Below are 57671 nucleotides of genomic sequence, written 5' to 3' on the forward strand. Positions count from 1 at the left end.
GCTCGACCAGGTCGGCGAGCGGCAGCTCGCGTACTGGAGCGAGGCGCTGCGCGATCTCCCGGAGGAGCTCGTGCTGCCCCTCGACCGCCCCCGCCCGGACGCGCCGACCGGACGGGGCGGCAGGGTGCGCCTCGACCTGCCCGCCGCCACCGGCCGGGCTCTGCGCGACCTGTCCGCCGCCACCGGCACCAGCATGTTCATGCTGTTCCAGGCGGCCACCGCGGCCCTGCTGCACCGGCTCGGCGCGGGCGACGACATCCCGCTCGGGGCGCCCGTCGCGGGCCGCACGGACGACGCGCTCGACGACCTGGTCGGCTTCTTCGTCAACACCCTCGTCCTGCGCACCGACCTGACCGGCGGGCCCACCTTCCGTGAACTGCTGGCCCGGGTGCGGGAGACGGCCCTGGAGGCGTTCGCGCACCAGGACCTGCCCTTCGACCGGGTGGTGGAGGCCCTCAACCCGGTGCGGACGGCCGGCCGCAACCCGCTCTTCCAGGTCATGATCGGCCACCACCACCGGCCGGACGGCGACCCCGACGTGCTCGGCCTGCCCACCGAGTGGTTCGACATGGACACCGGGCAGGCCAAGTTCGACCTGCACTTCACCTTCGTGGACGAGACGTCCGCGGACGGGGCGGACCGGCTGGCCCTGCTCCTGGAGTACGCGGCCGACCGGTGCGACGAGCCGACGGCGCGACGCCTCACCCGCCGCATGCTCCGGCTCCTGGAACAGGTGACCGCCGCGCCGGACCGGCCCGTGCGGGAACTGGACGTCCTCGACGCCTCCGAGCGCGCTCTCGTGCTCACGGACTGGAACGACACGTCCCACCCCACGGACGCGACGACCCTTCCCGAGCTGTTCCGCGCCCAGGCGGCCCGTACGCCCGGCGCCCCGGCCCTGGTCTTCGGGGAGGAACGCCTGACCTACGCGGAGCTGGACGCCCGCGTCGAGCACACCGCACGGGTGCTGGCCGGGGCGGGCGTGGGCCCGGAGACGACGGTGGCCGTGGCCCTGCCGCGCTCGGCCGACCTCGTGGTGGCCCTGCTCGCGGTGCACCGCGCGGGCGGCGCCTACCTCCCGCTGGACACCGGTCTCCCCGCGGAACGCCTCGCGTTCGTGCTGGAGGACACCCGCCCGCTGCACGTGGTCCGCGACGCCCTCCCGGAGGGCGGGTACGGCGAACTGCCCGGCTCCTACGACCCGTCGAGCCCGGCGTACGTCATCTACACCTCCGGCTCCACGGGCCGCCCCAAGGGCGTGGTCGTCCCGCACGCGGGCATCGTCAACCGCCTGCTGTGGATGCAGGACGCGTACGGCCTGGACGCCGGGGACCGGGTGCTGCAGAAGACGCCCGCCGGCTTCGACGTGTCCGTGTGGGAGTTCTTCTGGCCGCTGATCACCGGGGCGGCCCTGGTGGTCGCCGCACCGGACGGCCACAGGGACCCCCGCTACCTCGCCGAGCTGATCCGCCGGGAGGCCGTCACCACCGCGCACTTCGTGCCCTCGATGCTCCAGCTGTTCCTGGAGGAACCGGCCGCCGCCGGGTGCACGGGCCTGCGCCGCGTGCTGTGCAGCGGCGAGGCCCTGCCCGCGCCGCTCGCCGAGCGCTTCCACCGCACGCTCGCCCCCGTCGAACTGCACAACCTGTACGGGCCCACCGAGGCGTCCGTCGACGTCACCGCCGGCCGGGTGCACCCCGGCGCCGCGCCGGTGACCATCGGCCGGCCGGTGTGGAACACCCGCCTGTACGTCCTGGACGCCGCGCTGCGGCCGGTGCCCCCGGGCGTCGCCGGAGAGCTCTACCTCGCGGGCGCGCAGCTGGCCCGCGGCTACCTCGACCGGCCGGGCCTGACCGCCGGGCGGTTCGTCGCCGACCCGTACGGAGGGCCGGGCGGGCGCATGTACCGCACGGGCGACCTCGCCCGCTGGACGTCCGGCGGCGAGGTCGAGTACCTGGGCCGCACCGACGACCAGGTCAAGATCCGCGGCTTCCGGGTCGAGCCCGGCGAGGTCGAGGCCGTACTGGCGCGGCACGGCACCGTCGCCCGGGCCGTCGTGACCGCGCACGGCCAGCAGCTCGTGGCGTACGTCGTCCCGGCCGCCGAGCGTGCCACCGACAGTGCGGAACTGCGCCGCCACACCGCGGCCGAACTGCCCGAGCACATGGTCCCGGCGGCCTTCACGGCCCTCGACGCCCTGCCGCTGACCCCCAGCGGCAAGCTCGACCGCAGGGCGCTGCCGGCACCCGACTTCGCCGCGGAGACCACCGGCACCCTGCCGCGCGATCCGCGCGAGGAGATCCTGTGCGGCCTGTTCGCCGAGGTCCTCGGCCTCGAACGGGTCGGCGTCCACGACGACTTCTTCGCCCTCGGCGGCCACTCCCTGGTCGCCATGCGGCTGGCCGCCCGCGTGCGGACCGCGCTGCGCGCCGAGGTGTCCCTGCGGACGCTCTTCGAGGCGCCCACGGCCGCCCGGCTCGCCGAACGCCTCGGCGCGGGCACCGGGCACGCCGGCGGTACGCCGCCCGTCCTCGCGCCCGCGGACCGGCCCGAGCGCCTGCCGCTCTCCTTCGCCCAGCAGCGGCTGTGGGTGCTGTACCGGGTCGAGGGCGCCAGTTCCACGTACAACATCCCGCTCGCCTGGCGGCTCACCGGGCCGCTCGACGCCGACGCGCTGCAACTCGCGGTCGGCGACCTGGTGGCCCGCCACGAACCGCTGCGCACCGTCTTCCCGGAGGACGAGGACGACGGGCGCGCGTACCAGCGGATCCTGACGCCGGAAGAGGCGCACGTCCCGGTGCGCACCACCGCCGTCGCCGACGAGGAGGAACTGGCCGGGCGGCTCGCGGAGGCCGCCGGGTACGGCTTCGCGCTGGACCGCGAACCGCCGCTGCGGGTCCATCTTTTCCGCATCGGCGACGGTACCCACGTCCTGCTGCTCCTGCTCCACCACATCGCGGGCGACGAGTGGTCCGACCGGCCGCTCACCCGGGACCTCACGGAGGCGTACACGGCGCGTGCGGCGGGCCGCGCGCCGGACCGGGCACCGCTGCCCGTCCAGTACGCCGACTACGGCCTGTGGCAGCGTGCGGTGCTCGGCGACGAGAAGGACCCGCGGAGCCTCGCCGCCCGCCAACTGGCCTTCTGGAAGCAGACGCTGCACGGGCTGCCCGAAGAGCTCGCGCTGCCCGCCGACCGGCCGCGCCCACCGGAGGCGAGCCACCGCGGCGGCGCCGTCGACATGCCCCTGGACGCGGAACTGGCGGCGGGGCTGCGCGAACTGGCCCGCTCGGGCGGCGTCAGTGTGTTCATGGTCGTCCAGGCGGCCGTGGCGGCCCTGCTGACCCGGCTGGGCGCGGGCACCGACATCCCGCTCGGCAGCCCCATCGCCGGACGCACCGAGGAGGTGCTGGAGGACCTGGTCGGGTTCTTCCTCAACACCCTGGTGCTGCGCACCGACACCTCCGGCGACCCGGCGTTCCGCGACCTCCTCGCCCGGGTGCGGGAGACCGACCTGGCCGCCTTCGACCACCAGGACGTGCCCTTCGAACGGGTGGTGGACGTCCTCAACCCGGCCCGCTCGCTGTCCCGGCACCCGCTCTTCCAGGTCATGGTCGTGTACCTGGCCGCGGGCGGCGACGGGGACGTCCTGGCGGGCCTCGACGCCCGGCGGGAGGACGTCGGCGCGACCGGCGCCAAGTTCGACCTCTCCTTCGACTTCGTGGAACGCGCCGGCGGGGACGGGGTCGACGGCGTGCTGGAGTACAGCGCCGACCTGTTCGACCGTGCCACCGCCGAGGCGATCGCCGCACGGCTCGTACGGCTGCTGCGGGCCGTGGTCGCCGCCCCGGGGACCCCGATCGGCCGGATCGACATCCTCGGCGACGCGGAACGCCGGCGCCTCCTCACCGAGTGGAACGGCCGGCCGCCGCTCGCCGCACCGACCACCGTGCCCGCCCTCTTCGCACGGCAGGCCGCGCTCTCACCGGACGCCCCGGCCGTCGCGTCCGACGGCCTGGAGCTGACGTACGCGCAGCTCGACGCCGGGGCGAACCGGCTCGCCCGGCTGCTCGTCGCGCGCGGCGCGGGCCCCGAGCGGATCGTGGCGCTGGCCCTGCCCCGCACCGCCCGCACCCTGCTGGCGATCCTCGCGGTGCACAAGGCGGGCGCCGCCTACCTGCCGCTGGACCCCGGCGCACCGGCCGGGCACATCCAGGACACGCTGGACGACGCCCGCCCCGTCCTGGTGCTCACCACCCGGGAGCTCGCGTCCGTGCTGCCCGCCGGTGGACCGCCGCCGCTGGAACTGGACGCCCCCGCGACGCTGGAACTGCTCGCCGCCCAGGCGGCGACCGACCTCACCGACGCGGACCGCACCGCGCCCCTGACCCCGCGCCACCCGGCGTACGTCATCTACACCTCGGGCTCCACCGGCCGCCCCAAGGGCGTCGTCGTCACCCACGAGAGCGTCGGCCACCTCTTCCACAGCCACCGCGAGACGCTGTACGCGCCCGCCAAGGCCCTCACCGGACGGCGGCACCTGCGCGCCGGACACGCCTGGGCGTTCTCCTTCGACGCCTCCTGGCAGCCGCAGCTGTGGCTGCTCGACGGGCACTGCGTCCACGTCGTCTCCGACGAGACGCGCCGCGACCCGGAGCTGCTCGCGGCGGCCGTCGTCGCGCACGGCTTCGACTTCCTGGAGGTCACCCCGTCGTTCTTCGCGCAGATGGCCGGGACGGGCCTGGTCCGCGAGGACGGCGGCAGCCCCCTCGCGGTGGTCGGCGTCGGCGGCGAGGCCGTACCGTCCGCCCTGTGGGAGCGGCTGGCGCGGCTGACCGGGACCGAGGCGTTCAACCTGTACGGGCCCACCGAGTCCACCGTCGACGCGCTGGTGGCCCGGGTGCGCGACAGCGACCGGCCGCTCGTCGGCCGCCCCGTCGCGGGCACCCGCGCGTACGTCCTCGACGACCGGCTGCAGCCCGTACCGCCCGGTGTGACGGGCGAACTGTACCTGGCCGGCGGCGGGCTCGCCCGCGGCTACCTGGGCCGCCCGGCCCTGACCGCCGAGCGCTTCGTCGCCGACCCGTTCGGGAAGCCCGGCTCCCGCCTCTACCGGACCGGCGACCTCGCCCGCTGGACGGCCGACGGGTACCTGGACTACCTGGGCCGCGCCGACGACCAGGTCAAGATCCGCGGCTTCCGCATCGAACCCGGCGAGATCGAGTCCGTGCTCGCCGCCCACGCGGACGTGGCGCAGGCGCTGGTGACGGTACGCCAGGAGGGCCCCAGGAAGCTCCTCGTGGCGTACGCGGTCCCCGTCCCCGGGGTCCTGCCGGACCCGGGACGCCTGCGCGCGCACATCGGCGGGCACCTGCCCGACCACATGGTCCCGGCCGCCGTGGTCCTGCTGGACCGGCTGCCGCAGCTGGCCAACGGCAAACTGGACCGGGCCGCCCTGCCCGCCCCGGACTTCTCCGCGCTCTCCACCGGCCGGGCGCCCGGCAGCGCGCTGGAGCGGACCCTCTGCGCGGTGTTCGCCGACGTCCTGGGACTGGACGAGGTCGGCGTCGACGACGACTTCTTCACCCTCGGCGGCGACAGCATCATGGCGATGCAGCTCGTCAGCAGGGCCCGCGCGGCGGACGTGCGGATCACCCCGCGCCTGGTGCTGCGGCACCGCACGGCCGCCGGGCTCGCCGAGGTGGCGACCGCCACCGGGACCGCCGGCGCGCGCCCCGCCGACGAGGGAACCGGCACCGTGCCGCTCACCCCGGTCATGCACTGGCTGCGCGAACTGGGCGGCCCCTTCAAGGGCTACCACCAGGCGGCCCTGGTGCGGACGCCCGCCGCACTGGACCGGCCCGGCCTCACGGCCGTGCTGCGCGCCCTCGCGGAACGGCACGCCATGCTGCGCGCCACGCTGGTCCGTACCGACGCGGACGACTGGAGCATCGAGGTGCCGGCCGCGGACGCGGTCGACCCCGGCACCTGGATCGAACGGGTCGACGTCATCGGGCTGGACGCCGAGGGACTGCGGGCGGCCGTCGCGGACGGCGCCCACGCCGCCCGCGCCGCGCTCGACCCCGAGGCCGGGGTCATGGTGCGGGCCGTCTGGTTCGACGCGGGCGCCGAGCCCGGCAGGCTGCTCCTGATGGCCCACCACCTGGTGACCGACGGCGTGTCCTGGCGCGTGCTGCTGCCCGACCTGGAGACCGCCTGGCGGGCCGTCCGGGCGGGACGCCCCGCGCAGCTCCCGCCCGCCGACACGTCCTTCCGCACCTGGGCGCGCAAGCTGGTGGAACTGGCCCAGGACCCGGCCCGGGAGGCCGAACTGCCCTTCTGGACGAGCGTGCTGGAAGGCGCGGCGCCCCTGCCGCTGAAGAGCCCGCTCGACCCGGACCGCGACACGGCAGGGACCGTACGGCGGCTGGAGCTGCGGCTGCCCGCCGAGCACACGGGCCCGCTGCTGTCCGCGGTGCCGTCCGCCTTCGGCGCGAACGTCAACGACGTCCTGCTCACCGGCCTCGCCCTCGCGGTGGCCGACTGGCGGCGGCGCCACGACAGCGGCCCCGGGGGACCGGTCCTGGTCGACCTCGAAGGCCACGGCCGCGACGAGGAGGTCGCGGGGGACGTCGACCTGTCCCGTACGGTCGGCTGGTTCACCAGCGTCTTCCCCGTCCTCCTGGATCCCGGCCCCGTCGACCTGGACGCGGCGCTGGCGGGCGGCCCGGCCGTCGAGGAGGCGCTCGACCGGACCCGGCGGCACCTCGCCTCGCTGCCCGCGAACGGCACCGGCTACGGCATGCTCCGTCACCTCAACCCCCGCACCGCACCGGTCCTCGCGGGCTTCGGGGCACCGCCGATCGAGTTCAACTACCTCGGCCGCTTCGGCATCCCCGAGGACATGGACTGGTCGTACGCCCCCGAGGAGGAGGTCTCGGACATCGGCGCCGAGCCGCAGATGCGGGAGGGCCACGCGCTCGGCATCGACGTGGTCACCGAGGACCGCGCCGACGGCCCGGTCCTGGCCGCCCACTGGTCCTGGCCCGGGGCGGTCCTGGACGAGGAGGCGGTCCGCGACCTGGCGGAGGGCTGGTTCCGCGCACTGAAGGCCCTGGCCGCCCGCGCGGCCGGCCGCGACTAGGCCAAAATCCTTGTACGCGATGTGAGTTGTACGCAATGTGCGTCGTACGCGATGTGAGTTGGAGGAAACCTGTGAGCACCAACCCGTTCGAGAACCCCGAAGGCACCTACTCCGTGCTCGTCAACGACGAGGGCCAGTACAGCCTGTGGCCCGACTTCGTGGACGTGCCGGCCGGCTGGACCGTCGCGCACGGCCCGGCCCCCCGCCAGGAGTGCCTGGACCACATCGAGACGCACTGGACGGACATGCGCCCCAGGAGCCTGGTGGAGCGGATGGCGGCGGACCAGGCCGGCTGAGGCCCGGCGATGCTCTCCACGAGACTGATCAACGCCCGTTTCCGCACCATGGACCCCGACCGGCCGATCGCCCGCGAGCTGGGCGTCTGGCGGGGCCGGATCGTGGGTCTGGACGAGGAGGTCGCCGCCCTGCCCGCCCGCAGGGTCGTCGACCTCCAGGGCGCCACCGTGCTGCCCGGATTCATCGACGCCCACGTCCACCTGGCCTGGACCGGTCTCAAAGCGGCCACGCCGACCGTGGCACCGTGCCGGTCGGTGGACGACGTCCTGGCCGCGGTGGCCGAGGCGGCGGCCCGCACACCGGCGGGCGGCTGGGCGAACCTGGTGGGGTACGACCAGCGGGGCCTCGGCCGCCATCTGACCGCCGCCGAGCTGGACGGGGTCAGTGCCGGGCGCAAGGTGTTCCTGATGCACGACTCCGGGCACGGCTGCATGGTCAACACCGCCGTACTGGACCTGCTGCCGCCCGGACTCGCCGACGGGGACGGCTTCCTCGCCGAGGGCGACATGGGGGCCGCACGGGCCCTGCGGCCGCCCTACTCGCAGCGGGAACTGGCGGACGCGATCGGACGTGCCGCGCACGCCTGCCTGGCCGAAGGCATCACCGGCTGTGCCGAGGCCGGCATCGGCGGCGCCCTGTTCGGGCACAGCCCGGTCGAGCTGGGCGCGTACCAGCGCGCGGGCGACGAGGGCAAGCTGCCCCTGCGGGTGCAGCTCATGGTGTCCGCCGACCGGCTGCGCCCGGTCGCGGCCCACGACGACGACGGCATTCCCCGCGCGCTCGACCTCGGCCTGCGGACGGGGTTCGGCGGCGACCGGCTCTCCGTCGGCGCGCTGAAGGTCTACACCGACGGCGGCATGATGGCCCGTACCGCCGCCCTCAGCCGCCCCTACGAAGGACTCGACCACACGGGCCGGTTGCAGGACGATCCGGAAACCCTCACGCGGACGATCGTCGACGGCCACCTCGCGGGCTGGCAGCTCGCCGTCCACGCCATCGGCGACCAGGCGGTCGATCTGGCCCTGGACGCCCTGGAGCGGGCACAGCGCCTGCGCCCGCGGCCGGGCGCCCGGCACCGCGTCGAGCACGCGGGCCTGGTCCGGCCCGACCAGCTCGGCCGCTTCGCCGACCTGGGCGTGGCGGCCGTGGTCCAGCCGAACTTCCTGCGGTACTTCGGCGACGACTACGCCGCGATCATGGGGGAGGAGCGGGCGCCCTGGCTGTACCGGGGCAGGGGGTTCCTCGACCACGGCATCACGCTGGTCGGCAGCTCCGACCGGCCCGTCGCGGACGGTTCGCCGCTCAGGGCCGTCCAGTTCATGGTCGAGCGGGCCTCCGCGTCGGGCCGGGTCATCGGCCCGGACGAGGGCGTCACCGTAGAGGAGGCCCTGCGTGCCTACACGGTGGCCGGCGCCTTCGCCTGCCACTGGGAGGACAGCGCGGGCAGTCTCACGCCGGGCAAGCGCGCGGACCTGGTCGTCCTGGGCGACGACCCGCAGCGCGTCGAGGTCTCGCGCATCGGCGACATCGACGTGGTGGCGACCTTCGTCGACGGCCTGGAGACCGGGGGGTCCGGTCTGTGAGCGTCACACGCTCCCCGCGGCCCCGGACCCGTCCGGACGGCGGGGGCCCGCGGCCGCCCCGGGCGGAAGGCGGGTGGCCGCCGCGCCGGGCGACGACCGGCGGGCTCCGGGAGCGCGTCTGTCGCGTTCCCCGCGTCTGTCGCGTTCCCCGCGCCTGTCACGTCTCCCGCGCGCGGCGCAGACAGTCCTCCACGACGGACTTGTCGAGTGCCGCCCGCACCAGCGCCGCCGCCAGGACGGCGGGTTCCGTGTCCCCGGCGAGCTCCAGCAGCCGTTCCGGCTCCCCGGGCAGGCCGAGCCGGGCCGCGCCCTGCAGCGCCTTCGCGTCGAGGTGGGGCGCCACCTCGGGCCAGACCCGCTGCACCTCCCGCAGGAAGATGTCCACACCCGCGGGGCCGAGCCCCGGCATCTCGCGCAGCAGGCGCCGCAGTTCGTCCAGGTCGCCGTCCGCCGCCCCGCGCATCCGGCGCGGATCGCCTCCCCACCGGTCCAGCAACAGCCGGGCGCCGTCCCCGAGCTGGGTCGCCGTGCGCTCGTCGTAGCGCCGGTAGCCGCCCCGGCCCAGCGCGTCGACCCGCTCCTGCCACGTCGCCCCGGCCGTCCGGCGGGGATCGCGCAGCCCCGCGTCGTACAGGGCGCGGGTGGTGGCGAGGGCGACGGACCCCCGGATGCGGGCACCGAGCAGACAGGCCATGACCAGGGTGCGGTACAGCGGCTGCGGTGTGTCCCGCAGCCGGATGCCCGCCTCCTCGGCGAACGTACGGCCGTGTCCGGCGAGCAGGTCCGCGAGGACGCCCGCCGCCCCGCCGCTCACGCCGGCGGCCTGGTGGGGTCGTGGCCCAGCGTCATCAGCCGCTTGCGGCGACGGGCCTCCTCGGCCTCGGAACCGGCCCCGGACCCGGCCCCGTGCTCCGGCGCGTTCCCGCGGTCCGTCTCGGCCGTGACGGTGTCCACGACCTCGTACATCACGTCGAGGTCGTCCTCGGTGAGGTCGGCGCGGCGCTTCTGCAGGATGGCCAGCACGAGCTCGCCGGTGGGCGAGCCCTCGTGCTCGGGCGGCGGGACCGATTCCTCCGACGCCTCGTTCACCCGCAACCAGGCGTCCAGTTCCTGCGAGGTCATGTTCACCACGCGATGGAACTCGTCCCACAGCGCGTCGAGTTCGAGGGCGTCGGCCATCGGGTGTCCCTTTCGTCCGTCCGTCGGTCCGTCGGTCCGCGCCCGTCCGAGTGCCCGCGGCGGATCGGCGAAAACACTCCCGCGGGGCCCCGCAGGGAGGGCGGTCCGGAGTGTGCGACCGGTGGCGGCGGCAGGGCTCACCTGGCGAGACGCCCCTGACAGGGCCGGACGGGCGGCATAGCATCGGTCCCCGAATGGACACGATGACGCTCTGGCACATAACCCCCTGGGAGTTCGCCGCCCTCGCCGCCGCCGCCCTGCTGGTCGGCTTCTCCAAGACCGCCGTGAGCGGGGCCAACACGGTCAGTCTCGCGATCTTCGCGGCGGTCCTGCCGGCCAAGGCGTCCACGGGGGTACTGCTGCCCGTCCTGATCGCCGGGGACGTGCTCGCCGTGCTCACCTACCGGCGGCACGCGCACTGGCCGACGCTGTGGAAGCTGTTCCCGGCGGTCGCCGCCGGGGTGGTCCTCGGCACGGTGTTCCTGAGGGGGGCCGGCGACGGGACGGTGCGGACGTCGATCGGCGTGATCCTGCTGCTGATGGCCGGCGTCACCGTGTGGCGGCGGCGCGGGGCCGGCGCGGAGGCGGACGGGGGACCGGACCCGGTGACCACGCGGGCCGGCCGGCTCAAGGCCCGCTCCTACGGGGTGCTGGGCGGCTTCACCACGATGGTCGCCAACGCGGGCGGCCCGGTGATGTCGATGTACCTCCTCTCCGCGGGCTTCCGCAAGCTCGGCTTCCTCGGCACCTCCGCCTTCTTCTTCCTGATCGTCAACGTCTCCAAGGTCCCTTTCAGCGTCGGCCTCGGCCTGATCGACGGCCGCTCCCTGCTGCTGGACGCGGCCCTGGTGGCCTTCGTCCTGCCGGGCGCGCTCCTCGGCAAGTGGGCGGTCGACCGGATCGACCAACGCCTGTTCGAGCGCCTGGTGATCGCGGCGACGGTGCTGGGCGGAATCCAACTGCTCCTACGCTGAACGGCACGCCCGCCGAAGGGCGCCCCGTGGGAGGCGCCCCGCAAGGAGCGCGGGGAACTGCGCGCCCAGCCCGGACGGACCCGCAGCCTCATCACGTCGCCCGGCGGATCGCACATGCCGGCCGGTCCCGCACCGACGACGACGGGGACGGGGACGGAGCCGAGGTCACCGCCCGGCCCCGGCCGGGACCTTCTGCCCCGGCTGCGCCGGGACGTCCCGGTCGAGGTCCTCCACCAGCAGCCGCTTGGCGATGCTGTCCACGGCCACGCGCAGCTCCGCCCCCGAGGGGCGGCCGAGGTCCTGTTCGACCCGGTCGGCCAGCCAGCCGGCCCACGCCTCGCCGATGACCCGGGCCTCGCGCGCCCCGGCGTCCGTGTGGGAGAAGAGGGTGCCCTCGCGGGTGAGGTAGCCCTCCTCGACCATGCGCTGGAAGACCGGCACCAGGACCTCCGGGGGCAGGCGGCGGCGGGCGGCGATCAGCGTGAGGCTCGCATGACCCACCATCCGGGTGAACAGCTCGACCTGCATCACCGCCCAGGCCCCCGCGATGTCCAGCCGGGTGTCCGCCCCGACGACGATCCGCCGCATGGTGTCGGTCCGCGTACCACCGATGATCTTCCCGACCGAGGTCTCCAGCCGCTGCCGGCTGCCGGCCGCCGAGGGGGTCGCGAACCCCTCGCCCAGGTCGGTGGACCCCATCCGCGCGCTGTCGCGCAGCTGCACCTGCTTGAGGAACAGGGCGACCAGGAAACCCAGCAGCGCCACGGGCACGGTCCACAGGAAGACGGTCTGGAGCGTCTCCGCGTACGCCCTCACGAGGGGCGCGGCGGTCGCAGGCGGCAGGTCGTGCAGCCCTTCCGGACTGGTCGCTGCCCTGCCGACGGCCGCGGGGTCGGTGCCGCCGCCCCGGACCGCCTCGGCGACCCCGCCCCGCAGGTTCGGCGTCAGCGTGTTGGCGTAGATCGTCCCGAAGACCGCGGTGCCGAAGGAGCTGCCCAGCGTACGGAAGAAGGTGACGCCGGACGTCGCGGTGCCCAGGTCGGAGTACTCGACGGTGTTCTGCACGGCGATGGTGAGGACCTGCATGCACAGCCCGATCCCCGCACCGAGCACGAACATGTAGAGGGAGGCGAGCCAGGCGCTGGTCCCGCTGCCCATCAGGGAGAGCAGGTAGAGACCGACGCCCATCACCAGCGACCCGACGATGGGGAAGATCCGGTAGCGCCCGGTCCTGCTGACCACGCTGCCGCTGAACACGGAGGCGATGAGCAGGCCGACGACCATGGGCAGGGTGCGTACGCCGGAGACGGTGGCCGAGTCGCCGTCCACGTACTGCAGGTACGTCGGCAGGAACGTCAGCGCGCCGAGCATCGCGAAACCCACGATGAAACTGAGGATCGAGCACACCGTGAAGACGGGGTTGCCGAACAGGCGCATCGGCAGCATGGGCTCGGCCGCACGGGTCTCGACCAGGCAGAACGCTGCCAGTGCCAGCACACCACCGGCGAAGAGGCCGATGATGACGGGCGAGCCCCAGGCGTACTCGTTGCCGCCCCAGCTCGTCGCCAGGATCAGCGCGCTGGCGCCGGTCGCGACGAGGGCGATACCGAGGTAGTCGACGACGGGCCGGGACGCCGACTTCACCACCGGGATCGTGCGGGCCGCGGCCACCACGACGAGGATCGCGATGGGCACGTTGACGTAGAACGCCCAGCGCCAGGTGAGGTGGTCGGTGAAGAGGCCGCCGAGCAGGGGGCCGATCACGGTGGCGACGCCGAACACCGCGCCGATCGCGCCCTGGTACTTGCCGCGTTCCCGCAGCGGGATGACGTCGGCGATCAGGGCCATCGCGGTGACCATCAGACCGCCCGCGCCGATGCCCTGCATGGCCCGCCAGGCGATCAGCAGCAGCATGTTCGAGGCCAGGCCGCACAGGAAGGAACCGGTGATGAAGACGACCGCCGACACCTGGAAGACCACCTTGCGGCCGAACAGGTCACCGAACTTGCCGACGAGCACCGTGGCGACGGTCTCCGCCAGCAGATAGCTGGTGACCACCCACGACATGTGCTCCGCGCCGCCCAGGTCCGACACGATCGTCGGCAGCGCCGTGCCCACGATCGTCTGGTCCAGCGCGGCCAGCAGCATGCCGAGCACGATCGTCGCGAAGACGACGTTGCGGCGGCGCCTGTCCAGCACGGGGGGCTGCGTGGCGGGTGCCTCCACGGCGGGCGGTCCGGCGGTGTCGGTGGTCGTCACACCCGTCAGCTTCACACCGGCGGACGGGGCGCGCATGCGGGGTCCGTCCGCACGGGGGGCGCGGGCCGCCGCCGCGGCCCGCCCGGTCCGCGCGGGCCCGGGTCAGTCCGCTTCGGGAGTGCCCGTGGTTCCGGGAGTTCCGGGAGCGTCCCGGTCCCGCGGATGCCTGCGGAGCAGGTACGTGTCCATGATCCAGCCCTTGCGCTCGCGGGCCTCGGCGCGGAGCTCGACGATGCGGGGGGCCGTCTCCGCCAGGGGGCCGGAGGCGAGGATCTCGTCGGGGGTGCCCAGGTAGGCGCCCCAGTAGATGTCGATGTCCTGGCCGGAACCGGCGTACCGCTGGAACGTCTGGTGGGCGTCGAGCATGACGACCACGTCGTCGACGCCCTCCGGGAAGCCCTCGGCCAGCCGGCGGCCCGTGGTGATCTGCACGGGGCGCGCCACGCGGTTCAGGCCGGTGCGGTGACGGGCGACCAGGGAGGAGACGCTGCTGATGCCGGGCACGACGTCGTGGTCGAACGCCACGACGCCCCGCTCCAGGATCTCCTCCAGGATGCCCAGCGTGCTGTCGTACAGGGAGGGGTCGCCCCAGACGAGGAAGGCCCCGGTCCCGTCCTCGTCCAGCTCCTCGGCGATCAGCCGCTCGTAGATCCCGGCGCGGGCGCTGCGCCAGTCGCCGACGGCGGGGGAGTAGCCCGCGCCCCCGGCGGCCCGGTCGCGCTCCGGGTCGCGCGCCTCCACCGTCCGGTACGACCCCCGCGGCAGGTGCGCGTCGAGGATGTCACGGCGCAGCCGGACCAGGTCCGACTTCACCTCGCCCTTGTCCAGGATGAAGAACACGTCCGTGCTCCGCAGCGCCTTGACCGCCTGCAGGGTCAGTTGGTCGGGGTCGCCCGCACCGATTCCGATGACATGAATCTTTCGCACGCCCCGAGTCTGCCGCACGGCACCGGGCGCCCGGTCACCGCGTCCGGCGTCAGGTCACCGCACCCGTCCGAGCGGCCCGGAGACGGCCCGGGTGGCCCGGAGGGCTCAGGACCGGTCCCCGCGCAGCCGCGGTGCCCACGCCCGAGCGTCCACGGGCGCGGCGTCCCGCTCCACGACGTCCGCCAGCTCACGCGCCCAGGAAGCGAGTTCGGACAGGTCCAGCCCGTGCGGACGCGGTGTCCCGCGGTCCGCGCCCCACTCCTCGACCGCCCCGGCCCCCCGCCGCAGCAGCCGCGCGCCGCCCGTCACGTTCCCCCGGGCCGCGTGCGTGAGCCCCACCGCGAGCTGGGCGAGGCCCCGCCACAGAGCCCGCTCCTCGTCGGGGCCCGCCTTCCAGGCGTCCTCGAAGACCTCGTGCGCGTGGAACGGCTTGCCCGCCTCCAGCAGCGCCTGCGCCTCGGTGACCGTGTCCCCGGGCGTGCGCACCACCCCTTCGGGCTGCCGCTCCACCCCGTCCGCCCCGTACGGCAGGGGCCGCCCGAGCCCGTCCCGGGGCCGTGCGTTGCGCGCCCGCCCCTCCGTGTCCCGGTCCCGCCTGTCGCCAGAAGTGCTGCTCATGCACCGATTGTGCGCCCTGCCCCGCCGTCTTCGGAGCAGGCCCCGGTGTGCGGTAGGGTTCTGTTCGCGCGATCACGCGGTTCACCGCGACGGGGCGCATCGGGACGTGGCGCAGCTTGGTAGCGCACTTGACTGGGGGTCAAGGGGTCGCAGGTTCAAATCCTGTCGTCCCGACTCGTACGAGTCGCAGGTCAGGGGCGGTTTCGGAGGGATCCGAAACCGCCCCTTGATCATTTCTGGGGCCAGTTGGGGACCGGTTGGGGACCGGTGTTCCTTGACCGGCGTCAGCGGGTGAGGACAGTCGTTGCGGGAAGGGATCGCGGGGCGCGCAGCACGCCGAGGTGCCCCCGTGGAGGGCCGCTGCGACCAGGCCGAGCGCGGTGACCGCGAACGACCAGCCGAAGGTTTTCAAAAGTACTGGCCACCCGATCATGTGGTCAGGTGCGGTCGGGAAGGAGGGCGATGCCGTCGTCGTCGGCGTGCAGGATGTCGCCGGGGCGGAAGGTGACGCCGCCGAAGGTGACGGGGACGTCCACGGCTCCGGCCGCGTCCTTGGCGCTCTTGCGCGGGATGGTGCCCAGTGCCTTGATGCCGAGGCGGAGACCGGCCAGGGCGACGCTGTCGCGGACAGCACCGTGCAGGACCAGGCCGGCCCAGCCGTTGTCCTGGGCGGCGCCCGCGATGAGGTCGCCGACCAGGGCGGTGCGCAGGGAACCGGCTCCGTCGACGACGAGGACGGCTCCGTCGCCCGGGGTGCGCAGCAGGTCGCGCAGCAGGCCGTTGTCCTCGTGGCAGGAGACGGTGCGCACGGGTCCGGCGAAGCCGCGGTGTCCGCCGAACCGGCAGAATTGCAGGTCACAGACGCGCAGTGCGGTGCCGTACTGGTCGACGAGGTCGGCGGTGGGGACGGGGGCGACTGTCATGGGGGTTCCTTCACTGTGGTGACTGCCGCGCTCGCGGCTCATCCGGCCGTCAGGGGGATGTGGGGGCGAGCGCGGCAGCCTGCTCGGGAGTGAGGGGACGGGTGGCGTGGCCTTGCAGGAGGAGGTGGAGTTTGGCGGTCTCCTCCAGTTCCTCGATGGCGTCGGCGGCCTGCTCCAGTGACGCACCGGCGATGACCGGGCCGTGGTTGGCGAGGAGCACGGCGTGGTGGTCCCTGGCGGTGCGCTCGGCCAGTGGTTCCAGGGTGCTGTCGCCGGGGGCGTGGTAGGGCAGCAGGGGGAGGGTTCCGACGCGCATGGCGTAGTACGCGGTGAGCGGGGGCAGCGCGTTGCCGGGGTCGAGTCCGTCGAGGCAGGAGACGGCGGCGGCATGGGTGGAGTGCAGGTGCACCACCGCGTGGGCATCCGGCCGGGCCCGGTAGAAGGCGGCGTGCAGGAACGCCTCCTTGGTGGGCCGGGGGCCGTCGAGGTGACGGCCGCCCAGGTCGGTGCGGGACAGCTCGCCCTCCTCGACGGTGCCGAGGCTGGATCCGGTGGGCGTGAGCAGCAGGCTCCCGTCGGAAAGGCGGACGGAGAGGTTGCCGGTGGAGCCGTGGGTCAGGCCGCGGGTGAACAGCGAGCGTGCGGTGCGGACGACGAGCGCGCGGGCGGTCGGCTCGTTCGTGCAGGCGCTCATTCGGTCTCCCCGGCCGTGGTGGTGAGGGCGCGGGTGAACAGGTCGGGTGCGCCGAAGTTGCCGGACTTGAGCATCAGGGCGAGGTCGCCGTTCTCGGTGGTGGCGTAGGTCCAGGGCACGCCGGGGTCGGCCTCCGCGCCGACCAGGACGGCGCGGACGCCGAGGGCGGTGGTGACGGCGCCGGAGGTCTCTCCGCCCGCGACGAGTAGCCGGCGTACACCGCGCTCGACGAGGTGGGAGGCGAGGGTGCCGAGGAGTTCCTCGACCTGTGCGGCGGCTTCGGCGACACCGAGCCGGGCCTGGACGGCGGCGAGTTCCTCGGGTGAGGCGGAGGCGTAGATCAGGACGGGCAGGCCGGGGTCCTGTTCCGCGTACCAGGCCAGTGCCTCGCCGGTGACGTCGCGGCCGGTGGCGGCGGCGAGGACGTCGAGGTGCAGGGAGGGCAGACCGGCGGCGTAGAACTGGGCGATCTGTTCCAGGGTGCGGGCGGAGCAGCTGCCGGCCAGCACGGCGGCACGTCCCTGGGACGGTTGTGGTTCGGCGATGGCTGCTGCGGTGGCTGCTGCGGTGGCGGGGTAGGCGTGTCCGATTCCCTCGGCCAGGCCCGCGGCCCCGGCGACGACGGGCAGTTCGAGTGCGGCGGCGCCGAGCACGGCCAGGTCGTCGTCGGTCAGGGCGTCGGCGACGATGTGCCGGATACCGGCCTGCTGGTGGGCGACGACGGCGTCGCGGACGGCCTCGACGCCCTGGCGCACCGTGCCCCAGTCGATGAGGGCGGCCTGGTGCGGGGTCTGCGCGGACAGCAGCCGCACCAGCGCGGAGTCCGTCATCGGGTTGAGGGGGTGGTGGCGCAGCGCCGAGTCGGACAGCAGCTGGTCGTGGACGAACAGGTGGCCCCGGTAGACGGTGCGGCCGTTGGGCGGGGAGGCCGGGCAGTGCAGGGCGACAGTGGCACCGGCGGCGTCCATCAGGGCGTCGGTGACCGGGCCGATGTTGCCGTGCGGGGTGGAGTCGAAGGTGGAGCAGTACTTGAAGTAGACCTGGGCCGCGCCCCTGGCCCACAGCCAGCGCTGGGCGGCCAGCGAGTCGGCGACGGCCTCGTCGGCGGGGGTGGAGCGGGACTTGAGGGCGACCACGGCGGCGTCGCAGTCGGGCGGCAGCACGGTGGTGTCGTCCGGGGCGCCGAAGACCAGGGCGGTGCGCAGGCCCGCCCGCCGGAAGGCCGCGGCGACGTCGGTGCCGCCGGTGAAGTCGTCGGCTATGCAGCCGATGCGCAGGGTCATGGTCGGGGGTGTCTCCTCGGGCGTGCGGACTGGGAGCGGGGGCCGGGGCGGGCGGACGGGGAGTGGCCCGCCCCGGAGCGGGTCAGTTCTGGCCGGCGCCGATGGCCTTGATGACGGCGGCGGTGAACTCGCTGGTGGAGGCGGAGCCGCCCAGATCGCGGGTGGCGGTGCCGGCGGCGATCGCGTCGGCCACACCCCTGTCGATGATCTTCGCGACGGTGGCGAGCTTCGCGTCGCCGTGCTTGGCGCCGAGCCACTCGAAGAGCATGGCGCCGGAGAGGATCATGGCGACCGGGTTGGCGATGTTCTGCCCGGCGATGTCGGGGGCGGAGCCGTGGGACGCCTGGGCCATGGCGGTGGTGGCGGAGGAGTTGATGGAGGGGGCGGTGCCCAGCGAGCCGGAGATCTCGCCGGCCAGGTCGGAGAGGATGTCGCCGAACATGTTCTCGGTGACGATGACGTCGAAGTCCTGGGCGCGGCGCACCAGGTGGACGGTCATGGCGTCGATGTGGAAGTCGTCCACGGCGACGTCCGGGTAGTCCTTGGCGACTTCCTGGCACACCGTGCGGAACAGGCCGGTGGTGAGCTTGAGGACGTTGGCCTTGTGGACGATGGTGAGCTTCCTGCGGCGCGAGCGGGCCAGGTCGAAGGCGACGCGGGCGACGCGCTCGGTGGCCTGACGGGTGATGATGCCCAGCATGATCGCCGTGTCGGGGGTGGGCATGAACTCACCGGTGCCGGCGAAGGTGTTGCGGTCGGCGTAGAAGCCCTCGGTGTTCTCGCGGACGATGACCAGGTCGGCGTTGTCGCAGACGGCCTTGGCGCCGGGGAAGGACTTGGCGGGGCGGATGTTGGCGAAGAGCTGGAAGTGCTTGCGCAGGGTGCCCGACGGGTTGAGGGCGGACTTGTGCGGCTCGGGGTAGGACACCGAGTCGTGCGGGCCGAGGTACCAGCCGTCCAGGCCGGCCAGGGCCTCCTTGGTCTCCTCGGGGACCGGGGTGTTGTGGGTGTCGATGGCGGCGGCGCCCAGCGGCAGGGCCACCCAGTCGACGGAGACGCCGGCGGCCCGGGCGGCGGCGGTGGCGATCTCGACGGAGGAGGGGACGATCTCGGGGCCGATGCCGTCGCCCTCAAGGACGCCGAGGCGGTAGGTCTTGCTGCTCATGGTGCGGGTTCCTCTCGAAACAGGGGGATGGGGGGACGGGTCAGGACAGCACGGCCGCGGCGTCGGTGAGCGCGGTCCAGGAGCGGGCGGCGGCCTTGGCGCTGTCGCCGTCCTGGGTGTGTTCCAGGGTCAGCCAACCGGTGAAACCGCCGGTGCGCAGAGCGGTCAACAGGGCGGGCAGGCGAGGGTCGTCGACGGTCAGGGGGCCCCGCGTCGAGGGCGCCGCGAGTTGCAGGCAGCCGGTGACGCGGGCGTGGTCCGCGACAGCCCGCACCACGTCGACGTTTTCGGCTTCGAGGTGGTGGGTGTCCAGCACCAGTTGGGCCGGGGCGTCGAGCGTGTCGGTGAAGGCGAGGGCCTCGGCCGGGGTGTTCCACAGCGAAGTGCCGGCGCGTGACTGCGGTTCCAGCAGCAGCCGGCTGCCGCGGTCGGCCGCCTCTACGGCCAGGTGCTGCACGGCGCGTTCGGCCCACAGGCGCTGCATGTCCTTCAGACCCGGCAGGAAGGTGCCGCGGGTCTGCCCGAGGATGAGCGGCACGCCGAGTTCACCGGCGAGGCGGGCCGCGCCCAGCAGACGGAACAGGGCGTGCCGGCGGACGTCCGGAGAGGGGTCGGTCAGTGTCAGGCGGTCCTGGGCGCAGATCGGTCCGGTGCCGATGCCCAGCACCTTCAGACCGGCGGCCTCAACGGTCCGCGCGAGTGCTTCGGCATGCGGTGCGCCGCTGTCGCGGACCTGGACCTCCACGCCGTCGTAGCCGAGTTCGGCCAACGGGCCGACGGCCTCGGCGAGCGGTGCGGCAAAACCCAGCGGCATGGGCGTGGAGCAGTCGTCGCCGGAGACGGTGTAGGCCAGCGGCCAGGGCAACCCGGCGCTCACGGCGTGACCACCGGGGCCGGGGCGGCTTGCTGCTCGGCGGGCAGGAGCAGCCCGCGCAGTTCCCGTGCGGCGGTGCCCGCGCCGTCCAGCACCGGCACGCCCAGCAGGTCGGCCAGGGCGTCGCGGGCCGGGGTGAGCGAGTACTGGGCCAGCAGCACCGCGTCGACGTCGGTACCGTCGGCGGCCCGCAGGGCCTCGGCCAGGTGACGGGCGGCCGTCCGGGGATCGGTGGCGCCGGCGGCGTCCTCGCTCAGAGCGGTCACGATGTCCACCGGACGGCCTGGGCGGAGCGCCGGGACGAGCGCTTGGAGCTGGGCGACGGCGGCCGGGACGGCGGGCGGTACCGAGGCGACCACGGCGATGCGCCGGTACGGGCCGGCCAGGGCGGCCTTGAACATCGACTCGTCGGACTTCAGCACGGGCACGTCCCACAGCGTGCGAGCGGTGTCCACGACCTCGCCGTAGGAGGAGCAGGTCAGCAGCAGGCCCTGGGCGCCGCCGTCCATCACGTGCCCGATCAGGCGGAGCATGCGCCGGCGCAAGGCGTCGGTGAGTCCGCCGGCCGCGTTGGCATCCACCAGCAGACGGTCGTCCAGCACGTTCCAGACAGTGGCCTGCGGAAACTGCTGAGCGAACGCCTCATGGGCGGTGCGGTGCGCGGCGGGCACGGCGTGGATCATCGCGACCAGGGGTGGGGATGTGATCACCGGGTTCTTCCTCTTCCGGTAGGCGGGGACCGGCGCGGGTCCCGGCCGCGGGCCTTCTCCGGCCGGCACGGGAGCGTTCCGTGACGGCCGGGGCGGGTCCGGGACAGGGGCGGCAGCGTGTTCTCGCGATGCCGCGCCGCCACTGTAAATCCAACCGGTCAACCGGTCAACCGGTTGAAGGCGGAGAGGGCCGCGCGACACCGGGAGCGGCCCGGCGGCCCGCGGCGCGCGCTACTTCTCGCGCTGCTCCAGTGCCTCCATCAGGCGGCGGGACGCGCCGTCCATGTGCCGGGCCATCGCCGCACGGGCGGCCTCGGCGTCACCCTGGGCGACCGCCTCGTAGATCGGGACGTGGTCGGCGTAGGCCACCTCGCGGGGGCGGACGGTGCCGGTGCGTTCCACCCAGCCGCGCTGGACCATCGCGCGCATGCCCTTGAGCATGTCCCGCAGCACCGTGTTCGCGGCCAGTTCGCCCAGGGCGGCGTGGAAGGCGGTGTCCGCCTCGGGGAACTCCTCGTCCGGGCATTCCCGCATGGCCGTCAGCCGGGCCCGCAGCAGTTCGACGCCGGCCTCGTCACGCGCTTGGGCGGCCAGGCCGGCGACGACCACCTCCAGTTCGGCGCGGGCCCGCACCATGTCGCGGGCGCCCCGCTCGCCCAGGACCAGACCCAGTTCGAAGAGGCGGTAGAGCACGTCGGAGTCGGTGCCGCGGAAGTAGGTGCCGCTGGACTGGCGGATCTCCAGCAGGCCCAGGAAGCCGAGCGACTTGATGGCCTCGCGCACGGTGGGACGGTTCACTCCGAGCATCTCGGTCAGCCGTCGTTCCGAGGGAATGCGGTCGCCGGGCTGGACCTCGCCGGACATCAGGTAGTCGATCAGGCGGCGGGAGACCTCGGCGGCCAGGGGCTCGCGCGGCTCGACCGTGATTCTGGCGAGTTCGGCCATCGAAATCCTCACTTCGGGTCACTTCGGGTATTGACGAGATGGCCGGATTCTAGTTACCTACCGGCAATCCGGTTAACCGGTTGTCCGGAAGTGGGCGGGATCAAGCCATCCGCCTCTCCGGACCGACCGCGCCGGAGGTCCCAGCCATGCCAGGCGCACTCCTGACGTCCTCACCGGGCCGCTGCCCACCGCGACCGTGCGCCCGTCCGAGCCGCCGTACAGGAGCCGCAAGCCCTCATGACCGATCCGTCACGCGAGCCGAGTACGGCCCTGTGTGTGCCGGCGGTCGTTGTCCAGACCGCCCCGCACTGACTCACGCGCCGTCGTGGGCCGCCGCTCGACCGGCGGCCCACAGCCCTGCCCCAAGGAGCAACGATGCTCGCCGTCCTCGGCTTCGCCACACTGGGCAGCTTCATGCTGCTCGTGATGCGCAAGTACCTCTCCGCGTTCACCGCCATCATGCTCACGCCGATCGTCGCCGCCGTCATCGCGGGCAAGGGCGGCAAGCTCGGCGACATGATCATGAACGGCCTGGACACGGTCGCGCCCACCGCCGCCCTGCTGCTGTTCGCCGTCCTCTACTTCGGCCTGATGATGGAGGTCAAGCTCTTCGAGCCGATCGTCCAGGCCATCATCCGCGCCACCAAGGGCGACCCGGTCAAGATCGTCGTCGGCACCGCCGTGCTGTCCCTGTGCGTCGCCCTCGACGGGGACGGCACCACCAGCTACATGATCGTCTGCTCGGCGTTCCTGCCCATCTACCGGCGCCTGGGCATCAACCCGCTCATCCTCGCCACGCTCGCCGCGATGGCTCTGGGCACCATCTCCGGCACCACCCCCTGGGGCGGCGCCGCCACCCGCGGCATCAGCGTCCTGCACCTGAGCGCCACCGAGTACTTCGTCCACATGCTCGCGCCCATGGCCCTGACCAGCTTGGCCATCGTCGCCGTCGCCTACTGGCTCGGCCTGCGTGAACGCGGCAAGCTCGACGCCGAGAAGCTGGCCGCCTACAAGCTGGAGATCGCCTCCGGCGAGGCGTTCGAGCCGATCAACGCCGACTGGCGCATGTGGTTCAACGCAGGTCTCACCCTGCTGCTGATGGTGCTGCTCGTCCTGGAGGTCGCCGATCTCCTGGTGCTCTTCATGGTCGCCTTCGTCATCGCCCTGCTGGTCAACATCCGCGAGATCGGCGACCAGCAGGAACTCATCAAGCGCCAGGCGGCCAACGCGGTCCCGGTGATGATCCTGGTCCTGGCGGCCGGCGTGTTCACCGGCATCATGACCGACTCCGGCATGATCAAGGCCATGGCCGACGCGGCCCTGTCGATCGTCCCCGAGGGCTGGGGCGACGTCATCCCGCTGTTCACCGCCGTCCTCGCGCTGCCGCTCGGTTTCTTCATGTCCAACGACGCCTACTGGTTCGGTGTCGTGCCGGTCCTGGCCGAATCCGCCGCGCACTACGGCATCCCCGCCAACGAGATCGCGCGCGCCGGCGCCATCGGCCAGATCCTGCACATGATGGGACCCACCAGCGCGCCCCTGTGGGTCCTGCTCGGGCTCGTCAAGGCCGAACTCGGCGACTTCCAAAAGCACGCCCTGCGCTGGGGTGTCCTTGTCTCCCTCGCGTACATCGTCTTCGCGCTCCTCACCGGGGCCATCAGCGTCGCCTGAGTGGTGTGCACGAGTCACTCCACCTGCCGGTGGGCCGCAGGACTTCCTTCTGCGGCCCACCGCCGGGTCCGGCCACGAGATGTGGCACCGGGCCGGCCTGCCGCCACGGGACAGGCGGAGGCCGTGCAGCACCGCATCAAGCACGGAACCGCCCTCTTCCACCGAGGGCTTGGCGAGCTCATCAACCAGGTTGTCGCCGCTGAACGTCAGGCGGGCGTGGGGCAGCCCAGGAGGTGAGGGGTGGTGGCCCGCGGTCGATGACGGTGCGGATGCAGAAGGTGCTGCGGGCGTCGTGGACAGGGCCGATGGCCAGGATCTGGTCGGTGAGCACTCCCTCGAAGGTGCGCAGGTCCGGCACGGCGAGTTCGACGGGGAAGACGCCGTCGCCGGAGATGACGTGGCACGCGACCGCGTGGGCGATCGCCTCGAGTGCCTCTTCGACCACCTGGGAGGTGGTGCGGGAGTGCTCGACCTTGGGAGAGAGGAACACCGTCAACCCGGGGCCGAGACGCTCGCGGTCCAGACCGGCCCGGTAATCGGCCAGCACCCCGTCCTCCTCCAGCGCCTTGGTGCGGCGCAGGCAGGACGAGTACCCGCCATGCCATGCCATGCCTTGGTTGACACGTAAACCATGAGATGACATGGTTTACGTGTCAACCAAGGCCGCCCGTACACCGTCATGCCCCTACGAGCGAAAGCGCTGCGGAAAGCGGATATGGCGGACGTTTCGCGCATCGAGTTCGGTGTCGACAGTTTCGGAGACCGGACCCGTGACGGCCGGGGAGAGGCCCCCTCGCACGCGCAGGCGATCCGGGCTGCGGTGAGCGAGGCGGTCCCCGCCGGCCCCGCGGCAGGCATCCGGCTCGGACCCGGCCGGAAAACCGCGGCCACGCCGCGACGCCCTCCGAAGAAGGGCAGCCGGATGACTCGGGAATTGACTGGCGGCATCGACGCATCCATGACGGTCGAGCTCGACCTCGCCGACCCGATCGGCTCCTGCACCGTCGGGCGCGCCGACGGAACGCCCGTCGGCACGGCTGACTTCGTCGGCGTATCCGAGGTGCGTGAAGGGCGGATATTCTTCTGTACCGAGGTGTACCAGGATTTCGGTGGAGGAAAGCTGGTCGAGCTTCTGGTGAGCAAGGCACTCGCTGACGGCATCTGCGAGAACGTCACCGTCGTGCCCTTGTGCCCGATGTTCGCTCGCCGTCTGCGGGTGCACGGCGACGGGTTCGTCGCGAGTGGTGGTGTGCTCCGCCGGCCGGTACCCGACGACATAGGAGTGATCACGCGCGCCGCGCTCGGTGAAGCGTGAGAATCGCAGCATGAGGATCGCGATGAAGCATGGAGGATGAATGCGGCCGATAATTCCGGACTATCTGGCTGAGGTGCTCGCAGATGTGGAGCCGGACACGTCCGGAGAGCCGGCGGGATACATCCCCGAGCTCGCGGCTGCGGACCCCAAGTACCTCGGCGCGGCCTTTGCCATGCTCGACGGAAAGGTGTACGGCGCCGGTGACATCGATATCGAGTTCACGATCCAGTCGATCTCCAAGCCGTTCGTGTACGCCCTGGCACTGGCTGATCGTGGATTCGACTCCGTAATCGCCAGGGTCGGTGTCGAGCCTTCCGGGGAGGCGTTCAACGAGATATCGCTCGAAAGCGGTACCGGACGGCCTCTCAATCCCATGATCAACGCCGGCGCGATCACCGTTCACTCACTGGCCGGTGCGGAGGACCTGAATCCGGCAGGACGGGTGGAGCGCGTGCTCCACGGCCTCTCGGCGTTCGCCGGCCGCCGACTGGAGACGGACGAAACGGTATACGCGTCAGAGATCGAGAACGCGCACCGCAATCTCGCCATCGCACACATGCTCCGCAGCCACAACATTCTCACCGAGGACGCGGGAGCCGTCGTGGACGGCTACACCCGCCAGTGTTCCGTGCTCGTCACCACGCGGGATCTGGCCGTGATGGCCGCGACGTTGGCCAACCGCGGGACGAATCCCCTCTCGGGTGAGCAGGTGGTGCCTGAAGCGGTGGTGCGTCAGGTGCTGAGCGTCATGCTCAGCTGCGGAATGTATGACGCCGCCGGTGACTGGACCACTCAGGTCGGGATTCCGGCGAAGAGCGGTGTGGCCGGGGGCCTGATCGGCGCGCTCCCCGGACAGATCGGCATGGCCACGTTCTCACCACGCCTGGACGTTCACGGGAACAGCGTTCGCGGGGTGACACTGTTCGAACGATTCTCTTCGGACATGGGCCTGCACGTGATGGAGGTTCCCGCCGCTGCGCTTTCGGTCGTGCGGTCCAACCATGTCGTGGGCAGCGGGCCCGGCGCGCTCCGGGTCCTGCAGCTGCAGGGCGGCATCGGCTTCGCCGGAGCCGAGAGAGTCGTCAAGGAAGTCGTCGACACCCCGCCTTCGGAAGTCAGGGTGGCTCTGGACCTGACAAGGGTCTATTCGATCGACGACGTGGCACGGCGCATGCTGCTGGAAGTCGCACGTCGGCTGACGCTGAGCGGTCACGACGTCTACCTCGTCGACCCGGAATCGGTCATGCCGGACCCCGATCCCGGCGACGGTGGCCGAGTCGCAGTCGTGGACACCGTGGATCAGGCCGCGATCGTGATGCGGACCGTTTCGGCACAAGCGCCGGCCTCATCCAGAACGGCGTCGGACGCGTGAGCCGGTGGCCCGGGCCACCGGGCCACCGCACAGGACACAGGACCGCCGTGGCTTCGGCCAGTCGGCCAGTCGGCCGGTCGGCCGGTCGTGCAGCCGTCGAGGTCATGAGCGTGTCGCGAAGCCCGCGGCGCGGGCTTCCCGACCGTGACCGGCGGCGACATGACCGCTTTCGGCGCCGCGGACCGCCTCGCCGGCTTCGGTGGCGTCGTAGCCGTTCCCTCGAAAGGCCCTTGCCTGCGAGATAGATGAGTAGTCAACATCTTCGTTACACTCCTTCGATGAACGCAACGCCTCGCTGGCTGACCCCGGAGCAGAAGGCAGCCTGGGAAAGTTTTATCCGTATGCAGGAGACGCTCATCGGGCGACTTTCCCGCCGGATCCAGGCCGACTCCCACATGTCCGCCGCCGACTACATCGTGTTGGTGAGTCTCACCGAAAGAGGTGGGGGACGGATGCGCTTCCTGGACCTGGCCAAAATGGTGGAGTGGGAGAAGAGCCGTATGTCCCACCAGGTCCGGCGGATGGCGAATCGCGGACTGGTGGCCAGGGAGGAATGTCCTGACGACGGGCGCGGGGCGTTCATCGTCGCGACCCCGGCCGGCTACAGGGCGATCGAAGAGGCTGCGCCCGTGCACGTCGCACACGTCCGCCGACTTTTCATTGACGCCCTCACCCAGGAGGAACTCGATACGCTCGCCCGGATCTCGAACCGCGTACTCGGGCACATGAAGAAGCAGCCCGACTGACCGGTCGGGACTCTTACCGCGTCTGCACGGAAATGCGCCGCCCTGGTTGACTGGTCAACAACTATGGCAGGGCGATGTCGCCGACTCGTCGATCGCCGGCTTCACGGTGACCCCGTTTGCCTGACTGGCGGTCAGGGAGTCGGGAGAAACGAGCTGGTTGACGCATCAAGACTTCGCGTATCAATGTAGGTGATCCATCAACCAATCGTTTTGGCGAGGGCCGTCGCCGGTGTTGCGGACTGCCGCTGACGCGGGGGCCGACCCGATGCGAGGGCTCTGCCGGTCGATGTGGCGTGATGTCAGGCCGACCCGGCCTCAGGGGCGTCGCCAAGGACATGTGCGGCTGCATTGCCGAAGACGGCATCGACATGGGTATCGGTATCGGCGGTGCCCCTTTTCCCGCAGGCAACAAGCATTCGGAAAGAGATCCCATGAGCGCCAAGAACAAGGCCGGACTCGATGCGCTGCTGACGTCCGAGGAGAGCGTTCTCGTACTGATCGACCATCAGCCGTTCCAGTTCGCCAATCTGCACAGCCACGAGCCGACGATGATCGTCAACAACGTCACCGGACTCGCCAAGGCCGGCAAGGTGTTCGACGTTCCGACCGTTCTGACGACGGTCATGGAGGAGCGCGGCGGGTCTCGTCATCCAGGGCCTGCAAGATGTGTTCCCGGAGCGGAAGCCGATCAACCGGACCTTCATCAACACCTGGGAGGACGAGCGCGTCGTCGACGCCGTCAAGGCGACCGGACGCAAGAAGCTGGTCATCGCCGGCCTCTGGACGGAGATCTGTCTGGCGATGCCGGCGATACAGGCGGTGGGCGAGGGGTTCGAGGTCTTCGCCGTCACCGACGCTTCGGGCGGTGTCTCGAAGGAGGCCCACGACATGGCCGTGCGGCGCATGGTCGAAGCGGGCGTGGTTCCGATCACCTGGCCGGCCGTGCTGAGCGAGTGGCAGCGCGACTGGGTCCGCGAGAGGACCCTGCCGGGCGTCACCGAGATCGGGGTCCACGGCGACGTCCGGGAGACGCTGCGGGCTGTGCTGCCGCTGGTCGAGGCGAAGCGGGACGTACCTACCTGGACCGCATGCTGCACAAGCATGCCAAGTCACTGGAGTCGGTGGTGTCCGCCTACACCCACGACGTCGAGCGGCACACCCCGATCCATCCTGAGTACGCGACCGCGGTGCTGGACGAACTCGCCTCCGACGACGCGGTGTTCACCGTGGACACCGGTATGTCCAACGTCCGGGCGGCGCGTTACGTGACTCCCAACGGACGGCGCCGGGTGATCGGTTCGTTCCTGCACGGCACGATGGCCAACGCGCTGCCGCACGCCATCGGCGCGCAGTTCGCCCACCCCGGCCGCCAGGTGATCTCGATGTCGGGTGACGGCGGACTGGGCATGCTGATGGGCGAGTTGCTCACCGTGAAACTGCACGATCTGCCGGTGAAGACGATCGTCTTCAACAACTCCTCGCTGGGCATGGTGAAGCTGGAGATGCTGGTCGAGGGGCTGCCCGAGCACGAGACCGACCACGAGCCGGTGGACTACGCGGCGATCGCCCGCGGCGCGGGCGTCGAAGCGATGCGCATCGAGCATCCCGGGGACGTCGTCGACGGACTCAAGCGGGCGCTCGCCCATGACGGACCGTTCCTGGTCGACCTGGTGACCGACCCCAACGCGCTGTCGATCCCACCGCACATCTCGGCCGCCCAGGTCAGGGGATTCGCCTTCGCCGCAGGCCGGACAGTGCTCGACGGGGGCGTCGGCAGGATGCCCGACCTGGCCCGCGCCGATCTGCGGAACATTCCCCGCCCTTGAGGCCGACGCCCCCGGGCCGTTGTTCAACCTTGTCGCCGGGAATTTCCGGTCCTATTCTCCCGTAGGTCGTACGTCATTCCGGAGGAGATACTCGATGGGCCTGAAGCCGCAGGTGAACGAGTTGTGGAGATACATCGGCGAGAACGAGGTCAACGCGGAGGCGATCGGCGACCTCGCCGAATTCAAGCGCGGCCAGGTGATTTACCGGCTGACCTCCTTCGACGTCCGGACGAACGGTGTCCGTTATCTGAAGACGCTCATCCACAATCTGGCAGGCCGGCTGGGACCGGAGAGCTGGGAGCGGCTGCGCCGCATCGAGGGGCGGGAGTTCGGGCACCCGTACTCCGTCACGTACGACGGGGAGCCCGTGTGCCTGGACTACCTGCGGGCCGTCAGTGATCTCGAATTCATGGAGAAGAACGTCGACCTCGACGGCCGGCGCGTCCTGGAGATCGGCGCGGGGTACGGCCGCACCTGTCACACGCTGATGTCGAACAAGGACATCGTCTCCTACACGATCATCGACATCCCGACCACCATGGCGCTCTCCAGGAAATACCTGCGGACCGTCCTCTCCGAGGAGCAGTTCGGCAGGATCGATTTCATTCCCATCGATGAGATAGAGGAATCCCTGGGGAGCGCCCGGTTCGATCTCTGCGTCAACGTCGATTCGCTCGCCGAGATGAGTGCCGAGACGTTCGGGTACTATCTCGCGCTGATCGCGGAACGCTGCCGTTACTTCTACACGAACAACCCGGTCGGCAAATACATGGACAAGAGCCTCGACGACCACGCGCGCGGTGAGGAGGCCGTCGCCCGTGCCCTCGACGCGGGGCCGCTGGTCGACGTGATCGACATCGACGACAACCGCGCGGTGCGCGAGCAGGCGCGCAAGTTCGTCGTGGCGTACCGCCCCGACGACTCCTGGTGCTGCGTCGCCGACGAGTGGGCCCCTCCCTTCACCTGGTACTGGCAGGCCCTGTTCCAGGGGCCGGCCGCCGGCCGGTGAGGCGGCGCGGGGGTCAGTCTCCCCGCCGGGGTGCGGAGGGGTCCACGAGGGGCAGCCGGGCGCACCGGCGGCAGGATCTGGCGGAGCCCGCCACCGAGGCGTGCGACGCGGCGGCGAGGACGCCGGCGAACGCCATCAGTGCCCAGTTCGTGCCCAGCGCCGACGCGACGGCGAGCGCCGGCGTGGCGACGGCCATCGCCACGCTGGCGGTGGTGCCCGCCCAGGCGACGACGAGGGGCAGCCGGTCCGGCGTCGGCAGCCACCGGGCGAGCGTGCCGGTGGCCGCCAGCGTCGCCGCGGCGAGCAGCGCGGCGCAGACCGCGACACCGGCGAGATGGGCGACCATCACCTGGGCCGTGCCCGGCAACTGCCAGGTCCGGCCGTGGCCGGCGTTCCGTACGAGGTACCAGCAGGCGATCACGAAGGGGAGGGTGAGCGCGACGGCCCGGGCGGTGTGCCGCGCCTGAGCGATCGTCAGCTCCCGCTGCCAGCTCACCACGAGCTCGTCCGTGGTCCCGAACTCCCGCACCGCCCGGCTGACGGCGCGCTGGTAAGGCAGCCCTTCGCGGGTGTGCTCCGACACCGCGTCCGTGAGGCCCTCACGCACCTCCGCCACCATGCGCGCCTTGGTCCGCGCCGGGCCGTGGAGGGCGGCGGACAAGGAGGCGACGTAGTCCTCGACGGGATCGCTGCGCGGGCCGGCGGCACTCACGTCGCGGCTCCGGGCGCCTGGACGGGATTCAGGACGGAGCCGATCGCCGTGGTGAACTCCCGCCACGCCGTCCGCTCACGGTCGAGGGTGCGCCGGCCGGCGTCGGTGAGTTCGTAGCAGCGCTTCCGCCGTTCGCCGACCGACTGCCAGCTGCTGTGCAGCAGTCCGACGCGCTCCAGCCGGTTCAGCGCCGGGTAGATCGTGCCCGTACGCAGTTCGAGCGCGCCCCCGCTGCGCTGCTGGACGGCGGTGATGATCGCGTATCCGTGCAGCGGGCCCTGTTCGAGCGCGGCCAGCAGCAGTCCGTCCAGATGGCCCCGCACCGCATCCTGTCTCATGAGTCGGTAGCCTACATAAGAGGCGTGCCGAAGGCGCCGGGAACGGCCGTCACGGGGCCCTTGCTCCGGCGTGGGCCGGTGGTAGATTTGTCGTGTGTGTCCGCTGTGCGCCCGGGAGGGTGTTCAACCGTTGAAGAAGCGCACTTGAACTTTTGTGCGGATGCACGAATGTGCGGATGTGCGAAAAGGAGCGCGTCCCGGACGCCCTTGCTCGCCCTTGCTCAATGCCCGGAGCGGTTCCCCTCCGGCGCGTCGGGGAACCGCAGCGCGACCACCAGCGCGCCCCCGAGGGACAGCACGGCGCCGCCCGCCAGCGCCGCGTGGAGGTGACCCGCCGTCACCCCGTCGCGGAACGCGAGGCCCGCCAGCGCGGCCCCCACGGCCGCCCCGGCCAGCCGCCCGAACGACAACTGCGCCGACGCCCGCCCGTGCAGCGACCGCGGCGTGGCGTTCAGGGCCGCCCGGGAGGTCGACGGGAACAGCAGACCGAGCCCGGCGCCGAGCAGCAGGCCGCCCGGCAGCAGCGCGGGTCCGTGCAGCGGCGGGACCGGCAGCGCGTAGACGGCGAAGGCGACGGCGCAGGCGAGGAATCCGACGAGCGCGGGCATCCGGTCCCCCACCCGGTCGACGAGCCTCCCGCCGGCCGCGCCCACCGCACCGATGCACAGCGCGACCACGAGGGGGGCGGTCGCGGCCTCCAGCACGCCGTAGCCCGCCGCGTGCTGGAGGTACTGCTCGACGGCGAAGAACGTTCCGATCATCACGGCGAAGGTGAGGGCGGCGACCAGGGCGGCCGCGCGGACCGTGGCTGTGGCTGTGGCCGTCGCCGGGCGCCCGGGTGGCCCGGACGGCCGTGTCGCGGGCACGTCCGGCGCGGCGGCACCGCTCCGGGGCACCCAGCGCAGTACGGCACCGGCCGTCAGCAGGGTCAGCGGCAGCAGCGCCCACCAGTTGGCGCGCCACCCCCACGCCTCGGTGAGTACACCGCCCAGCAGCGGGCCCACCAGGTTGGACAGGCCGGAGGAGGCGCCCCAGAGACCCAGCGCGGTACCCCGGCGCTCCGCGGGGAAGCCCGACACCGCGCCGACGAACGCGGCCGGGGAGGCGAGGCCGGCTCCGGCGCCCTGGACCACCCGGGAGGCGGTCAGCAGGCCGAACGAGTCGGCGAGCGCCCCCAGCAGGGTGCCGGCGCAGAACACCGTGAGCCCGGCCAGCGCGATCCGCCGGTAACCGAACCCGTCCACCAGTCTGCCGCCGGGGAAGAGCGCGATCGCGTACGTCGCGAAGTAGGCCGTCAGCAGCCACGACGCGGTCGGGGCCGACACCCCGAACGCCGTGCCCACCGAGGGCAGTGCCACGGCGATGATGGTGCCGTCGGCCTGGAGCAGGGCGGCGATCGCGGTGCACACGGCCAGCCGGACCCAGGCCGTGCGCGGCACGGCGGGGCGCTGTGCGACGGCTTCTTCGCTCATGACCTGTCCCTGCTCCTTCAGTCGTCCGTCGTCCGTCGCCCGTCGTCCGTCGTCCGTCGCCCGTCGTCCGTCGTCCGTCGCCCGTCCGTGCGGTCCCGGTCCCTTCGGGCTGCCCGCCCCGCCCCCTCACCCGGCGGACACGTGGTCCGGGGGGCCGCGCGACCCGGCACGGCGTCCCGTCACGCCGCGTCTTCCGGCGTCGTACGGCCGCGGGGCCCGGACGCCGTGCCGGTCGCGGCGAGCACCGCGGCCGCCGCACGGCGGGCGTCGCGTACGCAGTCGTTGACCGCGATGCCGTGGTAGGTGCTGCCCGCCAGGTGCAGGCCCGGCAGGCCGGCCGCCGCGTCCAGCACCTCGCGCATGCGGTCCCGGTGGCCGATGCCGTACTGCGGGATGCCCTCGCTCCACACGTGGTCGTGGCGGAACCGCGGCTCCGGGGCCGGGCCGAACAGCGCCGTGAAGTGCCGGTGCGCCGCCCGGGTGGCCTCGGCGGTGGACAGGGTGGTGAAGTCCGGATCCTCGGCGCCGCCCGCGAAGGCCCGGAGCAGGACGCCGTCCCGCGGCGCGCTGTCGGGGAAGACCGCGGAGTTGTGGATCGCCCCCAGGATGCGGGTGGGTTCCGCGGAGTGCCGCAGATGGCCGAACCCGCTGGGCACGGTGGTCAGGTCACGGCGCCGGTAGCCGAGCGCGAGGACCCGCACCGGGGCGTGCCGCACGGAGGCCAGGGTGGCCGCCGCGTCCGGCAGGTGCGGCAGCAGGAGACGGGCCGCGGCCGGGGCGGGAACGGCCACCACGACCTGGTCGGCGCGGACCGGGCCGCCCGGCGCCGTGCGGAGCAGCCAGCCGCCGTCCGGCGCCGGGTCCCGCTCCAGGGCGGTGACACGCCGCCCGGTGCGCAGGTGCCCGCCGAGCGCACGTACGAGGCCGTCCACCAGCACCCGCATCCCGCCGTCCGCGAAGCTGGTCAGCCGGGGCCGTCCCGGGGAGGCGCGACCGGCGGCCGCGCGCCGCCGGTTGCGCAGCAGCGCCAGCAGCAGACTGCGCTGCTCGCGTTCGAGTGCCCGCATCGCGGGAAACGCGGCATCCAGACTGATGGCCCGTGGATCACCGGCGGTGACCCCGTGCACCAGTGGGGCCGCCAGGGCCCCGGCGGCCCCCCGCCCGAACCGCCGGGCCAGGAAGCCGTACACGCTCTCCTCGCCGGACGCCCGGCCGAGCAGGGGCTCGGCCAGCACCCTGGCCCTGGCGGCGGGGGTGAGGAGGGGCGTGGTGAGGAACGCCCCCGGACCGAGTGGCAGCGGTACGAGGCGTCCGCCGCGCAGCACGAAACGCTCCCGGGCGCTGTCCGAGGCGGGCAGCAGCACAGTACCGAGCCCCAGTGCCTCGGCGAGGGTGCGGGTGTCGGTGCCATTGTCGAGGAAGCCGTTGGGCCCGAGGTCGGCGGTGTAGCCGTCCGCCCGGTGGGAGACGATCTTGCCGCCCGCCGCGGGGGCGGCCTCGAACAGGGTGACGTCCGGGGCGGATCGCGCGGCGAGCAGTTCGAAGGCGGTGGTCAGCCCGGTGACGCCGCCGCCGATGACGGCGACGTGCGGGCGCCCGCCGTTCACGGGAGCCCGGGCAGCGACTGCTGCCGGTCGCCGCCGGCGGACCGCGGGATCTCGCGGCACGCCCGGTCGGTGCAGCCCGCGCAGGGGAGGCGGAACTGCCGGTCGCAGTCCCCGCCGGACCGCAGGTGATCGGCGGCGACCCGCGCCAGTGCGTCGAGGAAGAGAGGGTCGTCATTGGGCGCGGGAGCCCGCCGGAAATGGGTGATGCCGGCCTTTCGCGCGGTCCGCGCGAACTCGATGTCCATCTCCGACAACGTATCGAGATGGTCCGTGGTGAAAACGATTCCCACTATCAGGACGTTCCGCCGGCCCTGTCTCCCCAGGGCTCGAATCACGGACTCCGTATTCGGTCCCTGCCAGGCGACAGGACCGACGTCCGCCTGGAAGGAAAGGGCGTATTCGTGGGTTTCCCCCAGCTCGCGCACCACATCGCGGACCGTGCCCGCGACTTCCTGGAGATACGGGTCGCCCCTGTCGATCACGCGTCGCGGGAGGGAGTGTGCGCTGAAGAGGAGGACCACGTCCTCGCGTTCGGACTCCGGGAAGCCGGCCAGTCCCTGGCGCACTTTGGATACCATGGCCTGTACGAATGCCGGATGTGTCGACCAGCGGTCGATCACACTCCAGGTGAAAGCATCCGAAAGATTCAGCCGCCGGGCGGCGGCCCATAAGTCGTGCAGGCTGGACCCGGTCGTCGTGCAGGAATACTGCGGGTACTGCGAGAAGGCCACGGCACGGCGCACCCCGTCCGCGGCCATCTGTGCCAGAGCCTGTTCGCTCGTGGGCTCGGTATAGCGGAAGCCCAGGTAGAAGCGGTGCGGTGCGGTTTCCGGGCAGAGTGCGTCCAGCCGCTTGACCATGCCGTCGCCCTGCCGGACGGTCCAGTCGTACAGCGGTGAACCTCCACCTATCTCCGCGTACACCTTTTCCAGGCGCGGTGTCCGCAGACGTGCGATCAGCGGTCCGAGAACTCCTTGCAGCGGAAGCCGGATGATTTCCCGATCCGCGAAGAGCGAGTGAAGGAACGGACCGACCTCGGGCAGGGTGCGCGGTCCGCCGAGGTTCAACATCACGATTCCGGTTGGACTTGGATTCTTTTCCTCCATTTACGTTCCACCCCCAATCGGCAGTGAGCCTAGGCTCGGCCTTGACACCAATCAAGCCCCCTTACAGACTGTACGAGGTCGACATATGGTCGATATATGGTCGATCAATTCATGAGGGTCGGGGGCCCGGCATGAGTATCTTTCTGGACGCCGTACAGGGTAAGGACACCCGGCGAGCGCCGATCTGGATCATGCGTCAAGCAGGCAGATACCTGCCTGAATACAATGCCGTCAAGGAACGGTACGGTTTCTGGGAGATGTGCCGTAATCCAGAGGTCGCGGCCGAGATCACGATGATGCCCATCCGGCGCTTTCCGCTGGACGCGGCAATTCTGTTCAGCGATATCATGACGCCGCTCGCCGAAATGGGCGTGGAGATCGAGTTCGCTCCGGGACCGGTCGTCGCACGGCCGGTGCGGACCGTCGCCGACGTGGAGCGTCTGCGGGTCCCGGGACCGGACGGCACGGCGCCCTTCGTCGCCGCCGCCGTCCGCATGATCCGCGAACGGTGTCCGGTGCCCCTCGTCGGGTTCGCGGGCGCACCGCTGACACTCGCGGCCTACCTGGTCGACAGCGGCGGTTCCGCCGACGGCCACCACGGCCTGCGGGCCTGGCTGTACGACCGGCCCGCGGCCGCCCACCTGCTGCTCGACAAGCTCACCAGGGTCACCGTCGACTACCTGCGGATGCAGATCACCGCCGGTGCGCAGACGGTGCAGCTGTTCGACTCCTGGGCCGGGGTGCACGCGTCCGACGTCTACGACGAGTTCGGACTGCCGTACGCGCGCCGGGTGCTGGCCGGGCTGGAGGACCTCGCGGTGCCGCGCGTCTACTTCGCGCTGGGCTCCCACCATCTGCTCGGCCCGATCGCCGGTCTGCCGGCCGAGGTCGTCGGGGTCGACTGGCGCACCCCGCTGTCCTCGGCCCGCGCCGCGCTGCCCGGCAGGACGCTCCAGGGCAATCTCGATCCCGCGGTGCTCGGCACCCGGCCCGAGGCCGTGTCCGCCCGGGCCCGTGACGTCCTGCGGCAGGGACTCGGCGGAGCCCACGTCTTCAACCTGGGCCACGGGATCCGTCCGGACACGCCCGTCGGACACGTCCAGCGCCTCATCGAGACCGTGCACGCCTTCGACCGGCACACGGAAGGTGACAGGGAAGACGACGAGAAGGTGCCCCGATGACTCATCGCGACAAGGTGCTGGCGCTGATGCGTGCCGCGCAGACCGAACTCACCACGGCCTTCGCGGACTGCGACGGGGCGGCCCGCTTCCGCCCCCACGACTGGGAGCGGCCCGGGGGCGGCGGCGGCTGGGCCCGGATCCTCGAGGACGGAGCCGTCTTCGAACGGGCGGGGGTCAACGTCTCCGCCGTGCGGGGCACCAGGATCCCCCCGGCGATCAGCAAGAAGCACGACATCGACCCCGGCACCGGGTTCTTCGCCACCGGTCTGTCCACCGTGCTGCACCCGCTCAACCCGTGGGTGCCGGCCTTCCACGCGAACTTCCGCTACTTCGAGGTCGACGAGGGCCGCACCTGGTGGTTCGGCGGCGGCGCGGACATGACGCCCTCCTACGGCTTCGAGGAGGACGCCCGGCACCTGCACCGGACGCTCAAGGAGTGCTGCGACGGCTTCGATCCCGCCTTCTACCCGCGGGCGAAGAGGACCTGCGACGAGTACTTCTTCCTCCCGCACCGGCAGGAGACCCGGGGCGTGGGCGGTATCTTCTTCGACCACCTGCATCCCGAGGGGCCGGGAGGCTGGGACCGTGCCTTCGCCCTCGTGGAGCGCGGCCTGGGTTCCCTCGTGACCGGCTACCTGCCGATCGTGCGGCGGCGCGCGAAGACCCCGTACGGCGAGCGCGAACGGCGCTGGCAGCTGCTGCGCCGCGGGCGCTACGTGGAGTTCAACCTCATCCATGACCGGGGTACCCAGTTCGGGCTGCAGACCCGGGGGAACACCGAGGCCATCCTGATGTCGCTGCCGCCGCTGGCGTCCTGGAGCTTCGACTTCCGGCCCGAGCCGGACAGCGAGGAGGAACGGCTCGCGGAGTTCCTGCGGCCACGGGAGTGGCTGGCCGCCGAACCTGCCGAGGCCGGACGATGACCACACTGGTGCTGGGAGTGAGTCACCGTACGGCCGCGCATCCGGCCCTGGAACGGTTCGTGCTGACGGCGTCCGAGGCCGCGGGGCTCCTGGACCGGCTGGCCCGGTCCGCGGCCGTCACCGAGGTCGTCGTGCTGGCCACCTGCAACCGCGTCGAGGTCTACCTGGAGACCGGGCATCCGGACCTCGCCGCCGAGGAGACCGCCGAGGCGCTGGGCGCCGCGACCGGCACCACCGCGGACGACGTGCGCGGCGTGCTGTACACCCACCGGGGCGGCGAGGCGGTCGGCCACCTCTTCCGGGTCGTCTGCGGCCTGGACTCGGTGGCGGTCGGCGAGTCGCAGATACGCGGGCAGCTGCGCGCGGCCTACAACCTCGCGTTCGCGCACCGCTCCACCGGCCCCGTGCTGAACGGCCTGTTCCAGCACGCCCTGTACACCGGGAAGCGCGTGGAGAGCACCACGGGCCTCGGCCGGTCGGCCTCCGGCCTGGTGACCGTCGCCCTGGAAGCGGCGGCGGACGCCCTGGGCCCGCTCGCCGGCCGCCCCGCCCTGGTCGTCGGCGCCGGCGCGCTCGGGGCGCTCGGCGTGACCGCGCTGAAACGCGCCGGGGTCGACGACATCACCGTCGTCAACCGCGGCCTGGAGTCGGCCCGCCGGCTCGCCGGGCGCCACGGGGTCCGGGCGGCGGCCCTCGGTGAACTGCCCGCGCTGCTCTCCCGCGCAGACGTCGTCGTCGTGGCCACCGGCGCCAGGGAGGCGGTCGTCACCGACGACGTGGTCACCGCGGCCCGGGGGGACCGGCCCGGCCGTGCGGTCGCCCTCGTGGACCTGTCGCTTCCCCGCAACATCGACCCGGCCGTGGCGCGGTGGCCGGGCGTCCACCTGATCGATCTGGCCGGCCTGGAGGCCCGGCTGAGGGAGGTCTCGGCGCGGGTGCCGGTCGAGGAGGCGCACCACATCGTGGCCGAGGAGACCGAGGCGTTCCTGGCCAGCCGGCGGGTGGACCGGGTGACTCCGCTGATCGTGGCGATGCGCGAGAACGCGCTGTCCGTCGCGGACGCGGAGGTGGACCGGCTGCTCGGACGGACGCCGGCGCTGACCGAACGGATGCGCGGAGAGGTCGAGCAGACCGCCCGCCGTATCGCCGAGAAGCTCATCCACCGCCCCACGGTGCGGGTGAGGGAGATGGTGTCCGAACCGGGCGGACACGCCTATGTCGCCGTCCTGCACGACCTGTTCGGAGCGCCGGAACCGCTGGCGCTCCAGGAACCGAAGACCGGAGGCGGCGCACCATGACCCTCAAGCACTCGGCCGTGCACTCGGCCAAACACCCGGCCGAGCCCTCGGCGGCACCGGGCACCGCGACCGCGGCCGGTGCCCCCGTCCGGGTCCTGCGCATGGGCACCCGGCGCAGTGCCCTCGCCCTGGCCCAGTCGTCCGCCTTCGCGCAGGCCCTCGGCCGTGCGACCGGCGCGGTCTCCGAGACGGTCGGTGTCACCACGGAGGGCGACACCAGCACCGCGGCCGTCACGGCCATGGGCAGCACCGGCGTCTTCGTGCAGGCCGTGCGGGCCGCCCTGCTCGCGAAGGAGATCGATTTCGCCGTCCACTCCTACAAGGACCTGCCGACCGCGCCGCCCGACGGGATCGTGATCGCCGCCGTGCCGGCCCGTGAGGACCCGCGCGACGCCCTGGTCACCGGGGACGGGAGCAGCCTCGCCCGGCTGCCCGCCGGTGCCCGGATCGGGACCGGATCGCCCCGCAGGGCCGGTCAGCTGGCCGCGTTGCGCCCCGACCTGGAGGTCGTACCGCTGCGGGGCAACGTGGACACCCGGCTGGGCAAGGTGCGCAACGGTGAACTGGACGGAGTGGTGCTCGCCGCCGCGGGTCTGGCCCGGCTCGGCCGGCTCGACGAGGCGGCGGAGCTGTTCGCCCCCGACCGGTTCGTGCCGGCCCCCGCGCAGGGGGCGCTCGCCGTGGAGTGCCGGTCGGCCGACACGGAGCTCGCCCGGCTGCTCGGCACGCTGGACGACCCGGCCTGCCGGGCGGCAGTCGAGGCCGAACGGGCGGTGCTGGCCGAGCTCGACGCCGGGTGCAGCGCACCCGTCGGCGCGCATGCCCGGCTCACCGGCCCGGCGGACCGGCGGAGTCTCGTGCTGTGTGCCGTGATCGCCCCGGTCGCCGGCCGCCGGCGCACCTTCCGTACCGGCACGGCGCCCGCCGAGCCGTACGGTGCCGCCCTCGCGGGCCGGGGACTGGCCGTGGCGCTGCTGAGGGACCACGCGTCCGGGTGCCGTGTGTCCGAAGGGGAGCACGCGTCCGAGGAGGAGCAGTCGTCCGAGGAGGAACACGGGGAAGGGCGTACGGCGGCGAACGGGCGCGTTCGCGCGGCAGGACCAGCAGGACCAGCGGGACCAGAAGGGCCGGCGGGACACGAGGACGGGGAGGCGAAGCGGTGAACAGGATCCCGGCGACGTCGGACATCACCGGTGCCGGTGCGGGCGGCCTCACGGCCCGGCCCCACCGGCTGCGCCGCACGGCGGCCCTGCGGGATCTCGTCGCCGAGGCCAGGTGGCATCCCGGGCAACTGGTCCTCCCGCTGTTCGTCAGGGAGGGCGCGGCCGAGCCCCGGCCGGTCGACTCGATGCCCGGCGTGGTCCAGCACACGCTGCCGTCGCTGCGCAAGGCGGCGCGGGAGGCGGTGGACGCCGGGGTGGGCGGCCTGATGCTGTTCGCCGTTCCCGAGCACAAGCACCCCCTCGGGTCCGGGGCGCTCGACCCGGACGGCATACTGCAGCGCGCGATCCGCGAGACGCTCGACGAGGTCGGGGACGAGGCGGTGGTGATGAGCGACGTGTGCCTCGACGAGTTCACCGATCACGGCCACTGCGGGGTCCTCACGCCCGACGGCCGGATCGACAACGACGCGACCGTACGGCGCTACGCGGCCATGGCGGTGCTGCACGCGGAGGCGGGCGTCCACTGCGTCGGCCCGAGCGGGATGATGGACGGTCAGGTGGGGGCGGTCCGCCGGGCGCTGGACGACGCGGGACACACCGGGGTGGCGATCCTGGCCTACACCGCCAAGTACGCCTCGGCCTTCTACGGTCCGTTCCGCGACGCCGTGGAGTGCGATCTGCGCGGCGGCGATCGCACCACCTACCAGATGGACCCGCGCGACCGTGCGGGGGCGCTGCGGGCGCTGGCCCTGGACCAGGAGCAGGGCGCGGACATGGTCATGGTGAAACCGGCGATGTCCTACCTGGACGTCGTACGGACCGTGGCCGACCACGCCGACGTCCCGGTGGCCGCCTACCAGGTCTCGGGGGAGTACGCGATGGTCGAGGCCGCGGCGGCGCACGGCTGGATCGACAGGAAGCGGGCCATCGAGGAGTCGCTCGCCTCCGTCCGCCGGGCCGGCGCCGACCTCGTCCTCACCTACTGGGCGGTCGAGGCCGCCCGGTGGGCGGGCCGGTGACGGCGTACCGGCCGGAACCGCCGGGTGTGTGGTCCGGCGCCGCAGCGCGCCGGACCACACACCCGGAACCAGAGCCGGCCCCGGAACCGGCCCCGGAACCGGCACCGGCACCGGGTGAACCGGGCGTCCGGAGGATCAGGCCGTGGCGTCCGCGGGGGTCACCCGGAGGAAGCCGCCCACGCACATCCGCTTGACGAGGCGGATCTGCGCCGGGCTGAGACGGCCCGCGATCTCCCCGTACTTGACGGGTCCGCTCTTCAGCAGTTCCCACAGCTCGTCCACGCCGTCCCTGCGGACGTCGGCGTCGATGGTCGTGCCGTGCGGGTCGTCCTCGGAGTAGATCCTCCTGCACGGCACCGTGGTGCGCAGCGGTGACGGCGCCGCGTCGCTGTGGGTGAGGGGGTTGCGCCAGTACTCCGTCATGCCCTCCAGCACGGCGGGGGGGAGCTGGACGTTGGCCGGCGGGTGGGTGGCCTTGAAGCCCGGCACGAGCAGGGTGACGCTGTCGCGGACGGCCGTGCCGGCGGCCAGCGCGACGACGGCGTCGTCGGTGAGGTCGGCCGGCTCCGCCAGCGCGGTGGCGGCCAGGTACGGCCCGGCCGCGTCCAGGTCCTCGACCTTGCGGCTGCCGTGCGTCATGACCTCCAGCAGGGCGGGCTGGAAGGCGGTGTTGAGCAGGGCGTCGAAGGTCTGTTCGCGGATGCCGAGGTCGGCTCCGGTACCGCGGGTGTTCCAGTAGACGCTGCCGGGGTTGTTCTTCGCGATGGCGTGGTACCACTGGTCGATCATCAGGGCGAACGTCTCGGCGGTGCCGTGCCACTTGTCGTTGTAGTCCTTCCACAGGTGGCGCTGGTCGATCTCGCTCAGGCTGCCGTCGGTCGTCTTCTGCAGCAGCAGCGCGGCGGCCGATGCCTGGGTGAGGGCGACGGCGACCCCGGAGGAGAAGAGCGGGTCGACGAAGAAGGCGGCGTCGCCCACCAGGAGGTGCCGCTCGTCGTAGTCCGAGAACTCCTCGCTGACGCGCGAGTAGTTGGTGGCGGTGAGCATGCCGTCGGCGATGGGGACGGCGTCGGTGATCAGGTCCTTCAGATAGGGCACCTGGCGCACGGTGGCGAGGAACGTCTCCTGGTCGGTGAAGTCGCGCCCGGGCTCCTTGAGGACGGCCGGGTTGGTGACGATGCCGACGGAGTGGGTGAGGACACGCCTGCCGTCGACGACCTTCGGCACCGGGATGTACCAGCACCAGCCGTCGCGGAAGGCGAAGCAGCCGATGGGCGAGAGGTTGTCCTCGGTGAAGATGTTCCAGTCCTCGTCGAGGTTCTGGGTCTGGCCGCCGTTCGTGAAGTGCTGCCAGATGGCGATGTTCTTGAAGTGGGAGAGCCAGCCGCGCTTGTTGCGCGCGTTGGAGACGGTGCTCTGGCGTCCCGAGGCGTCGACGAAGTACCCGGCGCGCACCGCGGTCCCGTCGGAGAGGCGGACCAGACCGCCCGGGGAACCGGGCTCGTAGGCGGTGACGGCGACGCCCTGGAAGACCTCCACACCGACGTCGGCGGCGTGGTCCAGCAGGATGTGGTCGAACTCGGCCCGGTCGACGTGCATCGTCCAGCGCCGTACGCCGTCCCGCTCGAACGGCGCCTGGTCGAACAGGGCGACACTCGGCTGCTTCGGGTCCCACGCGTACACGCCGCCGAACTTCTTCACCCAGCACGGGCTGGCGAGGACCTTGGCCAGCGCACCGCTCTCCTGCAGCACCGGGACGACGGGGTGCGCGAAGGACTCGCCTATGTGCTGGCGGGGGAAGACCTCCTTGTCGAAGATCGCTGTCCGCAAGCCGGTGCGCTGAGCGAGGAGGGCGCCGAGGGTGGAGCCGGCCGGGCCACCGCCCATGATCACGACATCGTAGTATTCCCGCACGGTGTCTGAGCCTTTCGTTCGTTTTCCGGGTGTGTGTACCGGGGGTCGCGAGGACGGCCGGCGGGCCGGGAAGGCGCGGCGCGGCCGTGACGCGGGACGCGCGTCACGGCGTGCCGTGCCGGACGTCCTGTGAGCCGGAGACCGTGGCGGGGCTCCGGGGATGACACGGCATGTCGCATCGGGCGACTCGCCGTCGTCACCGGTTGTACGGTGAGGAGGACCGGCGCCGCCCCCGCTCGGGCGGCGCTGCCCCTGTTCGGACGGTGCTGCCCCTACCGGGGCGGTGGGGTGGGGGCGCCGGACGTGTCGCGCCCGGCGGCGCGGAGACCCCGGGCGGCGTGCCGGAGGCGGTGACCGCCCGCGCGCACGCCGTCGCCGTGTCCGGTCCTCCGGGTCGGATTCCCGCGAGCCATGGTGCGACCCCCCGTCGCGTGCCTCCTGCTGAGGCGACGTCACGACCGTACGTGGGGACGGGTCCGCGGTCCATGCGGGAGCGGCGGGATGAACGGCGAGCCGTACGCACACGATCGGCCACGATCGGCGCGGTGGCCGGGAGTGCCTCCCGAACTTTTCCCTAATGGGTAGGTTACCTACCTACCCTTGGTGTAGCTGTGCTATCTATTGGTAGCCAACCTATTGACGGTCCGCTCCTGTCCCTGGAGGCACCTGTTGTGACCAAGGTCCTGCTGTCCGCCCACGTACTCGGTGCGATCCTGGCCGTCGGTTCGATCGCCATGGCGGCCTCGCTCTTCCCGCGCTACGCGAAACAGGCGGTGACGGACGACGAGAGAGCGAGCGGCCGCGCGGCCGGCATCGCGGCGCTCCTGCACCGGGTCTGCCGCGGTTATGCCGTCGTCGGTTTCGTCGTGCCCGTCTTCGGGCTCGCGACCGGCGCCCAGCTCGGGGTCCTCACCGACGCCTGGCTGATCGTGTCGATGATCCTGACGGCCGTCGCCGCCGTCATGCTGGCGGCGGTGATCCTCCCCCACCAGCAGCGGCTGCTCGCGATGCCCCGTCAGGACACCGGGGCCGAGGGGCTGCGCGCGGCCACGTCCCGGCTGACGATGCTCACCGGGATCTTCAACGTCCTGTGGTCGGTCGTCGTGGTCCTGATGATCGTCCGCCCCGGCTCCACGACGGGAGCGTGACGGTGTGAGGACGCTCCGCGCCGCGGCCGCCGTCGAGGCCGCCTCCCTCCTGATCCTGTCCGTCAACCTGTTCACCACGCACACCAGGGCGATCACCTCGCTCGGCGGGCCGGTGCACGGCACCGCCTACCTGGTCGTCGTCGCGGCGACGTTCTCCGCCACGGTCAAGGGCGCCTCCGCGGGAGCGCGCCGGCGGTCGTTCGTCCCCGGTGTGGGCGGGGTCCTCGCGCTCCAGCGGCTGCGGCGCCACCCCGAAGCGGTGCGGGCGCCCTCCGGGGACACGATGCGGGAGGACGGCCGGACATGACCGATCGCACTGTTCCGGACCCGGCCGTCCAGGCGGTGGGCCTGGTGAAGACCTTCGGCGCCCACCGGGCCGTGGACGGCGTCGACCTGACCGTCCGGCAGGGCACCGTCTACGGCGTGCTCGGCCCGAACGGCGCCGGCAAGACCACGACGGTGAGGATGCTCGCGGGCCTGCTGCGCCCCGACGGCGGCGAGGCACGGATCTTCGGCCACGACGTCGTGCGGGAGGCGGACGCCGTCCGCCGCCGGGTCGGCCTCACCGGCCAGTACGCCTCGCTGGACCAGGATCTGACGGGCATGGAGAACCTGGTCCTGCTCGGCAGGCTGAGCGGGCACCCGAAGAAGGGCGCACGGGACCGGGCCGTGCAGCTGCTGCGGACCTTCGGGCTGGCCGAGGCCGCCGGCCGCCAGGTCAAGACCTACTCGGGAGGCATGCGCCGCCGTCTCGACATCGGCGCCTCCCTCCTCAACGCGCCCGACCTGCTGTTCCTGGACGAGCCGACCACCGGTCTGGACCCGCGCAGCCGCAACCAGGTGTGGGAGATGATCCGGGTGATCGTCGCGCAGGGGAAGACCGTGCTGCTGACCACGCAGTACCTGGACGAGGTGGACCGGCTGGCGTCCCGTATCGCGGTCATCGACAAGGGCAGGGTCATCGCCGAAGGCACCAAGGGCGAGTTGAAGGCGTCCGTCGGCGCGGGGGCCGTCCACCTGAGGCTGCGCGACACCGTGCGGCGGACGGAGGCCGAACAGGTCCTGGCCCTGACCCTCGGTGCCGAGGTGCAGCGGGAGCCCGATCCGCTGGCGCTGACCGCCCGCATCGACAACGGCGACGGCGACGGCGGTGCCGGCGCCGGTGACGGGGGAGCTGCCGGGCGGGCGTCCCGCGCCCTCGCGGAACTGGCCCGCCGCGGCATCACCGTGGACAGCTTCTCGCTCGGCCAGCCCAGCCTGGACGAGGTCTTCCTCGCGCTCACCGACCGCAGGGCCGGCCCGGCCTCCGTGGGGTCCGGGCACGGGCCCGGGCAGGGGATCGAGAAGGAGCGTGCGACATGAGTACCGCGACTCCCGGCGACACGGCCGGACGTCACGACGAACTGCCCCCCGTCCCCAGCGGGTCCCTCGTGGAGCTGCTCACCGCGGAGCGCCCGTCGCCGCCCGGTCCGGTGTCGGCCTCGCTCGCCTTCGGCTGGCGGTCCATGCTGAAGATCAAGCACATTCCGGAGCAGCTGGCCGACGTCACCGTCCTGCCGGTGATGCTGGTGCTGATGTTCACGTACCTCTTCGGCGGTGCGCTGGCGGGTTCGCCGCGCGAGTACATCCAGTACCTGCTGCCGGGCGTCCTGGTGATGTCGGTCGTGATGACCACCATGTACACGGGCATCGCGATCAACAACGACATCGACAAGGGTGTCCTCGACCGCTTCCGCATGCTGCCCATCTGGCGGCCGTCGACGCTGGTCGGCCATCTCCTGGGCGATGTGCTGCGCTACTCCATCGCCTCGTCGGTGATGCTCGCGGTCGGACTCCTCATCGGCTTCCGTCCCGAGGGGGGCGTACCGGGCGTCGTCGCCGGAGTGCTGCTGCTCCTCGTGTTCGCCTTCGCCTTCTCGTGGGTGGGGACCATGTTCGGTCTGCTCGTGCGCGACGAGAGAACGGTGATAGGTGCCTCGATGACAGTGATCTTCCCGCTGAACTTCCTCAGCGACATCTTCGTCGACCCGCAGACCATGCCGGACTGGCTCCAGAAGCTGGTCCACAACAACCCGATCACCCATGTCGCCTCTGCGGTGCGCGGTCTGATGGAGGGCCGTTCACCCGGCGCCGACGTGGCCTGGACGCTGGGCTGGTCGGCTGTTCTGATCGTGGTGTTCGGCTCCGTCACCATGAAGCTCTACCAGCGTAAGTGATCGGCGGCGCGGACCGGTCCCGGTGACCGGTCCGCACCGCTCTCCGGTGATCCGGATAGTGATCCGGATAGTGATCCCGATTTCCGCCGATCTTTATCGATCGCGATTCCCGCCGAGTATCGGAACCCGCCCTTGGTCATTTCCAGTGATCGCACCGCACCCGTTGATCTCGGACCCCTCCCGATAAATGGAATCCATTCATTCATTTGTTGCGGACGACCCGGGCCGTAATCGCCTTGCCCGCCCCGGATTGGCTTGTTAGCGTGCTTCGGTGTCATCATCGAACCACCACGGGGGAACGCGGGGATTCAATGAGCAGCGGTGATAACTACGTGCCATTATCACCAGTCCTGAGTGCGGCGGCGCGCGCGGATGTACCGGTTGACTCGTTATTGCCGGGGGACTCGCCACGCATCAAAGGACTGGACCAGGAGCACGTCGATACGCTCAGCACGCTGGAAGCGGAACTTCCACCCATTGTCGTGCACCGGCCCACCGGGCGGGTGGTCGACGGAATGCACAGACTCGCCGCCGCCCGGGCGCGCGGCGACCGGACCATCAGCGCGTACCTCCTGGAGGTGCCGGAGCGCAGCCTGTTCACGGTCGCGGTCAGCCTGAACATCTCGCACGGCAAGCCGCTGACCCACAGCGACCGGCTCGCGGCGGCCGTCCGGATCCTGAAGGAGAACCCGGCGCTCTCGGACAGGTACGTCGCGTCCGTCACCGCCCTGTCGCCCCGCACCGTCTCGCGGGTGAGGCGTTCAACCGTCGAAGTTGCGCATTTGAACATCCGGATAGGGCTGGACGGCAAGCAGCGCCGCGCGGACGTGGACGGCGTCGCCAGCGGACGGCAGCACGCGGGCAAGCTGATGATGGAGCGCCCCGGCGCGAGTCTGCGCGAGATCGCCCAGGCCGCCGGCATCTCGCTCGGCACCGCTCATGACGTGAAGAAGCGCATAGCCCTCGGCCGGGATCCCGTGCCGGAGGGACGTGGCGCGCGCCCCGTCCGCCCCGGGAAGGAGGAAGACGGCCGGCGGCCGCAGCGGGGGGCGGCGGACGGGCCCTCCGTCCGTGAACCCACGGAACTGCTGGACAGGCTGCGCCGGGACCCGGCTCTGCGGCTCTCGCAGACCGGCCGTTTCCTGCTGCGCTGCTTCGCCGTCCACGACGTCGACTCCTCCACCTGGTCGAGGCTGGCCGCCACGATCCCCCCGCACAGCGCCGGCGGGGTCGCCAGCCTGGCCCGGGCGTGCGCGGACAGATGGATCCGGTTCGCCGACAACGTGGAACGGGAGGCCAGGGCCAAGGAGCACTCGGACATGAGCGTCTGAGACGGACCGGGCGATGATTCCCGGCTGAACGGGATCATCCGGGAAACCCCTTCCGCTCCGGCTGCCAAAGATTTACCGAGTGCTTATTTTACGGTCCGTCAAGCCATTGCCGCCAGCTTTTCGACGCTCTCCCGGAGTTTTCGCGGTATGTCTCCGGGGGAGCGTCACGGCTTTCGACGGTTCTTTCGACGGGCCTTTCGTCAGATCTTTCGTCGGATCCGTCGTCGGTCCTTTCGCCGGATCTATCGAACACGGCGTCTCCGGTGTCCTTGTGAGAGGCTTCCGGCGCGGGCACCCAATTCGGCATGCGGCGGAGTCGGCGCCGTCCGAAGTGCGGTGCCCGAAGTGCGGTGCCCGAAGCATGGCGCACGAAGCATGTCCGGCCCCGGTCGAAAGGGCCGCATTTCTCTTCCTGTCGTACGCGACGAACGAATCGCAGAAGGTGGACACCATGACTGCCACGGAACCGGCCGGGCCGCCGAAGTATCCCTTCGGCCCGGTCGTCCGGCTCGACCTGCACCACCGCTATCTGGAGCTGTGCCGCGACGAGCCGGTGTCCCGGGTCACGATGCCCTACGGCGGCGAGGCCTGGCTGATCACCGGCTACCACGAGATCAAGCAGTTCCTCGCCGACCCCCGGTTCAGCTCGCACGCCGCGACGGCCCGCGACACCGCACGGGTGACGCCCCTGCCGCTGCGCCCGGGGAACCTGCTCAGCATGGACCCGCCGGACCACGGCAGGATCCGCAAGGTCGTCGCCCACGCGTTCCGGCCGCGCATCGTGTCGCAGCTCGCCGACCGCATGCGCTCCCTCGTCACCGCCGAACTCGACGCCATGGAGAACGCCGGGCCGCCCGGCGACCTCGTGCAGAGCCTGGCGGTCCCGCTTCCGGTCCGCATGATCGTGGAGCTGTTCGGCGTCCCGTACGAGGAGCGCGCGGAGTTCCGCAGGTACTCCGACGTCTTCGTCGCCACCTCCGCCCACACCAAGGAGGAGATCGACGAGGCCCGCGACGGGCTGGAGGCGTTCTTGCGCAAGCTGATCGCCAAGCGCCGCGACGACCCCTCCGACGACCTGCTGTCCGTGCTCATCCGGGCGCTGGACGCCGGGGAGCTGTCCGAGGTGGAGGCCGTGCGGACCGGCATCGGCGTCCTCATGGCCGGCCATGAGACCTCGCTCAGCATGATCTCGAACGTCTCCTTCCTGCTGCTGTCCCAGCGTGATCTGTACGTGCAGCTGGTCGAGGACCCCTCGCTGACGGACCGCGTCATCGAGGAGATGCTGCGCATCATCCCGCTCCGCTCGGTGGGCAGCTTCCCGCGCCGGGCCTCCGAGGACGTCGAGATCGGCGGAGTGCTCATCCGCCGCGGCGAGACGGTCATCTTCCAGAGGGCGGCGGGCGACCGCGACGAGCGGGTCTTCGAGACGCCGGAAACCATCCGCTTCGACCGGAAGAGCAATCCGCACCTCGGGTTCGGCCACGGCATGCACTTCTGCCTCGGCGCGAGCCTGGCCCGCGCCGAGCTGAAGGTGGCCCTGGAAGGGCTCACCGCCAGGTTCCCGACCCTGCGTCTGACCGGACCGGCGGAGGACGTGCCGTGGAAACCAGGACTCATCGCGCGGGCTCCGGCAGCCCTTCCTGTCACATGGTGACCGCGGGAGCCCCGCGGTGCCCGTCGACCGTGCCGTACGGCCCGCGGTGAGCGGGTCCCGGGAACCACTGGGGGAGACAATGGGATCGAGTCACACCGGATGCCTCATCGCCGGTGCGGGGCCTGCCGGACTGATGCTCGGAATGCTGCTCGCCAGGGCCGGGGTGGCCACCGTGGTGCTGGAGAAGCACGACGACTTCCTGCGGGACTTCCGGGGGGACACCGTGCACGCCTCCACCCTCCGGCTGATGGGCGAACTGGGCCTGGAGGACGCGTTCCGGGAACTGGCCCACCAGCACATCCACGAACTCCAGGTCCTGACCGACGACGGGACGTACACCCTGGCGGACTTCCGCCGGCTGCCGGGGAGGTTCAAGCACATCACCTTCCTGCCGCAGTCCGATTTCCTCACCTTCCTCCTCGACGAGGCCAACCGGTTCGGCACCTTCCGGTTCCTGCGGAACAGCGAGGTCGTCGCGGTGACCACGGACCGGGGACGCGTCAACGGCCTGCGCTACCGGGACGCCGACGGGGAGGAGCACGAGATCCACGCGGACCTCACGGTCGCGGCCGACGGCCGGCGGTCGGTCGTGCGGGAATCCGCCGGACTGGAGTCCCGGGTCTTCGGCTCCGCCCTGGACATCCTGTGGTTCAGGCTGTCGAAGCGGGAGAGCGACCCGGGAGGCATGGTCGGGCGCCTCTCCGGCAGCCAGCTCCTGGTCCGTATCGAGCGGCAGAACCACTGGCAGACCGCCCTGGCCGTGTGCAAGGGCGGGTACGAGGAGCTCCGGCTCCAGGGCCTGGACCGGTTCCGGGAGACGGTGGCCGCGCTGAGCCCGTTCCTGGCCGACCGGGTGCACGAGGTGCGCACCTGGGACGACGTCAAGGTGCTCGACGTGCAGATCGACCGGCTGCGGCAGTGGTGGCGGCCGGGTCTGCTGTGCATCGGGGACGCCGCCCACACCATGTCGCCCATCATGGGCGTCGGCATCAACCTCGCGGTGCAGGACGCCGTCGCCGCCGCGAACATCCTGGCCGAGCCGCTGCGGAACGGCACACTCGGCGACAGGCACCTCAGAAGGGTGCAGCGCCGGCGGCTGCCGCCGACGGCGGTCCTCCAGCGGATGCAGCGCTTCCTGCAGACCCGGTTCCTCGAACCGTGGATCCGCGGCGAGGGCAGGTCCAGCACGCCGCTGCTGCTGCGGATCCTGAAACGGCTGCCTCCGCTGCAGGGGGTCCCGGCGCGCGCCATGGCCATCGGACCGCGCCCGGAGCACCCGGTCGCGTCGCTGCGCTGAAACCGCCGCCCCCTGCCGGCCCGCTCCCTTCTCACCGGTCCCGCCGGCTCCTTCACGCCGACGCCCGCCACCGATGTCCGCCGCCGACGTCCGCCTTCGGTTTCCTGCCTACTGAACGGAGAACCACAGCCATGCGCGTACTGATGACGATCACTCCCGGCACGGGACACACCTACCCCGTGGTGCCGCTCACCTGGGCCCTGCAACTCGCCGGCCACGAGGTCCTGGTGGTGTCCAGCGGGCCCGGCCTCGCCCTGGGCGAGGCCGGCGCGCGCACCGTGGACGTGGCGCCCGGCCTCTCCCTGGAGCAGATGGTGGGCCGGCTGGCGCAGCACCACCCGGAGGTCGCGGCGCGGCTCTTCCAGGAGGGATCGGGCGCCGGATACCTGGAGGTGGTGGGCGGGGCGGTCGCGTCGGCGCTGCGGCTCCAGCCGGAGATGGTCGACGCGATCATCCGCACGGCCGAGGAGTGGCGGCCGGACGTCGTGGTGCACTCGCCGCTGCTGACGCCCGGGATCGTCGCGGCGGCCAAACTGGGTGTGCCCGCGGTGCAGCACGGTTTCGGGTTCCTGAACCCGTCCGCCGAGATGATGCGCGAGCTCCACGCGGACCTCTTCGAGCAGCACGGGGTGGATCTGCCCGGCGTACGGGCCACCATCGACATCACCCCGCCGAGCGTCGTCCCCGCCGGGACCGGCGCGTGGCCCATGGGGTACGTGCCCTACAACGGCAGCGGATCACTGCCGAAACCGCTGTACGACCTCCTCAACTCCACGCCCGAAGTGCCCCGTGTCGCCGTCTCCCTCGGCAGCGGTCCGGTACCGGGCGAGGCCGCGGCCGTCCTGGAACGGCTGCTGGCGACGGCACCCAAGATGCAGGCCGAACTGGTCGTGGCCCTTCCCGGCATAGACCCGGAGCCGTTCGGGCCGCTGCCCGAGAACGTGCGGGTCTTCGACTGGGTGCCGTACGGCGCGCTGGTGTCGCGGTGTTCGGCGGTCGTCCACCACGCCGGTCCGGGCACGGCGCTGGGGGCGATGGTGCACGGCCTTCCCCAACTGGTGCTCGACCTCAGGGGGCTCGGGCGGCCCGATGTGGCCCGGGCGGTCGCCGACCGGGGCGTGGGCCGGATCGTACAGCCCGACGAGATCGGACCGGAGCTGCTGGAGTCCGTCCTCGCGGACCAGGCGATGCGGACGGCCGCGGCGGAGGTCCGCGCGGAGATCAAGGCCATGCCGACCCCGCTGGACATCACCGCCCGCCTGGAAGACCTGGCGGCCCAGTGAGGCGGGAGGACGGGGCGGCCCCGGCGGAGGACGGGCCGGGCGCGCGCCGCCCACCGCTCCGGGATTCAGCGACGGTGAAGACGGTGAAGGGGAACGAGGAGATGGACCAGGACCAGGTTCGATGGCGGATCGAGGTCGACCGGCTCGCCTGTGCCGGCACCGGGCTGTGCCTCGGAACGGCGCACGGCCGTATGCGGCTGGACGCCGGCCGGGCCCGTCCGGTGGACGAGCTGATCACTCCGGACGACGGGGTGATGGACGCGGCGGAGACCTGCCCCATGGAGGCGATCACCGTACGCGAGGCCGCGACGGGCGAGATTCTCGCGCCCCTGCGCTGAACGCCCCTGCGCTGAACGGCGTCCGGACCGGCCCTGAGGACCGCCCGGCCGTCGGCACGAGCGCCGTCGCGCGGCCCGGGGCGGCCCGGGGCGGCCCGGGGCGGCCCGGGGACGGTACGCGGTGTGCCGGTGAGACCTCCGACATGCCGGTGAGACCTCCGGAGTGCAGCGAGACCTCCGGCGTACCGCCGAGACCCCCGCGGGCCACCGGGACGAGACCTCCCGCGGGCCGCCCCAGGAGCAGGCACCGCGCTCGGCGCGGGGCGGCTCAAGCGGCCCGGCTCAAGCGGCCCGGCTCAAGCGGCCCGGCTCAAGCGGCCCGGCTCAGGCGAGCCGGCCCAGGGCCCGGTCCGGCGCCAGTGCTCCCGCACCGGCCCGGCAGAGCGCGGACCACGCCGGTCCCGCCGTGGCGCAGTTCCGCGGCCGCTCCGCGTCCGGCGCGTCCGGCGGGGGCCGGAGCCCTCCGTCCGGGCCCCGCTGCGACGCCGGCCCACGGGAGCGCCCGGGAGCGCCGCGGGAGGCGGCCATGTCCGTCAGGACCGTGCCCTCCGCCACGGGGTCCCCCAGCCGCCGGGCGGCGGCCACGGCCCCGCGGTGCGCGGCCGACTCCTCCTCGGCGCGGCCCCGCACATGCAGGAAACGAGTGAGCGCCAGCGACAGGTGGACGACATGGACGTCGAACCCGTGGTCCGCGGCCCAGGCCAGCGCGGCCCGCAGATTGGACTGCTCCGTCTCGAACCAGGCCAGCGCCTGCGCCGCGTCACCCAGCGGCGGAGTCGTACGCGGGGGATGGCGCAGTACCGCGGGGCGCAGCCGCTCCCGGCGGGGCTGGACCAGGCGCGCGGCCTCGTCGGCGGCCTCCAGGTAGAAGTCGAGCAGCCGGTGCCGGGCCCTGCGGGCGGCGTGCGGATCGCGGGCGGCGCTCTCCCGCGCCAGGGCGCGGACCAGGCTGTGGAAGGCGTAGCGGCCGGGCGTGTGCTGGACGAGCAGCCGGGCGTCCAGCAGGTCCTCCAGCAGGGATTCCGCGGTCTGCGGGGAGAACCCGGTGAGCGCGGCGGCGGCGTGCCCGTCGAAGTCCGCACCGGGGTGCGCCCCCAGCAGCCGGAACAGGTCCTGGTGGCGCCGGGGCACCGCCGCGTACGACAGGCCGAGGGCGGTGCGGACACTGCGGTGCTCCACGACCAGCTCGTCGAGGCGGGTCGCGTCCTCCCGGAGGCGGCCGGCCAGGTACCCGAGCGTCCAGTGGGGGCGGTTGGCCAGTCGGGCGGCGACGATGCGCAGGGCCAGCGGGAGCCGTCCGCACAGGGCGACCAACTCGCCCGCCGCCTCCTCCTCGGCGGTGACGCGCCGCTCGCCGAGGAGACGGCGCAGCAGTGCCAGCCCTTCGGCGGGCGGGAGCGGCGGCAGGGGCAGCGTCGCCGCGCCGTCCAGCTCGGCGAGCCGGGGGCGGCTGGTGACAAGCACCAGACAGCCCGGCGCGGAGGGGATCAACGGGCGGACCTGGTCCGAGGAGGCGGCGTTGTCGAAGAACAGCAGCATGCGGCGGCCGGAGGTCAGGACGCGCCAGAGACTCTCCCGGTCGGCCAGGCCCACCGGGATGCGGTCCTCGGGCACGTCGACCGTCCGCAGCAGCGTTCCCAGCGCCTCCCGTGGTCCGACGGGGGCTCCGTGCGGGCTGAAGCCGTGGAGGTCGAGGAAGACCTGGCCGTCCGGGTACCGCTCGGTGAGGCGGTGGGCGGCGTGCACGGCCAGGGCGGTCTTGCCGCTGCCCGCCATTCCGTCGACCACGACGATCCGTACGGCCCGGTGGCCCGCGGCGTCGGCCGTGGCCAGGGACAGCAGCCGGCTCAGCTCGGTCCCGCGGCCGGTGAAGTCCGGCAGGCCGTGCGGCAGCGAACGCGGCGGCCCGGCCGGGAGCGACGGGCCCGTGGGACGGCCGTGCCCCGCCGCGGACGACAGGTCGGAACCGGACTCGTTGCGGAGGATCCGCTGGTAGCGGGAGGTGACGAAGTCGCTCGGATCGAGGCCGAGCTGATCGGCGAGCTGCCTGCGCAGGTCGTGGTACACGCGCAGCGCGTCCGCCTTCCGGCCCACCCGGTCCAGCGCGGTCATCAGCAGCGCGCTCACGGACTCCCGCAGCGGGTGCTCGGCGACGAGCGGCATCAGCTCGGCCACCGCCTCATGGGCGCGGCCCTGCGCCAGCCGCAGCTCCAGGAGCCGCTCACGGGCGCCCAGACAGCGGTCCTCCAGGGCGGCGGCGGCCGAGGTGAGCACCCAGCTGCGGCCGACGGGCAGGATACGTCCCCGGTACAGGCCGAGCGCCGCCTCCAGCGCGGCCGCCTCGCCGTCCACGGTGTCACTGCGCCGTGCGGCGTCCAGCGCCCTGCCGAAGGCGATCAGGTCCAGCTGGTCGTCGTCGACGACGATCCGGTAGCCCGGCCCCTCGGTCACCAGCATGTCCCGCAGACCGGGGACGCCCGTCCGCAGGGCGGCCACGATCTTGCGGATCTGATGGTCCGCCGTGACCGGCGGACGCTGTTCCCACACGGCTTCCACCAGATGGGAGATCGGAACGAGGCGATTGGCCTCGAGCAGCAATGCGGCCAGTACCGCGCGAGCGTGCGGACTGCCCAAGTGGAGTTCCTTGTCTCCGACCGAAATCATCAACGTGCCCAGAAGGTCGAACCGGACAGCGCTCCCCCGTGAGGCCACCATGGAAAGTCACTCTATGCGACGCCCCTGGCGGTGAGCGAAGAGATTTGACCGGGTGTCGGCCGATTGCGTTCAGGGCGAACTGAATTCGAAATGAACGCATACGCATTGACATGCCGACCTGTAGCCAAGAAGACTCCCTCACTGTCGGTGACTTGTAGGCGTCGGCCGTTCGGACGAGCCGTCCGGAGGCGGACGCGGCGCCTGCAAGCGGCTTCACGGCCCGGACCGTTCGGTCCACGGGAGTGACACGGGCACCCCGCCGGCCGGCCGCCGCCCACCTCGCGCCGCACCGCAAGCACCCTTTCCCACCTCCACGCTCACACGTGCCGCCGTGCGCCGTCGTGCAGTCGCGCCCGGTCCGGCCGAGTGCAGCGCTCCGAACAAGTCGCCGTTCCCCTTTCTGGGAAAAAGGGCTGCCCATTCAGGAAGGAACACCACGCTGTGCCGCATTCCGAACCGCTGCCTCTTCATGGCAAGGCGTACAAGACCGATCCCTATCCGCTGTACCAGAAGCTCCGGGAGGAGGGCCCCGTGCACCGGGTCACCTTTCCCAGCGGGGTCAACGCCTGGCTCGTCACCGGGTACGACGCGGCGTACAGCACGCTGAACGACGCCCGGCTGGGCAAGAACCACGATCTCGGCAACGACGCCTGGCGCGAACGCGCCGCCATCATGCCGGAGCCGCAGCATTCACAGCTCCAGGTCCATCTGCTGCACCAGGACCCGCCGAAGCACACCGCGATGCGGAAACTGGTCACCGAGGCGTTCTCGCCCCGCAACGTCGAGCGGGCGCGCCCCCGGTTCGAGGAGATCGCCGGGGAACTGCTCGACGCGGCCCTCGGCGCGACCGCGGACGGGGAACGGGACGAGGCGCCGGGCGCGAGCGGTGTGGGCGGCGTGGTCGACGTGGTGGGCGCGTTCGCCGCGCAGTTCCCCTTCCGTGTCCTCGCCGAGGTGATCGGCCTGCCGGACGCCCTGGCGGCACGTTTCGACCGCGACTGGGGCAAGGTCGTGCAGCCCGTCGGCCCCTCCGACCCGCAACGGCCGCTCTACGAGAGCAGGTTGCGCGGTCTGCAGGACTACATAGCGGAGGTCGTCGAGGACAAGCGCCGCCACCCCGGCGACGACCTCCTCACCCAGCTCGTCACGCAGCGCGAGGCGGGCGTCCTCACCAAGGAGGAGCAGGACTCCATCGTCTTCCAGCTGCTCGTCGCCGGACAGGAGCCGGTGACCAACCAGATCACCACCTCCCTGATCGCCCTGCTGCGCCACCCCGTCCAGCTGCGACGCCTCCAGGAGGCCGTGAGCGACGGCGACGGGCGCGACCCGGACCTGCCGGCGCGGGCCGTCGAGGAACTGCTCCGGTACGACGCCGCCTTCGAACTCACCACCTGGCGGTTCTTCGCCGAGGAGGCCGACCTGTTCGGCACCCGGATCCCGGCCGGCGACTCGGTCATCGTGTCGCTGAGCGCCGCCAACCGCGATCCGCGGCACTTCCCCGACGCCGACACGCTCGACCTCGACCGCACGCCCAATCCGCACCTGTCCTTCGGCCACGGCATCCACTTCTGCCCGGGCGCCGCACTCGCGCGCGCGGAGCTGCGGATCGCCCTGTGCGCGCTGCTCCGCCGGATGCCCCGGATCCGCCTCGCCGTGCCCGACGAGGACCTGGCCTGGATCGGCGCCGTCCTCGCGCGCGGCGTCAACGAACTGCGTGTCGCCTACGGGCCGCCGGACGCCGGGTCGCCCGGCGGCTGCCCCGTGGCGCACTGACCGGCGACAGCGGTGCAGGCGCCGTACCCGGTCCCACACACCATCCAACCCACAACGACCAGTCACGTGATCACAGAAACGAGCCGGACAACCATGTCTCAGCCCTGCAGCATCTCCACACCGAAGACCCTCGACGCCGAGCGCACCGCCCACCGGATCCTGGCGCTCCTCCTCCCGTACCGCCGCACCCTGGAGCGCGACACGCACCTCGACACCACGGACGCCTTTCCGGAGCAGCTGAAACAGCTGGGGGAGTTCATCCGCAACGGCGAGCAAGTGATCTTCAGTGTGCCCGGTTTCCCCTGCAAGTCCCCCAACCCGGACAAGGTGTTCAACCACCTCCCGGACCAGGGGGAACGGCTCGCCCTGCGGTCCCTGCACTCGCTGTGCCTGGAGATCGAGAAGGTCTACGCCCCCGGCGCGAGGCTGCTGATCTGCTCCGACGGCCACATATTCGGCGACGTCATCGGCGTCCCCGACGAGCACATCGACGCCTACGGCGACGAACTGCGCGCCATGATCCGGACCGAGGGACTCTCCGACCACCTCGGCACGTTCGACCTGCGGGACGTGTACGGGCCCGACCTCTCGTACGACGAGAAGCGCAGGACCGCCGCCGAGAACCTCGGGCCGTCCGTCGAGGAGCTGAAGGCGGAGGTGCGCAGCAACGAGTCCACCCTGCGCATGTACCGCGGCATCACCCGGTTCCTGATGGAGGACACCTCGGGGTGGCAGGGTTCGCGCTCGGCGCTCCAGCGGGAGAGCCGCCGCCGTGCCTACGAGGTCATCCTGCGCAGCCGGGCCTGGAGCGAACTGATCGCCGAGTGCTATCCGCGCAACGTGCGCCTGTCCATCCACCCGCAGAACCGGGGCGAGGTCAAGTTCGGCATCCGCCTCCTCGAAGCCGGTGACGCGTGGATGACGCCCTGGCACTCCGTGCCGCTGCTCCGCACCGACGGCACCTGGGAGCTGATGCACCGCCACGAGGCGCGCAAGCGGGGCCGCGAGGTGTACCGGGACGGACGGCCGAGCCACTTCGTGGCGGTCGGCGACGCCGTCCGGCGGGCCTCCTGACCCGACACCCGACATCCGACATCCGACCTGACCCGGTGCGGCAGTCCGGTCCGGCCGGTCCGAGACCCAGGGAGAAGGAGTTTCCATGTCCGTGGCAGCCACGGTGGTCGCGCCCCTGTCCAGCCACGCCCTGATGGTGCTGCTGTTACAGGTGGGCGTGCTGCTGCTGACCGCACTGCTCCTCGGCCGACTCGCCCGGCGACTGGGCATGCCGGCCATCGTGGGGGAGCTGTCGGCCGGAGTACTGCTCGGACCGTCCCTGCTGGCGGAGGTGATGCCGGGGCTCGGGCAGTGGCTGTTCCCGCAGGACACCGAGTACATGCACCTGCTCGACGCCGTGGGCCAGCTGGGTGTCATCCTCCTCGTCGGCTTCACCGGCATCCACCTGGACCTCAAGCTCGTGCGCAGACAGGGGACCCGGGCGGTGCGGGTGAGCGCCGCCGGGCTCCTGCTGCCGCTCGCCCTCGGCGTCGGTCTCGGTTACCTGCTGCCGAAGAGCCTGCACGCCCCCGGCGCCGACCCGACGGTCTTCGCGCTGTTCGTGGGCGTGGCGATGTGCGTCAGCGCCATCCCGGTCATCGCCCGCACCCTCATC

46 protein-coding genes, 1 tRNA gene and 2 pseudogenes (2 of these 49 cut by a window edge) are annotated in these 57671 nt (G+C 72.2%); 29 read left to right on the forward strand and 20 right to left on the reverse strand.

The genetic code is table 11. The features are described 5' to 3' along the window. The 3 genes from KM933_RS08530 to KM933_RS08540 form a co-directional block, all read left to right on the forward strand. On the forward strand, positions 1–7144 hold the 3' end of the coding sequence (locus tag KM933_RS08530) for a non-ribosomal peptide synthetase (RefSeq protein ID WP_221349818.1). Its footprint begins 11741 nt before the window's first position; 7144 of the gene's 18885 nt are visible here — the last part of the coding sequence; the start codon falls outside the window, past its left edge; it ends in the stop codon at positions 7142–7144. A 71-nt stretch (positions 7145–7215) separates the two neighbouring features. Beyond that, positions 7216–7440, forward strand: a complete 225-nt coding sequence (locus KM933_RS08535) for an MbtH family protein (RefSeq protein WP_221349820.1) — start codon at positions 7216–7218, stop codon at positions 7438–7440. Positions 7441–7449: 9 nt separating this feature from the next. Then, positions 7450–9024, forward strand: a complete 1575-nt coding sequence (locus tag KM933_RS08540) for an amidohydrolase (RefSeq protein ID WP_221349822.1) — start codon at positions 7450–7452, stop codon at positions 9022–9024. A 157-nt stretch (positions 9025–9181) separates the two neighbouring features. Here KM933_RS08540 and KM933_RS08545 read toward each other — a convergent pair whose 3' ends face one another. Both KM933_RS08545 and KM933_RS08550 read right to left on the reverse strand, forming a co-directional pair. Then, on the reverse strand, positions 9182–9838 hold the full coding sequence (locus tag KM933_RS08545) for an HhH-GDP family DNA glycosylase (protein WP_221349824.1): 657 nt from the start codon (positions 9836–9838) through the stop codon (positions 9182–9184). Then, positions 9835–10203: a DUF3140 domain-containing protein gene (locus KM933_RS08550; protein WP_221349826.1), complete on the reverse strand. Its 369-nt coding sequence runs from the start codon at positions 10201–10203 to the stop codon at positions 9835–9837. The genes KM933_RS08545 and KM933_RS08550 overlap by 4 nt, the downstream gene beginning before the upstream one ends. A gap of 194 nt (positions 10204–10397) precedes the next feature. Between KM933_RS08550 and KM933_RS08555 the strand changes: the two genes are divergently transcribed. Further along, complete coding sequence (locus tag KM933_RS08555) at positions 10398–11177, forward strand: sulfite exporter TauE/SafE family protein (protein WP_221349828.1); 780 nt, start codon at positions 10398–10400, stop codon at positions 11175–11177. 165 nt (positions 11178–11342) lie between these two features. Here the strand turns inward: KM933_RS08555 and KM933_RS08560 are convergent, their stop codons facing one another. The 3 genes from KM933_RS08560 to KM933_RS08570 all read right to left on the reverse strand — a co-directional run bounded on the left by KM933_RS08560 (position 11343) and on the right by KM933_RS08570 (position 14981). Then, positions 11343–13472, reverse strand: coding sequence for an MDR family MFS transporter (locus tag KM933_RS08560; protein WP_221349831.1), 2130 nt, complete (start codon positions 13470–13472; stop codon positions 11343–11345). A gap of 66 nt (positions 13473–13538) precedes the next feature. Continuing rightward, a complete protein-coding gene (gene cobF / locus KM933_RS08565) occupies positions 13539–14363 on the reverse strand; it encodes a precorrin-6A synthase (deacetylating) (protein ID WP_221349833.1) in 825 nt (274 codons plus the stop codon). Between the two features lie 105 nt (positions 14364–14468). After that, positions 14469–14981 (reverse strand): DUF309 domain-containing protein, encoded by a 513-nt coding sequence (locus tag KM933_RS08570; protein WP_221349835.1) that lies wholly within the window; start codon positions 14979–14981, stop codon positions 14469–14471. Positions 14982–15081: 100 nt separating this feature from the next. On the opposite strand from KM933_RS08570, the gene KM933_RS08575 reads away from it, so the two are divergent. Continuing rightward, positions 15082–15155 (forward strand) — tRNA-Pro (locus tag KM933_RS08575). A 263-nt stretch (positions 15156–15418) separates the two neighbouring features. On the opposite strand, the gene rraA is transcribed toward KM933_RS08575, so the two are convergent. From rraA to KM933_RS08610, 7 genes are all read right to left on the reverse strand, one after another. After that, complete coding sequence (gene rraA, locus KM933_RS08580) at positions 15419–15904, reverse strand: ribonuclease E activity regulator RraA (protein WP_221349837.1); 486 nt, start codon at positions 15902–15904, stop codon at positions 15419–15421. Positions 15905–15953: 49 nt separating this feature from the next. Continuing rightward, positions 15954–16598 carry a 3-oxo-tetronate 4-phosphate decarboxylase gene (gene otnC, locus KM933_RS08585; RefSeq protein ID WP_221349839.1) on the reverse strand — a complete coding sequence of 215 codons (645 nt, stop codon included), beginning with the start codon at positions 16596–16598 and terminating at the stop codon, positions 15954–15956. Further along, positions 16595–17881: a 3-oxo-tetronate kinase gene (gene otnK / locus KM933_RS08590; protein WP_221349841.1), complete on the reverse strand. Its 1287-nt coding sequence runs from the start codon at positions 17879–17881 to the stop codon at positions 16595–16597. The genes otnC and otnK overlap by 4 nt, the downstream gene beginning before the upstream one ends. A gap of 82 nt (positions 17882–17963) precedes the next feature. Beyond that, a complete protein-coding gene (locus tag KM933_RS08595) occupies positions 17964–19046 on the reverse strand; it encodes an isocitrate/isopropylmalate dehydrogenase family protein (protein WP_221349843.1) in 1083 nt (360 codons plus the stop codon). A gap of 40 nt (positions 19047–19086) precedes the next feature. Next, on the reverse strand, positions 19087–19923 hold the full coding sequence (locus tag KM933_RS08600; RefSeq protein WP_308013307.1) for a sugar phosphate isomerase/epimerase family protein: 837 nt from the start codon (positions 19921–19923) through the stop codon (positions 19087–19089). Continuing rightward, complete coding sequence (locus KM933_RS08605) at positions 19920–20630, reverse strand: aspartate/glutamate racemase family protein (protein ID WP_221349845.1); 711 nt, start codon at positions 20628–20630, stop codon at positions 19920–19922. The genes KM933_RS08600 and KM933_RS08605 overlap by 4 nt, the downstream gene beginning before the upstream one ends. A gap of 231 nt (positions 20631–20861) precedes the next feature. After that, positions 20862–21575: a FadR/GntR family transcriptional regulator gene (locus KM933_RS08610; protein WP_221349847.1), complete on the reverse strand. Its 714-nt coding sequence runs from the start codon at positions 21573–21575 to the stop codon at positions 20862–20864. 375 nt (positions 21576–21950) lie between these two features. Here KM933_RS08610 and KM933_RS08615 point away from each other — a divergent pair, with 375 nt between their 5' ends. Continuing rightward, a complete protein-coding gene (locus KM933_RS08615; RefSeq protein WP_221349849.1) occupies positions 21951–23246 on the forward strand; it encodes a CitMHS family transporter in 1296 nt (431 codons plus the stop codon). A gap of 181 nt (positions 23247–23427) precedes the next feature. Here the strand turns inward: KM933_RS08615 and KM933_RS08620 are convergent, their stop codons facing one another. After that, positions 23428–23856, reverse strand: a complete 429-nt coding sequence (locus tag KM933_RS08620) for an Lrp/AsnC family transcriptional regulator (RefSeq protein WP_260333250.1) — start codon at positions 23854–23856, stop codon at positions 23428–23430. Positions 23857–23961: 105 nt separating this feature from the next. On the opposite strand from KM933_RS08620, the gene KM933_RS08625 reads away from it, so the two are divergent. From KM933_RS08625 to KM933_RS08650, 6 genes and pseudogenes are all read left to right on the forward strand, one after another. Next, a complete protein-coding gene (locus tag KM933_RS08625) occupies positions 23962–24561 on the forward strand; it encodes a GNAT family protein (RefSeq protein ID WP_221349853.1) in 600 nt (199 codons plus the stop codon). Between the two features lie 40 nt (positions 24562–24601). Then, positions 24602–25933 carry a glutaminase gene (locus KM933_RS08630; RefSeq protein ID WP_221349855.1) on the forward strand — a complete coding sequence of 444 codons (1332 nt, stop codon included), beginning with the start codon at positions 24602–24604 and terminating at the stop codon, positions 25931–25933. 278 nt (positions 25934–26211) lie between these two features. Continuing rightward, the gene (locus tag KM933_RS08635) at positions 26212–26679 is read left to right on the forward strand and encodes a MarR family winged helix-turn-helix transcriptional regulator (RefSeq protein WP_221349857.1); all 468 of its coding nucleotides are present in this window, start codon (positions 26212–26214) and stop codon (positions 26677–26679) included. Between the two features lie 431 nt (positions 26680–27110). Next, a pseudogene (locus tag KM933_RS08640) lies at positions 27111–27684 on the forward strand (hydrolase); the annotation flags it as partial. Further along, a pseudogene (locus KM933_RS08645) lies at positions 27679–28505 on the forward strand (thiamine pyrophosphate-dependent enzyme); the annotation flags it as partial. The pseudogenes KM933_RS08640 and KM933_RS08645, both read left to right, overlap by 6 nt. Before the next feature lie 94 nt (positions 28506–28599). Then, on the forward strand, positions 28600–29514 hold the full coding sequence (locus tag KM933_RS08650) for a putative sugar O-methyltransferase (protein WP_221349859.1): 915 nt from the start codon (positions 28600–28602) through the stop codon (positions 29512–29514). A gap of 13 nt (positions 29515–29527) precedes the next feature. On the opposite strand, the gene KM933_RS08655 is transcribed toward KM933_RS08650, so the two are convergent. The 5 genes from KM933_RS08655 to hemH all read right to left on the reverse strand — a co-directional run bounded on the left by KM933_RS08655 (position 29528) and on the right by hemH (position 34749). Next, positions 29528–30226: a permease prefix domain 1-containing protein gene (locus KM933_RS08655; RefSeq protein WP_221349861.1), complete on the reverse strand. Its 699-nt coding sequence runs from the start codon at positions 30224–30226 to the stop codon at positions 29528–29530. Beyond that, positions 30223–30564 carry a PadR family transcriptional regulator gene (locus KM933_RS08660; protein ID WP_221349863.1) on the reverse strand — a complete coding sequence of 114 codons (342 nt, stop codon included), beginning with the start codon at positions 30562–30564 and terminating at the stop codon, positions 30223–30225. Before KM933_RS08660 ends, KM933_RS08655 begins: the two co-directional genes overlap by 4 nt. Positions 30565–30785: 221 nt before the next feature. After that, a complete protein-coding gene (locus KM933_RS08665; RefSeq protein WP_221349865.1) occupies positions 30786–32036 on the reverse strand; it encodes an MFS transporter in 1251 nt (416 codons plus the stop codon). 179 nt (positions 32037–32215) lie between these two features. Continuing rightward, complete coding sequence (hemG, locus tag KM933_RS08670; RefSeq protein ID WP_221349867.1) at positions 32216–33643, reverse strand: protoporphyrinogen oxidase; 1428 nt, start codon at positions 33641–33643, stop codon at positions 32216–32218. Then, positions 33640–34749, reverse strand: a complete 1110-nt coding sequence (gene hemH / locus KM933_RS08675) for a ferrochelatase (RefSeq protein WP_221349870.1) — start codon at positions 34747–34749, stop codon at positions 33640–33642. The genes hemG and hemH overlap by 4 nt, the downstream gene beginning before the upstream one ends. A gap of 131 nt (positions 34750–34880) precedes the next feature. Between hemH and hemE the strand changes: the two genes are divergently transcribed. The 5 genes from hemE (at position 34881) to hemB (ending at position 40333) form a co-directional block, all read left to right on the forward strand. Next, positions 34881–35930 carry a uroporphyrinogen decarboxylase gene (hemE, locus tag KM933_RS08680; RefSeq protein WP_221349872.1) on the forward strand — a complete coding sequence of 350 codons (1050 nt, stop codon included), beginning with the start codon at positions 34881–34883 and terminating at the stop codon, positions 35928–35930. Continuing rightward, on the forward strand, positions 35927–36853 hold the full coding sequence (gene hemF, locus KM933_RS08685) for an oxygen-dependent coproporphyrinogen oxidase (RefSeq protein WP_221349874.1): 927 nt from the start codon (positions 35927–35929) through the stop codon (positions 36851–36853). The genes hemE and hemF overlap by 4 nt, the downstream gene beginning before the upstream one ends. Further along, positions 36850–38151, forward strand: a complete 1302-nt coding sequence (hemA, locus tag KM933_RS08690; RefSeq protein WP_221349876.1) for a glutamyl-tRNA reductase — start codon at positions 36850–36852, stop codon at positions 38149–38151. Before hemF ends, hemA begins: the two co-directional genes overlap by 4 nt. 101 nt (positions 38152–38252) lie before the next feature. Next, on the forward strand, positions 38253–39314 hold the full coding sequence (hemC, locus tag KM933_RS08695; protein WP_260333274.1) for a hydroxymethylbilane synthase: 1062 nt from the start codon (positions 38253–38255) through the stop codon (positions 39312–39314). After that, on the forward strand, positions 39311–40333 hold the full coding sequence (gene hemB, locus KM933_RS08700) for a porphobilinogen synthase (RefSeq protein WP_308013308.1): 1023 nt from the start codon (positions 39311–39313) through the stop codon (positions 40331–40333). The genes hemC and hemB overlap by 4 nt, the downstream gene beginning before the upstream one ends. A gap of 135 nt (positions 40334–40468) precedes the next feature. Here hemB and KM933_RS08705 read toward each other — a convergent pair whose 3' ends face one another. Further along, the gene (locus KM933_RS08705) at positions 40469–42247 is read right to left on the reverse strand and encodes an NAD(P)/FAD-dependent oxidoreductase (protein ID WP_221349881.1); all 1779 of its coding nucleotides are present in this window, start codon (positions 42245–42247) and stop codon (positions 40469–40471) included. A gap of 671 nt (positions 42248–42918) precedes the next feature. Here KM933_RS08705 and KM933_RS08710 point away from each other — a divergent pair. From KM933_RS08710 to KM933_RS08750, 9 genes are all read left to right on the forward strand, one after another. Then, positions 42919–43395, forward strand: coding sequence for a hypothetical protein (locus tag KM933_RS08710; RefSeq protein WP_221349883.1), 477 nt, complete (start codon positions 42919–42921; stop codon positions 43393–43395). Between the two features lie 4 nt (positions 43396–43399). Further along, positions 43400–43702, forward strand: coding sequence for a DUF3817 domain-containing protein (locus tag KM933_RS08715; protein ID WP_221349885.1), 303 nt, complete (start codon positions 43400–43402; stop codon positions 43700–43702). Continuing rightward, positions 43699–44757 (forward strand): ATP-binding cassette domain-containing protein, encoded by a 1059-nt coding sequence (locus tag KM933_RS08720; RefSeq protein WP_221349887.1) that lies wholly within the window; start codon positions 43699–43701, stop codon positions 44755–44757. The genes KM933_RS08715 and KM933_RS08720 overlap by 4 nt, the downstream gene beginning before the upstream one ends. Beyond that, a complete protein-coding gene (locus KM933_RS08725) occupies positions 44754–45611 on the forward strand; it encodes an ABC transporter permease (RefSeq protein ID WP_221349889.1) in 858 nt (285 codons plus the stop codon). Before KM933_RS08720 ends, KM933_RS08725 begins: the two co-directional genes overlap by 4 nt. Positions 45612–46126: 515 nt before the next feature. Continuing rightward, positions 46127–46942: a streptomycin biosynthesis protein gene (locus KM933_RS08730; RefSeq protein WP_221349890.1), complete on the forward strand. Its 816-nt coding sequence runs from the start codon at positions 46127–46129 to the stop codon at positions 46940–46942. Positions 46943–47393: 451 nt separating this feature from the next. Next, positions 47394–48596: a cytochrome P450 gene (locus KM933_RS08735; protein ID WP_221349892.1), complete on the forward strand. Its 1203-nt coding sequence runs from the start codon at positions 47394–47396 to the stop codon at positions 48594–48596. Between the two features lie 79 nt (positions 48597–48675). After that, positions 48676–49893, forward strand: coding sequence for an FAD-dependent oxidoreductase (locus tag KM933_RS08740; RefSeq protein WP_221349894.1), 1218 nt, complete (start codon positions 48676–48678; stop codon positions 49891–49893). Positions 49894–50024: 131 nt separating this feature from the next. Further along, positions 50025–51176: a nucleotide disphospho-sugar-binding domain-containing protein gene (locus KM933_RS08745; RefSeq protein ID WP_221349896.1), complete on the forward strand. Its 1152-nt coding sequence runs from the start codon at positions 50025–50027 to the stop codon at positions 51174–51176. An 83-nt stretch (positions 51177–51259) separates the two neighbouring features. Further along, entirely contained in the window at positions 51260–51514 is a 255-nt protein-coding gene (locus tag KM933_RS08750; RefSeq protein ID WP_308013309.1) for a ferredoxin, read from the forward strand. Between the two features lie 324 nt (positions 51515–51838). On the opposite strand, the gene KM933_RS08755 is transcribed toward KM933_RS08750, so the two are convergent. After that, positions 51839–54148 carry an AfsR/SARP family transcriptional regulator gene (locus KM933_RS08755; protein ID WP_221349898.1) on the reverse strand — a complete coding sequence of 770 codons (2310 nt, stop codon included), beginning with the start codon at positions 54146–54148 and terminating at the stop codon, positions 51839–51841. Between the two features lie 522 nt (positions 54149–54670). Here KM933_RS08755 and KM933_RS08760 point away from each other — a divergent pair. The 3 genes from KM933_RS08760 to KM933_RS08770 all read left to right on the forward strand — a co-directional run. Further along, positions 54671–56002, forward strand: a complete 1332-nt coding sequence (locus tag KM933_RS08760) for a cytochrome P450 family protein (protein WP_221349899.1) — start codon at positions 54671–54673, stop codon at positions 56000–56002. A 93-nt stretch (positions 56003–56095) separates the two neighbouring features. After that, on the forward strand, positions 56096–57076 hold the full coding sequence (locus KM933_RS08765; RefSeq protein WP_221349901.1) for an L-tyrosine/L-tryptophan isonitrile synthase family protein: 981 nt from the start codon (positions 56096–56098) through the stop codon (positions 57074–57076). 85 nt (positions 57077–57161) lie between these two features. Continuing rightward, positions 57162–57671, forward strand: the 5' portion of a protein-coding gene (locus KM933_RS08770) for a cation:proton antiporter (RefSeq protein ID WP_221349903.1). It continues 879 nt past the right edge of the window; 510 of the gene's 1389 nt are visible here — the first part of the coding sequence; the start codon lies at positions 57162–57164; its stop codon lies off the right edge, out of view.

The sequence above is a fragment of the Streptomyces beigongshangae genome (assembly GCF_019710745.1).
GTDB classification, from domain to species: domain Bacteria; phylum Actinomycetota; class Actinomycetes; order Streptomycetales; family Streptomycetaceae; genus Streptomyces; species Streptomyces beigongshangae.

Coding starts and splice junctions, on each gene's coding strand:
- KM933_RS08540 (WP_221349822.1), top strand. CDS start 7,450: ATGCTCTCCACGAGACTGATCAACGCCCGTTTCCGCACCATGGACCCC.
- KM933_RS08550 (WP_221349826.1), bottom strand. CDS start 10,203: ATGGCCGACGCCCTCGAACTCGACGCGCTGTGGGACGAGTTCCATCGC.
- KM933_RS08555 (WP_221349828.1), top strand. CDS start 10,398: ATGGACACGATGACGCTCTGGCACATAACCCCCTGGGAGTTCGCCGCC.
- KM933_RS08560 (WP_221349831.1), bottom strand. CDS start 13,472: ATGCGCGCCCCGTCCGCCGGTGTGAAGCTGACGGGTGTGACGACCACC.
- KM933_RS08570 (WP_221349835.1), bottom strand. CDS start 14,981: ATGAGCAGCACTTCTGGCGACAGGCGGGACCGGGACACGGAGGGGCGG.
- rraA (WP_221349837.1), bottom strand. CDS start 15,904: ATGACAGTCGCCCCCGTCCCCACCGCCGACCTCGTCGACCAGTACGGC.
- otnC (WP_221349839.1), bottom strand. CDS start 16,598: ATGAGCGCCTGCACGAACGAGCCGACCGCCCGCGCGCTCGTCGTCCGC.
- otnK (WP_221349841.1), bottom strand. CDS start 17,881: ATGACCCTGCGCATCGGCTGCATAGCCGACGACTTCACCGGCGGCACC.
- KM933_RS08595 (WP_221349843.1), bottom strand. CDS start 19,046: ATGAGCAGCAAGACCTACCGCCTCGGCGTCCTTGAGGGCGACGGCATC.
- KM933_RS08610 (WP_221349847.1), bottom strand. CDS start 21,575: ATGGCCGAACTCGCCAGAATCACGGTCGAGCCGCGCGAGCCCCTGGCC.
- KM933_RS08615 (WP_221349849.1), top strand. CDS start 21,951: ATGCTCGCCGTCCTCGGCTTCGCCACACTGGGCAGCTTCATGCTGCTC.
- KM933_RS08620 (WP_260333250.1), bottom strand. CDS start 23,856: ATGGCATGGCATGGCGGGTACTCGTCCTGCCTGCGCCGCACCAAGGCG.
- KM933_RS08625 (WP_221349853.1), top strand. CDS start 23,962: ATGGCGGACGTTTCGCGCATCGAGTTCGGTGTCGACAGTTTCGGAGAC.
- KM933_RS08630 (WP_221349855.1), top strand. CDS start 24,602: ATGCGGCCGATAATTCCGGACTATCTGGCTGAGGTGCTCGCAGATGTG.
- KM933_RS08635 (WP_221349857.1), top strand. CDS start 26,212: ATGAACGCAACGCCTCGCTGGCTGACCCCGGAGCAGAAGGCAGCCTGG.
- KM933_RS08650 (WP_221349859.1), top strand. CDS start 28,600: ATGGGCCTGAAGCCGCAGGTGAACGAGTTGTGGAGATACATCGGCGAG.
- KM933_RS08660 (WP_221349863.1), bottom strand. CDS start 30,564: ATGAGACAGGATGCGGTGCGGGGCCATCTGGACGGACTGCTGCTGGCC.
- KM933_RS08665 (WP_221349865.1), bottom strand. CDS start 32,036: ATGAGCGAAGAAGCCGTCGCACAGCGCCCCGCCGTGCCGCGCACGGCC.
- hemH (WP_221349870.1), bottom strand. CDS start 34,749: ATGGAGGAAAAGAATCCAAGTCCAACCGGAATCGTGATGTTGAACCTC.
- hemE (WP_221349872.1), top strand. CDS start 34,881: ATGAGTATCTTTCTGGACGCCGTACAGGGTAAGGACACCCGGCGAGCG.
- hemF (WP_221349874.1), top strand. CDS start 35,927: ATGACTCATCGCGACAAGGTGCTGGCGCTGATGCGTGCCGCGCAGACC.
- hemA (WP_221349876.1), top strand. CDS start 36,850: ATGACCACACTGGTGCTGGGAGTGAGTCACCGTACGGCCGCGCATCCG.
- hemC (WP_260333274.1), top strand. CDS start 38,253: ATGGGCACCCGGCGCAGTGCCCTCGCCCTGGCCCAGTCGTCCGCCTTC.
- KM933_RS08720 (WP_221349887.1), top strand. CDS start 43,699: ATGACCGATCGCACTGTTCCGGACCCGGCCGTCCAGGCGGTGGGCCTG.
- KM933_RS08725 (WP_221349889.1), top strand. CDS start 44,754: ATGAGTACCGCGACTCCCGGCGACACGGCCGGACGTCACGACGAACTG.
- KM933_RS08730 (WP_221349890.1), top strand. CDS start 46,127: ATGCACAGACTCGCCGCCGCCCGGGCGCGCGGCGACCGGACCATCAGC.
- KM933_RS08735 (WP_221349892.1), top strand. CDS start 47,394: ATGACTGCCACGGAACCGGCCGGGCCGCCGAAGTATCCCTTCGGCCCG.
- KM933_RS08740 (WP_221349894.1), top strand. CDS start 48,676: ATGGGATCGAGTCACACCGGATGCCTCATCGCCGGTGCGGGGCCTGCC.
- KM933_RS08745 (WP_221349896.1), top strand. CDS start 50,025: ATGCGCGTACTGATGACGATCACTCCCGGCACGGGACACACCTACCCC.
- KM933_RS08765 (WP_221349901.1), top strand. CDS start 56,096: ATGTCTCAGCCCTGCAGCATCTCCACACCGAAGACCCTCGACGCCGAG.